General features: G+C 42.0%; 65 protein-coding genes, 1 rRNA gene, 1 pseudogene, 1 riboswitch and 2 other annotated features (1 of these 70 cut by a window edge). Of the genes and pseudogenes, 52 read left to right on the forward strand and 15 right to left on the reverse strand.

Features of this window, described 5'->3' with window-relative positions:
• A 5S ribosomal RNA gene (rrf, locus tag BK139_RS12170) occupies positions 1–87 on the forward strand; the annotation flags it as partial.
• Positions 88–444: 357 nt separating this feature from the next.
• On the opposite strand, the gene BK139_RS12175 is transcribed toward rrf, so the two are convergent.
• Positions 445–1,068, reverse strand: a complete 624-nt coding sequence (locus tag BK139_RS12175) for a LysE family transporter (protein ID WP_076259018.1) — start codon at positions 1,066–1,068, stop codon at positions 445–447.
• A gap of 205 nt (positions 1,069–1,273) precedes the next feature.
• Here BK139_RS12175 and BK139_RS12180 point away from each other — a divergent pair, with 205 nt between their 5' ends.
• A complete protein-coding gene (locus BK139_RS12180; protein ID WP_048011339.1) occupies positions 1,274–1,453 on the forward strand; it encodes an H-type small acid-soluble spore protein in 180 nt (59 codons plus the stop codon).
• A gap of 36 nt (positions 1,454–1,489) precedes the next feature.
• Here the strand turns inward: BK139_RS12180 and BK139_RS23965 are convergent, their stop codons facing one another.
• On the reverse strand, positions 1,490–1,639 hold the full coding sequence (locus BK139_RS23965) for a hypothetical protein (RefSeq protein WP_175609106.1): 150 nt from the start codon (positions 1,637–1,639) through the stop codon (positions 1,490–1,492).
• 165 nt (positions 1,640–1,804) lie between these two features.
• Here BK139_RS23965 and BK139_RS12185 point away from each other — a divergent pair, with 165 nt between their 5' ends.
• The 6 genes from BK139_RS12185 to BK139_RS12205 all read left to right on the forward strand — a co-directional run bounded on the left by BK139_RS12185 (position 1,805) and on the right by BK139_RS12205 (position 8,794).
• On the forward strand, positions 1,805–2,146 hold the full coding sequence (locus tag BK139_RS12185) for a metal-sensitive transcriptional regulator (RefSeq protein ID WP_076259020.1): 342 nt from the start codon (positions 1,805–1,807) through the stop codon (positions 2,144–2,146).
• A 17-nt stretch (positions 2,147–2,163) separates the two neighbouring features.
• Positions 2,164–2,370, forward strand: coding sequence for a copper chaperone CopZ (gene copZ / locus BK139_RS12190; protein WP_035329639.1), 207 nt, complete (start codon positions 2,164–2,166; stop codon positions 2,368–2,370).
• A gap of 148 nt (positions 2,371–2,518) precedes the next feature.
• Positions 2,519–4,954, forward strand: coding sequence for a heavy metal translocating P-type ATPase (locus BK139_RS12195; RefSeq protein WP_076259022.1), 2,436 nt, complete (start codon positions 2,519–2,521; stop codon positions 4,952–4,954).
• Between the two features lie 19 nt (positions 4,955–4,973).
• Positions 4,974–5,102 (forward strand): hypothetical protein, encoded by a 129-nt coding sequence (locus tag BK139_RS24365; RefSeq protein ID WP_261391767.1) that lies wholly within the window; start codon positions 4,974–4,976, stop codon positions 5,100–5,102.
• Positions 5,103–5,193: 91 nt separating this feature from the next.
• A riboswitch (cobalamin riboswitch) is annotated at positions 5,194–5,387 on the forward strand.
• Positions 5,388–5,521: 134 nt separating this feature from the next.
• On the forward strand, positions 5,522–7,744 hold the full coding sequence (locus BK139_RS12200; RefSeq protein ID WP_076259024.1) for a ribonucleoside-diphosphate reductase subunit alpha: 2,223 nt from the start codon (positions 5,522–5,524) through the stop codon (positions 7,742–7,744).
• Positions 7,745–7,756: 12 nt separating this feature from the next.
• Complete coding sequence (locus BK139_RS12205; RefSeq protein WP_076259027.1) at positions 7,757–8,794, forward strand: ribonucleotide-diphosphate reductase subunit beta; 1,038 nt, start codon at positions 7,757–7,759, stop codon at positions 8,792–8,794.
• A 51-nt stretch (positions 8,795–8,845) separates the two neighbouring features.
• Here the strand turns inward: BK139_RS12205 and bioB are convergent, their stop codons facing one another.
• Positions 8,846–9,838: a biotin synthase BioB gene (bioB, locus tag BK139_RS12210; protein ID WP_076259029.1), complete on the reverse strand. Its 993-nt coding sequence runs from the start codon at positions 9,836–9,838 to the stop codon at positions 8,846–8,848.
• A gap of 24 nt (positions 9,839–9,862) precedes the next feature.
• A complete protein-coding gene (locus BK139_RS12215) occupies positions 9,863–10,459 on the reverse strand; it encodes a biotin transporter BioY (RefSeq protein ID WP_076259031.1) in 597 nt (198 codons plus the stop codon).
• A 185-nt stretch (positions 10,460–10,644) separates the two neighbouring features.
• On the opposite strand from BK139_RS12215, the gene BK139_RS12220 reads away from it, so the two are divergent.
• The 9 genes from BK139_RS12220 to BK139_RS12255 all read left to right on the forward strand — a co-directional run bounded on the left by BK139_RS12220 (position 10,645) and on the right by BK139_RS12255 (position 18,593).
• Complete coding sequence (locus tag BK139_RS12220; RefSeq protein WP_076259033.1) at positions 10,645–10,920, forward strand: DUF2188 domain-containing protein; 276 nt, start codon at positions 10,645–10,647, stop codon at positions 10,918–10,920.
• A gap of 402 nt (positions 10,921–11,322) precedes the next feature.
• Positions 11,323–12,075: a DeoR/GlpR family DNA-binding transcription regulator gene (locus BK139_RS12225; protein ID WP_076259035.1), complete on the forward strand. Its 753-nt coding sequence runs from the start codon at positions 11,323–11,325 to the stop codon at positions 12,073–12,075.
• Positions 12,072–13,001, forward strand: coding sequence for a 1-phosphofructokinase (pfkB, locus tag BK139_RS12230; RefSeq protein ID WP_076259038.1), 930 nt, complete (start codon positions 12,072–12,074; stop codon positions 12,999–13,001). The genes BK139_RS12225 and pfkB overlap by 4 nt, the downstream gene beginning before the upstream one ends.
• A 1-nt stretch (position 13,002) precedes the next feature.
• Positions 13,003–14,874: a PTS fructose transporter subunit IIABC gene (locus BK139_RS12235; RefSeq protein ID WP_076259040.1), complete on the forward strand. Its 1,872-nt coding sequence runs from the start codon at positions 13,003–13,005 to the stop codon at positions 14,872–14,874.
• A gap of 252 nt (positions 14,875–15,126) precedes the next feature.
• Entirely contained in the window at positions 15,127–15,993 is an 867-nt protein-coding gene (locus tag BK139_RS12240; protein WP_076259042.1) for a GNAT family N-acetyltransferase, read from the forward strand.
• 133 nt (positions 15,994–16,126) lie between these two features.
• Entirely contained in the window at positions 16,127–16,924 is a 798-nt protein-coding gene (locus BK139_RS12245; RefSeq protein WP_076259045.1) for a DUF2935 domain-containing protein, read from the forward strand.
• Between the two features lie 114 nt (positions 16,925–17,038).
• Positions 17,039–17,269: a hypothetical protein gene (locus BK139_RS12250; protein WP_083675352.1), complete on the forward strand. Its 231-nt coding sequence runs from the start codon at positions 17,039–17,041 to the stop codon at positions 17,267–17,269.
• Positions 17,270–17,395: 126 nt separating this feature from the next.
• On the forward strand, positions 17,396–17,485 hold the full coding sequence (locus BK139_RS24555; RefSeq protein ID WP_219993454.1) for a putative holin-like toxin: 90 nt from the start codon (positions 17,396–17,398) through the stop codon (positions 17,483–17,485).
• 346 nt (positions 17,486–17,831) lie between these two features.
• Positions 17,832–18,593, forward strand: coding sequence for an alpha/beta fold hydrolase (locus BK139_RS12255; RefSeq protein WP_175609107.1), 762 nt, complete (start codon positions 17,832–17,834; stop codon positions 18,591–18,593).
• 36 nt (positions 18,594–18,629) lie between these two features.
• Here the strand turns inward: BK139_RS12255 and bcbE are convergent, their stop codons facing one another.
• On the reverse strand, positions 18,630–19,889 hold the full coding sequence (gene bcbE / locus BK139_RS12260) for a bacillibactin exporter BcbE (RefSeq protein ID WP_076259052.1): 1,260 nt from the start codon (positions 19,887–19,889) through the stop codon (positions 18,630–18,632).
• Between the two features lie 178 nt (positions 19,890–20,067).
• Between bcbE and BK139_RS12265 the strand changes: the two genes are divergently transcribed.
• The 13 genes and pseudogenes from BK139_RS12265 to BK139_RS12325 all read left to right on the forward strand — a co-directional run bounded on the left by BK139_RS12265 (position 20,068) and on the right by BK139_RS12325 (position 31,913).
• The gene (locus BK139_RS12265; protein WP_076259054.1) at positions 20,068–20,700 is read left to right on the forward strand and encodes an MOSC domain-containing protein; all 633 of its coding nucleotides are present in this window, start codon (positions 20,068–20,070) and stop codon (positions 20,698–20,700) included.
• A 60-nt stretch (positions 20,701–20,760) separates the two neighbouring features.
• Positions 20,761–21,012: a binding site (T-box leader), on the forward strand.
• A 39-nt stretch (positions 21,013–21,051) separates the two neighbouring features.
• Positions 21,052–21,297, forward strand: a binding site (T-box leader).
• Positions 21,298–21,363: 66 nt separating this feature from the next.
• The gene (gene trpE / locus BK139_RS12270) at positions 21,364–22,758 is read left to right on the forward strand and encodes an anthranilate synthase component I (protein WP_076259057.1); all 1,395 of its coding nucleotides are present in this window, start codon (positions 21,364–21,366) and stop codon (positions 22,756–22,758) included.
• Positions 22,755–23,366 (forward strand): anthranilate synthase component II, encoded by a 612-nt coding sequence (locus BK139_RS12275; protein WP_076259059.1) that lies wholly within the window; start codon positions 22,755–22,757, stop codon positions 23,364–23,366. Before trpE ends, BK139_RS12275 begins: the two co-directional genes overlap by 4 nt.
• On the forward strand, positions 23,338–24,363 hold the full coding sequence (trpD, locus tag BK139_RS12280) for an anthranilate phosphoribosyltransferase (RefSeq protein WP_076259061.1): 1,026 nt from the start codon (positions 23,338–23,340) through the stop codon (positions 24,361–24,363). The genes BK139_RS12275 and trpD overlap by 29 nt, the downstream gene beginning before the upstream one ends.
• Positions 24,364–25,152 (forward strand): indole-3-glycerol phosphate synthase TrpC, encoded by a 789-nt coding sequence (gene trpC, locus BK139_RS12285; RefSeq protein WP_076259064.1) that lies wholly within the window; start codon positions 24,364–24,366, stop codon positions 25,150–25,152.
• Entirely contained in the window at positions 25,149–25,772 is a 624-nt protein-coding gene (locus BK139_RS12290) for a phosphoribosylanthranilate isomerase (RefSeq protein WP_076259067.1), read from the forward strand. The genes trpC and BK139_RS12290 overlap by 4 nt, the downstream gene beginning before the upstream one ends.
• On the forward strand, positions 25,769–26,974 hold the full coding sequence (gene trpB, locus BK139_RS12295) for a tryptophan synthase subunit beta (protein ID WP_076259069.1): 1,206 nt from the start codon (positions 25,769–25,771) through the stop codon (positions 26,972–26,974). Before BK139_RS12290 ends, trpB begins: the two co-directional genes overlap by 4 nt.
• Complete coding sequence (gene trpA, locus BK139_RS12300; protein ID WP_076259071.1) at positions 26,971–27,756, forward strand: tryptophan synthase subunit alpha; 786 nt, start codon at positions 26,971–26,973, stop codon at positions 27,754–27,756. Before trpB ends, trpA begins: the two co-directional genes overlap by 4 nt.
• A 154-nt stretch (positions 27,757–27,910) precedes the next feature.
• Complete coding sequence (locus BK139_RS12305) at positions 27,911–28,699, forward strand: ABC transporter ATP-binding protein (protein WP_076259073.1); 789 nt, start codon at positions 27,911–27,913, stop codon at positions 28,697–28,699.
• Positions 28,683–29,438 (forward strand): ABC transporter permease, encoded by a 756-nt coding sequence (locus BK139_RS12310; protein WP_076259075.1) that lies wholly within the window; start codon positions 28,683–28,685, stop codon positions 29,436–29,438. Before BK139_RS12305 ends, BK139_RS12310 begins: the two co-directional genes overlap by 17 nt.
• A 16-nt stretch (positions 29,439–29,454) precedes the next feature.
• Entirely contained in the window at positions 29,455–30,447 is a 993-nt protein-coding gene (locus tag BK139_RS12315) for an aliphatic sulfonate ABC transporter substrate-binding protein (protein ID WP_076259077.1), read from the forward strand.
• Positions 30,448–30,588: 141 nt separating this feature from the next.
• Positions 30,589–31,167: pseudogene (locus tag BK139_RS12320) on the forward strand (LemA family protein).
• Entirely contained in the window at positions 31,164–31,913 is a 750-nt protein-coding gene (locus BK139_RS12325; protein ID WP_076259079.1) for a TPM domain-containing protein, read from the forward strand. The pseudogene BK139_RS12320 and the gene BK139_RS12325 overlap by 4 nt, the downstream one beginning before the upstream one ends.
• 36 nt (positions 31,914–31,949) lie before the next feature.
• Here the strand turns inward: BK139_RS12325 and BK139_RS12330 are convergent, their stop codons facing one another.
• A complete protein-coding gene (locus BK139_RS12330) occupies positions 31,950–32,546 on the reverse strand; it encodes a class I SAM-dependent methyltransferase (RefSeq protein WP_076259081.1) in 597 nt (198 codons plus the stop codon).
• A gap of 129 nt (positions 32,547–32,675) precedes the next feature.
• Between BK139_RS12330 and cdaS the strand changes: the two genes are divergently transcribed.
• Positions 32,676–33,275: a sporulation-specific diadenylate cyclase CdaS gene (gene cdaS / locus BK139_RS12335; protein WP_076259083.1), complete on the forward strand. Its 600-nt coding sequence runs from the start codon at positions 32,676–32,678 to the stop codon at positions 33,273–33,275.
• A gap of 33 nt (positions 33,276–33,308) precedes the next feature.
• Here the strand turns inward: cdaS and BK139_RS23970 are convergent, their stop codons facing one another.
• Positions 33,309–33,464 (reverse strand): hypothetical protein, encoded by a 156-nt coding sequence (locus BK139_RS23970; protein ID WP_175609108.1) that lies wholly within the window; start codon positions 33,462–33,464, stop codon positions 33,309–33,311.
• Positions 33,465–33,564: 100 nt separating this feature from the next.
• Between BK139_RS23970 and BK139_RS12340 the strand changes: the two genes are divergently transcribed.
• The gene (locus BK139_RS12340) at positions 33,565–34,236 is read left to right on the forward strand and encodes an SOS response-associated peptidase (RefSeq protein WP_076259085.1); all 672 of its coding nucleotides are present in this window, start codon (positions 33,565–33,567) and stop codon (positions 34,234–34,236) included.
• A 32-nt stretch (positions 34,237–34,268) separates the two neighbouring features.
• Here the strand turns inward: BK139_RS12340 and BK139_RS12345 are convergent, their stop codons facing one another.
• Positions 34,269–34,733 (reverse strand): DinB family protein, encoded by a 465-nt coding sequence (locus tag BK139_RS12345; RefSeq protein WP_076259088.1) that lies wholly within the window; start codon positions 34,731–34,733, stop codon positions 34,269–34,271.
• Positions 34,734–34,917: 184 nt separating this feature from the next.
• Here BK139_RS12345 and BK139_RS12350 point away from each other — a divergent pair, with 184 nt between their 5' ends.
• On the forward strand, positions 34,918–37,044 hold the full coding sequence (locus BK139_RS12350) for a peptidoglycan D,D-transpeptidase FtsI family protein (RefSeq protein ID WP_076259090.1): 2,127 nt from the start codon (positions 34,918–34,920) through the stop codon (positions 37,042–37,044).
• Positions 37,045–37,082: 38 nt separating this feature from the next.
• Here the strand turns inward: BK139_RS12350 and BK139_RS12355 are convergent, their stop codons facing one another.
• Positions 37,083–37,262 (reverse strand): hypothetical protein, encoded by a 180-nt coding sequence (locus tag BK139_RS12355; protein ID WP_076259092.1) that lies wholly within the window; start codon positions 37,260–37,262, stop codon positions 37,083–37,085.
• Positions 37,263–37,480: 218 nt separating this feature from the next.
• On the opposite strand from BK139_RS12355, the gene BK139_RS12360 reads away from it, so the two are divergent.
• The gene (locus tag BK139_RS12360; RefSeq protein WP_076259094.1) at positions 37,481–37,765 is read left to right on the forward strand and encodes a hypothetical protein; all 285 of its coding nucleotides are present in this window, start codon (positions 37,481–37,483) and stop codon (positions 37,763–37,765) included.
• 69 nt (positions 37,766–37,834) lie between these two features.
• Here the strand turns inward: BK139_RS12360 and BK139_RS12365 are convergent, their stop codons facing one another.
• Positions 37,835–38,347, reverse strand: coding sequence for a DUF3231 family protein (locus BK139_RS12365; RefSeq protein ID WP_076259096.1), 513 nt, complete (start codon positions 38,345–38,347; stop codon positions 37,835–37,837).
• A 156-nt stretch (positions 38,348–38,503) separates the two neighbouring features.
• On the opposite strand from BK139_RS12365, the gene BK139_RS12370 reads away from it, so the two are divergent.
• Complete coding sequence (locus BK139_RS12370; protein ID WP_076259098.1) at positions 38,504–38,836, forward strand: hydrolase; 333 nt, start codon at positions 38,504–38,506, stop codon at positions 38,834–38,836.
• 42 nt (positions 38,837–38,878) lie between these two features.
• Here BK139_RS12370 and BK139_RS12375 read toward each other — a convergent pair whose 3' ends face one another.
• Positions 38,879–39,136, reverse strand: coding sequence for a hypothetical protein (locus BK139_RS12375; protein ID WP_076259100.1), 258 nt, complete (start codon positions 39,134–39,136; stop codon positions 38,879–38,881).
• 190 nt (positions 39,137–39,326) lie between these two features.
• Here BK139_RS12375 and BK139_RS12380 point away from each other — a divergent pair, with 190 nt between their 5' ends.
• The 12 genes from BK139_RS12380 (at position 39,327) to BK139_RS12435 (ending at position 49,775) form a co-directional block, all read left to right on the forward strand.
• A complete protein-coding gene (locus BK139_RS12380; protein WP_076259103.1) occupies positions 39,327–40,409 on the forward strand; it encodes a hypothetical protein in 1,083 nt (360 codons plus the stop codon).
• A complete protein-coding gene (locus BK139_RS12385) occupies positions 40,396–42,564 on the forward strand; it encodes a molybdopterin oxidoreductase family protein (protein ID WP_076259106.1) in 2,169 nt (722 codons plus the stop codon). The genes BK139_RS12380 and BK139_RS12385 overlap by 14 nt, the downstream gene beginning before the upstream one ends.
• On the forward strand, positions 42,565–43,125 hold the full coding sequence (locus BK139_RS12390) for a 4Fe-4S dicluster domain-containing protein (protein WP_076259109.1): 561 nt from the start codon (positions 42,565–42,567) through the stop codon (positions 43,123–43,125).
• Positions 43,126–43,137: 12 nt separating this feature from the next.
• Complete coding sequence (locus BK139_RS12395) at positions 43,138–43,662, forward strand: Rieske (2Fe-2S) protein (protein ID WP_076259112.1); 525 nt, start codon at positions 43,138–43,140, stop codon at positions 43,660–43,662.
• Positions 43,652–43,843 carry a hypothetical protein gene (locus BK139_RS12400; RefSeq protein WP_076259115.1) on the forward strand — a complete coding sequence of 64 codons (192 nt, stop codon included), beginning with the start codon at positions 43,652–43,654 and terminating at the stop codon, positions 43,841–43,843. Before BK139_RS12395 ends, BK139_RS12400 begins: the two co-directional genes overlap by 11 nt.
• A 5-nt stretch (positions 43,844–43,848) precedes the next feature.
• Positions 43,849–44,160: a hypothetical protein gene (locus BK139_RS12405; protein WP_076259117.1), complete on the forward strand. Its 312-nt coding sequence runs from the start codon at positions 43,849–43,851 to the stop codon at positions 44,158–44,160.
• Complete coding sequence (locus BK139_RS12410) at positions 44,147–44,422, forward strand: hypothetical protein (protein ID WP_076259120.1); 276 nt, start codon at positions 44,147–44,149, stop codon at positions 44,420–44,422. Before BK139_RS12405 ends, BK139_RS12410 begins: the two co-directional genes overlap by 14 nt.
• A 5-nt stretch (positions 44,423–44,427) precedes the next feature.
• Positions 44,428–45,936, forward strand: coding sequence for a nitrate/nitrite transporter (locus BK139_RS12415; RefSeq protein ID WP_076259323.1), 1,509 nt, complete (start codon positions 44,428–44,430; stop codon positions 45,934–45,936).
• Positions 45,937–45,972: 36 nt separating this feature from the next.
• Entirely contained in the window at positions 45,973–46,623 is a 651-nt protein-coding gene (locus tag BK139_RS12420) for a sensor histidine kinase (RefSeq protein WP_076259122.1), read from the forward strand.
• A gap of 304 nt (positions 46,624–46,927) precedes the next feature.
• The gene (locus tag BK139_RS12425) at positions 46,928–47,581 is read left to right on the forward strand and encodes a response regulator (RefSeq protein WP_076259125.1); all 654 of its coding nucleotides are present in this window, start codon (positions 46,928–46,930) and stop codon (positions 47,579–47,581) included.
• Complete coding sequence (locus tag BK139_RS12430) at positions 47,571–48,023, forward strand: GAF domain-containing protein (RefSeq protein WP_076259127.1); 453 nt, start codon at positions 47,571–47,573, stop codon at positions 48,021–48,023. The genes BK139_RS12425 and BK139_RS12430 overlap by 11 nt, the downstream gene beginning before the upstream one ends.
• 24 nt (positions 48,024–48,047) lie before the next feature.
• The gene (locus BK139_RS12435) at positions 48,048–49,775 is read left to right on the forward strand and encodes a PAS domain-containing sensor histidine kinase (protein WP_076259130.1); all 1,728 of its coding nucleotides are present in this window, start codon (positions 48,048–48,050) and stop codon (positions 49,773–49,775) included.
• A gap of 42 nt (positions 49,776–49,817) precedes the next feature.
• Here BK139_RS12435 and BK139_RS12440 read toward each other — a convergent pair whose 3' ends face one another.
• The 4 genes from BK139_RS12440 to fbpA form a co-directional block, all read right to left on the reverse strand.
• On the reverse strand, positions 49,818–51,014 hold the full coding sequence (locus tag BK139_RS12440) for a chromate transporter (protein WP_139325623.1): 1,197 nt from the start codon (positions 51,012–51,014) through the stop codon (positions 49,818–49,820).
• 5 nt (positions 51,015–51,019) lie between these two features.
• Positions 51,020–51,328 carry a PadR family transcriptional regulator gene (locus tag BK139_RS12445; RefSeq protein WP_076259134.1) on the reverse strand — a complete coding sequence of 103 codons (309 nt, stop codon included), beginning with the start codon at positions 51,326–51,328 and terminating at the stop codon, positions 51,020–51,022.
• A gap of 151 nt (positions 51,329–51,479) precedes the next feature.
• Positions 51,480–51,617, reverse strand: coding sequence for a hypothetical protein (locus tag BK139_RS23975; RefSeq protein WP_175609110.1), 138 nt, complete (start codon positions 51,615–51,617; stop codon positions 51,480–51,482).
• 13 nt (positions 51,618–51,630) lie between these two features.
• Positions 51,631–51,795 carry a Fur-regulated basic protein FbpA gene (fbpA, locus tag BK139_RS12450; protein ID WP_076259136.1) on the reverse strand — a complete coding sequence of 55 codons (165 nt, stop codon included), beginning with the start codon at positions 51,793–51,795 and terminating at the stop codon, positions 51,631–51,633.
• Positions 51,796–51,977: 182 nt separating this feature from the next.
• On the opposite strand from fbpA, the gene BK139_RS12455 reads away from it, so the two are divergent.
• The 5 genes from BK139_RS12455 to BK139_RS12475 form a co-directional block, all read left to right on the forward strand.
• Positions 51,978–52,301 (forward strand): MerR family transcriptional regulator, encoded by a 324-nt coding sequence (locus BK139_RS12455; protein WP_076259138.1) that lies wholly within the window; start codon positions 51,978–51,980, stop codon positions 52,299–52,301.
• Positions 52,302–52,502: 201 nt separating this feature from the next.
• A complete protein-coding gene (locus tag BK139_RS12460; RefSeq protein ID WP_076259141.1) occupies positions 52,503–53,255 on the forward strand; it encodes a threonine/serine exporter family protein in 753 nt (250 codons plus the stop codon).
• 24 nt (positions 53,256–53,279) lie between these two features.
• Positions 53,280–53,723 (forward strand): threonine/serine exporter family protein, encoded by a 444-nt coding sequence (locus BK139_RS12465; protein ID WP_076259144.1) that lies wholly within the window; start codon positions 53,280–53,282, stop codon positions 53,721–53,723.
• A gap of 145 nt (positions 53,724–53,868) precedes the next feature.
• Positions 53,869–55,584 carry an ABC transporter ATP-binding protein gene (locus BK139_RS12470; RefSeq protein ID WP_076259146.1) on the forward strand — a complete coding sequence of 572 codons (1,716 nt, stop codon included), beginning with the start codon at positions 53,869–53,871 and terminating at the stop codon, positions 55,582–55,584.
• Between the two features lie 225 nt (positions 55,585–55,809).
• Positions 55,810–56,392, forward strand: partial view of a serine hydrolase domain-containing protein gene (locus tag BK139_RS12475; RefSeq protein ID WP_139325624.1) — the beginning only. The gene runs 1,157 nt beyond the window's last position; only the first 583 of its 1,740 coding nucleotides appear in the window; it begins with the start codon at positions 55,810–55,812; the stop codon falls past the right edge of the window.

Consider the following 56,392-nt stretch of genomic DNA (forward strand, 5'->3'; position numbering starts at 1 on the left):
GTTCCCATACCGAACACGGAAGTTAAGCTTCTCAGCGCCGATGGTAGTTGGGGGCTGTCCCCCTGTGAGAGTAGGACTCTGCCGGGCAAATGAAAGAGCACCTGATGGGTGCTCTTTTTCGTGTGAAAATATAGGTATCTGAATCAGTTGGACTCTTTTTTTATACGTCACTTCGGCCAGCATATGTCTCTGCAACGAAGAATTGTGCCAAATGTTAGATAAACTCCAAAACTTGCTAGATAAATCAAAAATCCTGTTAGATAAATTCATAAACCTGTTAGATAAAACCCAAAACATACTAGATAAACTCCAAAACCTGTTAGATAAATCTCCGAACTTGCCTGAAATACCAAATTAACCGCAACACAGTTCAAGGATTTCTATTTTATACAGTCATGAAGCTGTGAATTTTCTTCACCCTGTCCGAATAGATGGAATATGTATTTAAAACAAAAGTTTATAAGCCTGCAAACCAAAATATATACCAAAGCCAATCAAGGATATTCCAGATAAAACTGAAATAAAAGCGAGAATCTTTCCAGTTAAAAATCTTCTAAAGCTGCTGGCGACTGCTGCCATAGTTACATCCCAGAGAAGAAGGCCTGTAAAAATCGCTCCACTGTATAAAATAACATGGGCCTTGTCATACTCAGCTGCTGTTTTTGCCAAGATGGAACCATAGATGCCGAGCCAAAACAGTATGGTTAAAGGATTTGACAATGACATGAGGAAGCCTGACATAAAGGATTTTACTTTAGATTCATTTTTGGTTCTGACGCTGGATATTACTTTGCCGGCGCTAAATATGGTTTCAACACCTGTATATACCAGGACAAAAAATCCAAAGCACCATAAAAAAGCTTTTATAAATGGAATCTCAAGAAAATGTACTACACCCAAATATACTGCTGCCATATAAACTGCATCTGCTGTTATAGCTCCCAGTCCCACAAGCCATGCGTGGAAAAAACCATTTTTTATCCCTTTATCCAATTGCGCAGCATTTATTGGACCAATTGGCGCTGCAAGCGAAAGACCCAAGAAAACATAGCCTAAAAATATGCTCATAAGTGTACAACCCCTAACGCCAAAACCTGTTTGTACAAAGTGTATTCAGAGTATTGGAAGGATAGGACAACTATTTTATCCTTAGCAAGCAGCAGTTTTTGCAATCAGAATATATTGCCCAATAAACAGCTTTACTGACAAAGCAAGCATAAATTTCGCAACCATGCAAAAAATAAACTGAAAAAAGCAGAGGAGAGTGTTTTTAATGGACGCAAAACGAGTGAAGCAAATTCTTTCATCATCAGCAGATATCGAAGTAAGATACAATGGTGCTTCCGTGTGGATCGATAAGCTAAATGAAGATGGGAGAACAGCAACAGTACATTTACGCGGCCCGCTTGAAGAAAGGTCCGAGGTGGAAATTGGAGAACTGACTGAATTGTAATATGACAATAAGCCGCCTCCACTGGCGGCTTTTCGTCTATATATCTCCATTGGAATCAGTTTCTGCCCGTTCATTTAAGTACTTATTCTCAGCAGAAGCAAAGTTTACTGACTGCAGGCTAATTTCTTTGTCAATTCCATAAAGATCTTTGCCATTGTCTTCTAAATTTTCATGCCTTCTATTCACATCATCTGCCTCCTTTCTAAAGTGTTTCCGTTAGTATAAACAGAGATTTTCAATAACATGAAAGGGAAATTATACTTAAACATCCGGAATTTATACCATTTTGAACTCAGAACTTTACATAGGGTACCGGGGTATAATATAATGAAAACAAAGGGGGCTGATCAAATGGCTTTTGATTTGGAAAATGAGGATTTATCTGCTGACAGCTGCTGTTCGATTGATTCGGAGCGAAAAAGTCATCACTCGGAAAAAGTGAAAAAGAATTTGACGACCCGATTAAATCGAATTGAAGGTCAAATACGCGGAATAAAAGGACTTATTGACAGAGACGTTTATTGTGACGATATAATAACACAAATTTCTGCAACTCAGTCCGCTTTGAATAGCGTAGCCAAGCTATTGCTTGAAGGCCATTTGAAAAGCTGTGTGGTTGAAAGAATCCACGAAGGCGATGAAGAAGTGCTTGATGAATTTTTAATCACAGTCCAGAAGTTAATGAAAAAATAACGGGAGGCTACATTATTATGGAAAACGTAACTTTGAAAGTAAGCGGAATGTCATGCGGACATTGTGTAAAAGCCGTAGAAGGCAGTGTCGGCAAATTAAATGGCGTGGATAAGGTAGCAGTGGACCTTGATAATGGCCAGGTGCAGGTTCAATTTGATTCATCTGCAGTTTCACTTGAACAAATTAAAGAAACAATTGACGATCAAGGCTATGATGTAGAGTAATCTAACCCGGAAGGAACGTGTGAATAAAATGCACGTTCTCTTTTTTTACAAATTAAGAAATTTGTCTAATTTTATTTGATTGACATATAGGGTAGTGGGGTATAGTATATAAGTGTAAGGTACTTCGTTTGATAAAGGAGTGGGAGTTATGGGTGATGCAGCCCTGAAGGAGGTTCACCTTCCGATATCGGGAATGACATGCGCGGCCTGTTCATCTCGAATTGAGAAGGGGCTGAATAAGCTGGATGGTGTCCAGGAAGCTAGTGTCAATCTTGCATTGGAAAAAGCAGCGATAAAATATAATCCGGAAGTAACTTCTGTTGAAGCTTTTGAGAAAAAAATTGAGGATCTCGGTTATGCAGTAGTATCGGAAAAAGCAGAGTTCGAATTGCTGGGGATGACATGCGCGGCCTGCTCCGGAAGAATTGAAAAGGGACTTACTAAACTTCCTGGGGTAAAACATGCTGTAGTCAATTTGGCTCTTGAAACGGGCACTGTTGAATATAATCCCGAGCAAGTCTCCGTCCAGGATATGATAAAGAAAATAGAGAATTTAGGGTATCAGGCAAAAGTAAAAACGGATAAAGACCAAGAGATAGAAGGTTATAGGGAAAAGGAAATCGAGAAGCAAAAAGGCAAATTTATCTTCTCATTAATTCTTTCCATCCCTTTGTTCTGGTCCATGGTGGGACATTTCGAGTTTACATCCTTTATTTACGTTCCTGATATGTTTATGAATCCCTGGGTGCAGCTGGCGCTTGCAGCTCCCGTGCAATTTTTCATAGGAAAACAATTTTATGTTGGGGCGTATAAGGCATTAAAAAATAAAAGCGCCAATATGGATTTTCTGGTTGCACTGGGTACTTCGGCAGCGTTTTTCTACAGCTTATACCAATCTTTATTATCACTTGGCAGCAACGGGCATATGGTGGAGCTCTATTATGAAACAAGTGCCATTCTTATAACATTAATCATTTTAGGCAAACTGTTTGAAGCGAGGGCAAAGGGGCGTTCTTCTGAAGCAATCAAAAAGCTTATGGGCCTTCAGGCAAAAACAGCAACTGTCTTGAGGGAAGGGGAAGAAATTGAAATTCCCCTTGAAGAAGTTATTACTGGAGATATCATATTTGTAAAACCGGGTGAAAAAATTCCGGTCGATGGTGAAATTATCGAGGGACAGTCAGCATTGGATGAATCCATGCTGACGGGGGAAAGCGTACCTGTTGATAAAACAGCAGGCGACACAGTCATCGGCTCCACCATTAATAAAAATGGCTTCCTGAAAATTAAAGCCACTAAAGTTGGCAAAGATACAGCACTGTCACAGATTATTAAAGTAGTTGAAGAAGCGCAAGGCTCCAAAGCGCCCATACAGCGAATGGCAGACAAAATCTCCGGGATATTCGTTCCGATTGTTGTGAGCATAGCAGTGGTTACATTCCTGGTATGGTATATATGGGTAAGTCCCGGTAATTTTGCAGAAGCACTAGAAAAGTTGATTGCCGTCCTGGTGATTGCATGTCCATGTGCCCTGGGTCTGGCTACGCCAACTTCTATAATGGCTGGTTCAGGCCGGGCAGCGGAATATGGGGTTCTTTTTAAAGGCGGGGAGCACCTGGAGCTTACACATGAAATCACTACAGTCGTTCTTGATAAAACCGGAACCGTAACACATGGCAAACCGGTTTTAACGGATGTGATTACGGAAGGTAATGTTGAAGAAAGGGCATTTCTCCAGCTTGTAGGATCTGCTGAGAAACAGTCTGAGCATCCATTGGCCGAAGCAATTGTAAAAGGGATAAAGGATAAAGGAATCAATCTTTTTAATCCACAGGAATTTGAAGCTATTCCCGGCTTTGGGATTAAAGCAAAAGTGGAAGGCAAAAACCTTCTAATCGGTACAAGAAGATTAATGGAAACATACGATATAAATGTCCATTCAGCCAAGCAGGAAATGGAGATACTTGAGGAAAATGGAAAAACGGCAATGCTAGTTGCAGTCGATGGCAAATATGCAGGTATCGTTGCAGTGGCTGATACAATAAAAGAAACATCCAGAAATGCAATCAATCGCTTAAAGCAATTGGGGATTGAAGTCATTATGATAACGGGAGATAACAAACGTACGGCTCAGGCAATAGCTGAGGAAGTGGGGATAGACTCTGCAATTGCAGAGGTTCTGCCTGAAGGCAAGGCAGAAGAAGTAAAAAAACTTCAAAACCAGGGAAAAAAAGTCGCCATGGTCGGCGATGGGATAAATGATGCCCCTGCACTTGCTGTTGCTGATATAGGAATGGCGATTGGAACCGGTACAGATGTTGCGATGGAAGCAGCAGATATTACTCTAATGAGAGGGGATTTAAATAGTATCGCAGACGCCATTCTAATGAGTAAAAAAACCATAAGGAATATCAAACAAAATCTTTTCTGGGCATTTGCATACAATACACTTGGCATCCCAGTAGCTGCCTTAGGGTTCCTTGCTCCCTGGCTTGCCGGCGCAGCAATGGCTTTCAGCTCCGTATCTGTCGTTTTAAACGCACTTAGATTACAAAGAGTAAAAGTAAGTGAAAAAAACGTTTAATTGAAAGGGGCAAATTTAAATGAAGAAATGGGCAGGTGCAGCGATTGCTTATCTGGTGCTTGTAATGGCTGGTTATGCGGCATATGATTCTTTCTGGGCTAAGCCAGAGCCGATACCTCATGATATTGAAATCGAAAATCATGAATAACAAATGACCGGGCAGATTAATAATTGTAATTTATTTCTCGATATGATAGAATTCTCTACAATATATAGTATGGATGTTCTAAAGTGAAAACTACATATAGATCGTGATTGGTGTCCTATATGGACTTAATAGGGAATTCGGTGAAAAACCGAAGCTGTCCCCGCAACTGTAAGTGCAGACGAAAAAAGCATGCCACTGTACAAAACGCTTCATGGCGCTAGTATGGGAAGGGCTTTTAGTAGAGTGAAGCACAAGCCAGGAGACCTGCCAGGGCGATCGAAAGTTTCTTATCTTCGGGGATTGAGATGATGAAACGATCGCGTAATGGCCGTCTGTTCATCTGCTTCCTGCTATTATACTATCGTTTGATCCGCTCATTTTCCGGGCGGATTTTTATTTTGCCTTTAGGAGGAAGTAAGATGGTCCAAACCATACAGCCGATAAAAATTTTAGAAGAACTTAAGACAGAATTTCCACAGCTCGACATTGGGCAGCTATTAAAAAGGAAAGAAGAAATGAGTCAGCTGGGAGCGGAGGTCATGTATGACCAGCTTATACTGGATTGTTTATCATTTATCAGCATTGAAGAGCCAGATTGGACGTATGCCGCTTCACGTCTGCTTCTTAAAAAGCTCTATAATGAGTCCGGAAAAAACAGAGAATGCGGGCCGGATGATTGTTACACACATTTTTATACGCTAATTGAACGTCTGACCGCTTTGGGAATTTATGAACAAGATTTATTAGATGTGTATTCAGAGGAGGAGATAAATGAGCTGTCCTATTTTATTAGGAAAGAAAATGACCGTTTATTTACATACCTGGGGCTGAAAATGCTGGCAGATCGGTATCTTGCCAGGGACAAACAGAAAAACCTCTATGAGCTTCCACAGGAGCGGTTCATGATCATCAGCATGGTGCTGATGAAAAAGGAGCCGAAGGAAAAGCGTCTTGAGCTTGTTAAAGAAGCATACTGGGCAATGAGCGGGTTGTATATGACTGTTGCCACTCCAACACTCGCTAATGCAGGGAAGAACTGGGGACAGCTTTCAAGCTGTTTCATTGAGACCGTTGATGACAGTCTTGATTCCATTTATGACAGTAATACCGATATTGCATCACTGTCTAAAAATGGCGGAGGAATCGGAGTATATTTGGGGAAAATCCGCAGCAGAGGCAGTGATATTAAAGGATTTAAGGGGGCATCTTCAGGGGTGATTCCCTGGATGAAGCAGCTGAATAACACAGCGGTCAGTGTCGACCAGCTTGGACAAAGGCAGGGTGCTATAAGCGTCTATCTGGATGTCTGGCATAAAGATATCTTCCCGTTTCTTGATGCAAAGCTTAATAATGGAGATGAAAGGCAGCGAACACATGATTTATTCACAGGTGTCTGCATTCCTGATTTGTTTATGGAAAAAGTGGAAAGCCGAGGGTATTGGTATTTATTTGATCCCCATGAAGTCCGTACAATCATGGGCTTTTCCCTGGAGGATTTTTATGATGAAGGAGAAGGCGAAGGGTCATTCCGCCAGAAATATAAAGAATGCATAGATAACCCGAATCTATCAAGGGAAAAAGTTCCTGCTATCGAGATCATGAAATCCATCATGAGAAGTCAGCTTGAAACCGGGACACCATTCATGTTCTACCGGGATGAGGTTAATCGGAAAAATGCCAATTCTCACAGCGGGATGATTTATTGTACCAACCTTTGCACTGAGATCGTACAAAACCAAAGTGTTACTAAGAGGGTTGAAGAATATACAAGAGATGGGAGAATTATTATCGAAAAACAGCCGGGAGACTTCGTTGTCTGCAATCTTTCATCCATCAATCTTGCTCGGGCCTTAAGTGAAGGAGTCCTTGAAAGGCTTGTGCCCATTCAGGTGCGAATGCTTGATAATGTTATTGATATAAATAGTATTCCGGTTCCTCAGGGGCAGATCACAAATCAAAAATACCGTGCGATTGGACTGGGGACTTTTGGGTGGCACCACCTTCTTGCACTGAAAAAAATCACATGGGAAAGCGAAGAAGCTGCAGAATTCGCTGACATTCTATATGAACAAATTGCTTTTTTAGCGATAAAAAGTTCTATGAATCTGGCAAAAGAAAAAGGAAGCTATTCAGCCTTTAAAGGTTCTGAGTGGGAAACGGGTGCGTATTTTGAAAAACGGGGATATCTGGAGACAAAGACAGAAATGGACTGGACAGGATTGAGCAGGGAGGTAAAGGAATTCGGCGTCCGAAACGCCTATCTGATGGCGGTTGCCCCTAATGCATCTACTGCATTAATTGCAGGAAGCACACCGAGTATTGATCCTATATTTAACAAGCAGTATTCCGAAGAGAAAAAGGATTATCGAATCCCTGTTACGGCTCCTGAAATTAACAGTGAGACCATTTGGTACTACAAATCTGCCTATCATATTAACCAGGAGTGGAGCATCAGGCAGAATGCAAACAGACAAAAGCATATAGATCAGGCTATTTCATTTAATTTCTATATACCTAACCATATTAAAGCTATCGATCTTTTAAACCTGCATCTTTCAGCATGGAAGAATAAATTAAAAACAACTTACTATATCCGTTCAACTTCATCAGAGGTTGAAGACTGCGAATCTTGCTCAAGCTAAAGGAGGCCCCTTATGAATACTCTAAAAAAACGCCCAATTATTAATCAATCGGCGCCTAATAAATCAACTTCAATCATCAACGGCGAATGCTCCAATATCCTTAATTGGGATGATGTCCGCTTCTCATGGGCCTATCCCAAGTATAAAAAAATGCTCGCTAACTTTTGGACGCCATTTGAGATAAACATGTCACAGGACATTAAGCAATTTCCGCACTTAACGAAAAGTGAACAAGATGCCTTTTTGAAGATTATTGGGCTGCTTGCATTGCTGGACAGCATCCAGACGGATTATGCCGGAAAAGTTGCTGATTATATTACCGACTCAAGCCTATCAGCACTCATGATCATACTTGCACAGCAGGAGGTGATTCATAATCACTCCTATTCCTATGTTCTATCAAGCCTTGTTCCCAAACAAAAGCAGGATGAGGTTTTTGAATTCTGGCGGACAGAACCTATATTAGCTGAAAGAAATGAATTTGTTGTGAACGGATATAAAGATTTTGCAGAGAATCCAAGTGCGGAGAGTCTGCTGAAATCGATTGTGTTTGATGTCGTTTTGGAGGGGCTATTCTTTTATTCAGGTTTTGCATTTTTTTATCACCTGGCAAGGAATCAGAAGATGGTAGCCACCTCAACGATGATTAATTACATCAACCGGGATGAACAAATCCATGTAGATTTGTTTGTTAAAATTTTCAAAGAAATCCTTAAGGAAAATCCGGAGCTTAATACTAATGAATTAAGTGAATTCGTCCGGGAGACTTTTAAAAGTGCAGCTGAGCTGGAAATTGAATGGGCCCGCGATGTGATCGGCAGCAAAACAGAAGGCATATTGCTGTCTGATGTTGAAGCCTATATCAAATTTTATGCCAACGTCCGCTGCAATCAGCTGGGATATGAACGGCCGTTTGAGGGCTTTCGAACCAATCCTCTCCGCTGGATAGTAGCGTATGAGGAGGTTGACCAAGGGAAGTCTGATTTCTTTGAACAAAAATCGCGGCAATATACAAAAGTTCAAATAGATAATGGGTTTGACGAATTATAGAAAAGATATATATTAAAAAAAGATTCTGCTGTGGCGCAGAATCTTTTTTTATCAGGAAAATACTGGCTCCCCGGCTGCAAAATCAATTTCAAAACCCAGGTCCTTCAGCATTTGGTGGTCTGCTGTGCTTTCCTGTCCGGCGGTGGTTAAGTAATCTCCTACAAAAATGGAATTGGCCGGAAATAATCCAAGCGGCTGCAGGCTCCTGAGATTCACTTCTCTGCCCCCGGATATTCTGATTTCCTTTGATGGATTGATAAAACGCATGAGACAAAGCACTTTCAGGCAATAGCGGGGATTCAGCTCATCTGTTCCTTCTAATGGTGTCCCATCAATGGCATGAAGAAAATTAACCGGAATTGAGTCGGCATCAAGCGCTTTTAGGCTTCGGGCCATCGCTATCACATCTTTTTTGGTTTCCTTCATGCCGATGATAACACCGGAGCATGGTGAGATGCCTGCCTCCTTTATTAATTGGACAGTATTGACTCTGTCTCGATATGTATGGGATGTAGTAATGCTCTCATGATGTTCTTCAGATGTATTAATATTGTGATTGTAGCGGTCCACTCCGGCTTCTTTCAGCTTCTCAGCCTGTTCAGGCTTCAAGAGTCCAAGGCAGGCGCAGACTTTCATATTATAGTGATCCTTTATCTCTTTAACAGCAGATACAACTTCATTCAGCTCTTTGTTGTTTGGGCCCCTGCCGCTTGCAACGATACAATATGTTCCAACATTAAGCTGATGTGCTTGTCTAGCTCCTTGTAAGATAGAGTCCTTATCCATCATCCGGTATTTTTCAATAGGTGCAGTTGAGATGCTGGATTGTGAACAATAGCCGCAGTTCTCAGGACATAATCCGGATTTTGTATTTATAATCATGTTTAATTTAACTTTATTCCCGTAATGATGATGGCGGATTTTATAGGCACTTTGCAATAAATCCAGAAGCTCATCATCCGGGCAATTTAATATAGACATCGCCTCCGAGTCTGTCAATTCATGTCCTTCAAGTACGTCAAAAGCCAGCTTTTGAAAATTCATAAGTATCCTCCTTAGTAAAATGGATTATGCTGCCCGGTTTATTTTTCTGAACTGACTGCGGGCAAATACTCTATGCTCCAGCCGATATGCCATTACCCCGGCAAAAACAGAGAGAATAATGTCCTTTGGAAGAGGGACCGCCATCCATAGCCAAGCCATCTGATAGGTAAATCCTTCAGGTGCTGTAAACCAAAGTTTATAAGCCAGGTACATCCAATTTGTCCCGAAAAGATAATTGATCGCCATTCCAATTAGAGCTGCAGTAATATATACCGGAACTGATTTTTTCTTTTCAATTATTTTCCCGGTGACATACGCTGTTAGAATGAACGAAAGGATAAAACCGAAAGTGGGGTTTAATAATGAAGCAAAACCGCCGCCGAATTTTGAAAAGACCGGAGCGCCTGCAAGCCCGACGAAAGCATAGACAGCCATTGTAATAGCTCCCAGCCGGCTTCCTAAAATAGCCCCTGCCAAAATGGCAAAAAAGGTCTGTAAAGTAATAGGCACTCCTCCGATAACCAAAAATGGCACAAATGAAGTGATGTTTGCCCCAACCGCCATCAGGGCAACAAACATACCTGCCAATGTTAAATCAATTGTCCTCAAACCTGTCTTCATAAAAAGCCTCCTGCTAGATTTATATTTATACAATTTAGAATAATAGCAGCAGTTGCTTTATGTCAACTAAAAATAAAAATGGTTTACATATATCATTTTGAATAAAGTTTTTATCTAGGGATAAAGGGTAAAGTGATACTGCTCATCAAATAGATGATGTCCACACAATTTAAGGAGGTATAAACATGGCAAATAATAATAACAACATTCAAAGTGACGAACAGAAACAATATTTCAAGGACCGGGCAGGCACAGATGAAGCGAGATTCCATGTAGTACCGCACGATGAAGAAGGTTGGGCAGTCAAAAGGGAAGGTCAAGACGAGACTGAGTACACTGCAGATTCACAGTCAGATGCTGTTGAGGAAGCAAAGCGCATGGCTGAGGAAGCAGGCACAATGGCCATTTTGCATAATGAGGATGGAAAAATTGAAGATCTGTTAAATTATGAAGATAAATAATCTTAGAGAAGGGCATTACTTTTGTGTAGTGCTCTTTTTTTGTTATGGAGATAATGTGATTTTTTTCTAAAACAAAAAAATTCCGCTTCCTATAAGAAAGCGGTTCAAAAAAGAGACCTTGGACCAAGTTAATTCTGAAATTAAAACAATATATAGTAGCGTTAGTTGTCAGAAGAAACTATATATTGTTATTTTAGATTCTAGCATAATAAATCATAGAGAGCAAACTATTATTTTAATATATTTAAAATATTCTAATTAAAAGAATAAATATTCTATAAACAATCAAAAACAATCAACCTATGATTGAATTTGATTTATTTTGAATGAAAATGATTGATTTTTGCAATCGGTTTCAGTATGATGTAGTCAAGAAGAACAACACACCCGGGAGGTGATGTTTTGTTAACACCAGAGCGCCACAAATTGATTCTGCAGCTTTTAAAAGAGAAAGGTGTAGTTAAAATTCAGGATCTCGTTGACATGACAGAAACATCGGAATCAACAATCAGAAGGGACCTTACCCAGCTTGAGGAAGGAAAGTACCTTAAAAGAATTCATGGAGGTGCAGCCAGGCTTCAGGGCAAGCTTCAGGAACCCAGCATGTCTGAAAAATCATCCAAAAACCTTCAGCAAAAGCGCCAAATTGCCCAATACGCAGCAAACCTTGTTGAAGAGGGGGATTCCATCTATTTGGATGCAGGCTCGACAGTAACTGAAATGATTCCCTTTTTGCCTGCGAAGAAAATTGTGGTTGTAACGAACGGACTAATGCATATCAACGCATTGCTCGAAAGGAATATAAAAACATTTTTAATCGGCGGTTTTGCCAAGGAACAGACAAAAGCCATCATCGGCAGGGGGGCATTGGCGAGCCTGGAAAATTACCGATTTGATAAATGCTTTATGGGAGTTAACGGTATCCATCCTCAATTCGGCTACACCACACCGGATCAGGATGAGGCAATGATCAAGCAAATGGCCATTTCTCTTTCAAGGGAGGCATTCGTGCTTGCCGATGACACGAAGTTTTCAGAAATTGCGTTTGCCAAGATTGCCGATTTGCATACAGCAGCAATTATTACAAATGAACTGAATGAGGATCAGCAAGAGCCTTATATCAGCAAAACTACAATAAAGGTCGTGACAGCATGATACACACATTGACGCTAAATCCGTCAGTGGATTACATCGTAGAATTGGATGAGATAATAGTCGGCGGTCTTAACCGCATGAAGCAGGATACAAAGTTCCCTGGAGGAAAAGGAATCAATGTTTCGAGAGTGCTGAAAAGAATGGATGTTGAAAGCAAGGCGCTTGGCTTTGCAGGCGGCTTTACAGGAGATTATATTGTTAATTCCTTAAATAAGGAGAATATTCAAACCGACTTTGTACAAGTTGCAGGAGACACAAGAATTAATGTAAAGATCAAGGCAGAGACGGAAACAGAAGTCAATGCCAAAGGGCCGGCCATTTCAGAAAGGAATTTCGAGGATCTAATAAATAAAATCCGCAGCCTATCAGAAGAAGATTTGCTTGTCCTCGCAGGCAGTATTCCATCAACCTTGCCTGAAACAACATATGAAGAGCTGGTGAAAATCTGTTCAGAAAATGGAGCGGCTTTTGTGGTGGACGCAGAGGGAGAATTATTGAAAAAGGTTCTTCCTTACAAACCGTTTTTAATAAAGCCCAATCACCATGAATTGGGTGAATTATTCAGCAGAGAATTCACTTCCGCTGAAGAAGTCATCCCTTTTGGACAGAAACTTGTTGAAATGGGCGCACAGAATGTAATTGTTTCATTAGCAGGCAAGGGAGCAGTCTTGATATCTGCTGATGCAGCATATATTTCAAGCGTTCCAATAGGAAAAGTAAAAAGTTCAGTTGGCGCCGGAGATTCCATGGTAGCCGGTTTTCTTGCAGCTTATGAAAAAAACAAAAATATAGAAAAGGCTTTTCAATACAGTGTTGCTTCCGGAAGTGCTACCGCTTTTTCGCTTGGTCTTTGCACAAAGGAAAAAGCGGAGGAATTGCTTTCTCAGGTTTCGATTGAAAAGGTCAGCCTAAAAGGGGAGATTTAGGATGAGAATAACAGAATTACTGACAAGAGATACGATTCTGCTCTCATTGAGCGGAACAGGCAAAATGGATGCCATAAATGGATTGGTAAACAAGCTTGATGCAGCTGGAAAGCTTCATGACCGGGACGCCTTCAAGAATGCAATCTTAAAGAGGGAAGAACAGAGCACAACAGGCATAGGTGATGGAATTGCCATTCCTCATGCCAAAACGGGTGCGGTCAAAGAACCTGCTATTGCGTTCGGCAAATCAGAAGAAGGCGTAAATTATGAATCGCTTGACGGTCAGCCTGCACACTTATTTTTTATGATTGCAGCCCCGGAAGGAGCTAATAATACACACTTGGAGGCTCTATCCAGGCTCTCATCGATATTAATGAACGAGGAAGCACGCAAAAAACTTCAGTATGCTGCTTCTGCGGACGAAGTTATTGAAATCATTGACAGCTATGACGGGACTGAAGAAGAGGAAGTCCAAAATATTGCTGACAGCAAACGATTTGTTGTGGCTGTAACAGCTTGCCCAACAGGAATTGCCCATACTTATATGGCAGCTGATTCACTTAAGGCCAAGGCAGCTGAAATGGGTGTTGATATTAAAGTTGAAACCAATGGCTCAAGCGGTGCTAAAAACGTTCTGACACCAGAGGAAATCGCGAATGCAGCAGCAATTATCGTTGCGGCAGATACCAAGGTTGAAATGGAGCGATTCAGCGGAAAGCATGTCCTTGAAACGGCAGTTGCTGATGGCATCCGTAAACCTCAGGAGCTTATTGAAAAAGCGCTTAAGCAGGATGCTCCTGTTTACAAGGGCGGAAATGCGGACAGCGGTGAATCCTCTGGAAATCAAAAAGAGCAAAAAGCCGGTATATATAAGCATTTAATGAATGGTGTATCCAATATGCTTCCATTTGTTGTGGGCGGGGGGATCCTGATTGCCATTTCCTTTATGTTCGGATATAAAGCAGCAGATCCTAATGATCCGTCGTATCATCCTATCGCTGAAGCACTGATGACGATTGGCGGGGGAAATGCGTTTGGATTAATCGTTCCAATCCTTGCAGCCTTCATTGCCATGAGTATTGCTGATCGCCCTGGATTTGCTGCAGGTGCAGTCGGAGGGATGATGGCAGCATCTGGAGGCGCAGGATTCCTTGGCGGCATCATTGCCGGCTTCCTTGCTGGTTATGTGGTAGTTGGGTTAAAAAAAGTTTTTGCCGGCCTGCCTTCATCTCTTGAAGGAATTAAAACGATTTTGCTTTATCCGCTCTTTGGAATTGCTATCACAGGATTGCTGATGCTTTATGTTGTGAACAAACCAGTTGGCGCATTAAATTCTGCTATCACCGAGTGGCTTTCAGGCCTCGGCACTGGAAATGCTGTCCTGCTGGGGGCAGTGCTGGGACTGATGATGGCATTTGATATGGGCGGCCCGGTTAATAAATCAGCATACGTTTTTGGTACAGGGCTTCTTGCAAATGGAGTATATGAACCGATGGCCGCAATCATGGCTGCGGGTATGGTTCCGCCACTTGCCATCGCCCTTGCCACAACTTTATTTAAAAATAGATTTACTAAACAGGAACAGGATGCAGGAAAAGCAAACTACATTATGGGATTTTCGTTTATTACTGAAGGCGCAATCCCTTTTGCAGCTGCAGATCCATTGCGTGTTATCCCATCCATCATGGCAGGGTCTGCCTTGGCAGGTGCAATTTCAATGATGGCTGGAATCGGATTAAGGGCGCCTCATGGCGGAGTCTTTGTCGTCCCTCTAGTTGATGGGCCATGGGGAATTTACCTTGCAGGAATAATAGCAGGTGCTCTTTTGTCCGCTGTTCTTATTGGAATCCTGAAAAAGCCTGCAAATAAATAATGTATGAACAAAAGCCGGTACTTGATGTATCGGCTTTTATTTTAGAAAATCCTTCTAAAATAGATTGAAAAAACTGAAAATAAATGCTTTAATAAAAATAAACTCATAAGTCTATATATTTTTTTGATAATAAATAAACTATCCAGTCTATTTAAAATGGAGGTGTAATTACATGGCCATTATCATTGTAATTAAAAGAGGGAACAAACATAAATAACAATCAAAAATTTAAAAACATGAAGGAGAGCGGCTATGAAAATAAAAAGACTTTCCCAGTGCACCCTGGAGGAGGCGCTGACAGCCTGGAACAAAGGCTTTGAAGGCTATATAGTTCCCATTAAGATGGATCTTCAGGCATTTGTTAACCGAATGATATCTGAGGGTCTTTCTCCTGAAAAGTCGATTATTGTATTTATGCACGGAGAACCTTGCGGAATCATAATGAATGGATTCCGGGAGATTAACGGCAGAAAAATAGCCTGGAACGGAGGCACTGGAATCGCCCCGGAATTCCGCGGAAAAGGACTCTCTGCAGCAATGATGGAAGAGGTAATTAGCATCTATAGAGCTGAAAAAGCCCACACCGCTGTTCTTGAAGCAATTGAAGAAAATGAGAGAGCGATTAAGCTCTACAAAAAAGCCGGCTATGTGATTACCGATCACTTGCTTTATTTAAACAAGAAGCTTCCAAATAACGAACTGGGCTTATTAAAGGAAAACCCCTTTTCCATTAAAAGGTTATATCCTGAACAGCTGCAGTCACTTAGCTTTTATGATACCACCGCTGCCTGGCAGTGCCAGTGGCAAAGTGTAAAACACGGAGAAGCTGCTGTGCTATTAAATGACGACGGAAAAGCGATTGGCTATATTTTATACAAAAGAATACTGAAAGCGGGAGGACGAACAGACCGCATCATCATCTATCAGTTAAGGTTCAATAATGGAAATAACTATGAAAAAATGACGGAAAGCATTCTCGGCAGTCTGTTCATGGATGCGGATGAATCTATTGATTTCACTGCAGTTAATATCTCTGTTTCCAATCCCTCCTCAAAAGCTTTACTTGAATTAGGATTCGAAAAAAAGGTTGGTCAGGTAATGATGGAAAAATCGCTTTAGGATATCTGCTTTTCAATTTCCCTTTTGCTCTTAAAAACTAAGTTGCCGATCCATAATTGAAGTTAGTGCTTAGGCATAATTTCAGCTGGTTTCTGATATGTTTTTATGAGTACGCTTGAAAGGGGAGATATACTTGGCTGCTGAATTTGAAAATGCTGCAAAATTTGAACACGGGTTTTGGCTGCAGATTTTGGGTGATCATGCACGCTTTATACATGATTCATTATCACCAAAGGAAAAAGACAGCATTGAACGGGCAAATTACTTTATACAGACCTTTGACCAGCTATTAGGAAGGGTTGGAGTGGATAATCTGGAGCAATTGAGCCGGAGGGCGGAACAGGAAGCTAAGAAGCTGCGGGAATTTAAATTGAACCTGATTGAACGTCATTTGATAGGGAAAATATCCATTCATCTTGGCCCGGTATTTATTAACCATATGGTCAATGAGCTTGAGGAATATATGCTTGTCCTTCAATATTTAAAAAAGGGGGAAGCCCCGCCTGTATTTCATGAGCTCCATCACCATTTAATCTGGCTTCTGGATGCAGCTGGCCATGCAGGTGCCATATCGGACAATATAGAACGTGTTGAGAAGAAAATTAAGAAAATCAGTGATGGCTATACAAAGGATTTTGAAGCATTTTATTTAAAGGCCGTAGAAATGTCCGGCTTCCTTCGGACTAATGTTGAATCATTCCCCGCCCTTCAAAAGTTTAACAGCGATGTTACGCTGGAAATGACTCTTTTTATGAACTTCCTCAATGAAATTGAGGAGCTTGAATTAAGCAAAGAGGCATTGGGTACATTTGCAGCTTTAATGGCTGATCATATGTACCGTGAAGAATGCTATTACCTCTCAAAGCTTGCCGAGTCTACTCAGTCTGAAAAGCCAAAATGTGACCCGGCCAAACCAAGGCTTAAAGAATAATTTCAAAACTGCCATTTTCGGCAGTTTTTTTGCATGCAGAACATGAATCCATGTTTTCCAGGGTAAAGGAATATTAAAAAGGCTGATATCATGGAACTGATTAGATGGAGTTATATGAGGAGAAATCAGGTAAAGGGGTTCTTTGACTGTTTTCCTGAAGCAATCATTATTTTTAAAAGAATAAAAAATTATTATTTTATCCATAGCGTGGAATGGGGAGGCAATCCTCAGTTAATTGCTGAGCAGCAGCTGGAGGATATGGAGTATTTGCTTAATCAGGAGATGGGTTTTCTTCATGGATATCTTCAAAGGAAATCTGCAGATCAAAAAGATTTGAAAAAATAGGAAAGAAGAATCAATTTGTTTAAAATAGAACATGCGTTCGACTAAATGGACAGGATTGTGTTATAATAAAGAAGCAATGGGAGTTTCTCAAGGGTGGTCGGCTAGCCCCGTATTTGAAAGGGGGTGATGCCTTTGACAGTTTTCGAATCGATCATGATGATGATTTCTTTTTCTAGTCTGATCATTGCTGTCATGACTTTTAACCATAAAAAATAGACCTCCCTTGATCTGACAATTGAGGGAGAGGTCTACGTCTTTGACAGGCCGATCCCCTAAGGGAACGACTATTGCGAATGACCGTGGGTGCGGCAACACCTGCGGTCGTTTTTTTTATTCATATTCTTAATTAAAGGATATCATATACGTCTCAGAAAGTCACGGAAATAAGCAGAATCGCATGATCAATTATAGTATATGCAGATCTCGCTTAAACATCCCATAATGATTCTTGGCCTGTCGTGCAATACTAAAATGGCAGCACAGTACCATTTAGTTTGAACCTTAAAGGTATAACGTTCCGCATAAAGCCATCTATGTTTTGTCAAAGGAAAGGACGATTCAATTGCCGGCATTTATTTATGAGGATACAAAGATTTTTTATGAAACAATGGGCAAGGGTGTGCCGATCCTCTTTATACATCCTCCCGCTATGGGAAGAAAGGTATTTTATTATCAAGGCCTCCTGGCAGAGCATTTTCAGGTGATTTTTCCTGATTTAAGCGGGAATGGAGATTCTGCTGGCCCGGAAAAAACAGTAACTATACAAGGATATGCAGAAGAGATAAAAGCTGTATTAGACCACTTGGATATTGAAAAAGCTGTTATTCTGGGCTATTCATCAGGCGGCATAATTGCTCAGGAGTTTGCCCTTTCATATCCGGAAAGAACACTTGGTGTCATTCTCTCAGGCGGGTTTCCAGAGGTGTTATCGGAAACCTTCAAATATGAGCATATTCTGGGGATGTACTTTGTGAAGCACTTTCCAGGTTTTCTGCAGTATGTAATAGCATCGAGCCATACAAAAGATAAAAAAGTCAGAGACGAGATTCTGGAGCATATGAAAAAAGCAAATCACACCATGTGGTTTCAATTTTATGATAGATCACTTCACTATTCCTGCACCGACCGCCTTAGGAACTTAAGTGTCCCACTTCTCCTTATTTATGGCTCAAGAGATTTTGTTAATCAGCATATAAGGAGCTATAGAAGATATGTCAGCTTTCAGGCAGCCATAATCAAAGGCGTATCCCATCAGGTGCCAACTAAAAAGTGGCAGCTATTCAATCAGGTTGTAACTTGTTTTGTACAGCAGCATTTTAAATAAAGAAATCCGTATCGTCATGGAACGATACGGATTTTTTCAGCTGTCATTTGCTTCAGGTTTGATTGCTAAAATGGCTGCAATGGCAGCAAGAATGGTTATTCCGCTTAAAATATAAAAGAGCCCTTGATCAGAGTGCTTCATCAGAATAGCAATGGCAGGCGGGCCGCCGGCAACCCCGATAAACCGCATTGAACTGTATAGCGAAGTAATGGTTCCACGTTCCTCTTTTGCAATTCCCTCCGTAATCAACGCGTCCAATGAAGGCAGTGCAACTCCTATGCCAATTCCGGCAAACAGGAACATGCTGATCATAAACCACATATTGTTTGAAAAGCTTAAGATTGCAGTGGCAGCTGCCACAAGCACTGATCCTAAAAATATGATCCACTTCATCAGTATTTTATTTTCTTTTATTTTTTTGCCTGTCAGATAGGATGAAAGGCAGAGTGCGCCAAGCGGGACAGCCAGCAGAAGCCCTTTTTTAACATCTTTAATACCGTATGTCTTTTCAAGCACATCAGATAAATAAAAAAGGATCCCAAAAAGCACAAACATGAGAATAGCACCTATCAGGAAAATAGCATAAAGCCATTTTCCATTGTTTTTAAAGGTATCCTTAATATTGCTCCAAAACTTCTTCAGCGGTAGAGGTTCTTCTCTTTTATTTGGCGTTTTTACAAGGAAGAAAACCAGCAGGATTGAAATGGTACAAAAAACTGGAAATGAAAAAAACGGTAAAAACCATATAAACCCTGCCAGAAAAGCACCAAGTATAGGTGATAAAACTTTTCCAAAAGTGTTGGAAGTTTCAATTAGGCCAAGGGAGCTGCTGACATCATCGTCATTTTTAAACATATCCCCGACCAAGGGCATAACAATTGGTGCCGCACCTGCTGCCCCAACACCCTGCAATGCCCTCCCGGCTAATATGATCCAATAAGCATCTGCCATTTTCCATGCCGCCCATCCAGAGATCAGCCCGCCAATTCCTGCAATGAGAAGACTTGGTATAATTACTTTTTTACGGCCGATATGATCGGATAAAAAGCCTGCAATTGGAATCAAAATAATGGCTACAATACTGTATACGGTAATAATCATGCTGGATTGGAATGCAGAAATATTTAGTTTATTTTCCATCGCCGGCAGAACGGGAATCAGCATGGAATTCCCAAGTGTCATAACGAGAGGAATTGAAGAAAGTGAAAGTATGGCCCATTTTTGGTTATGAACATCATCACCTGACTTCTTTTTAGCTTTGGAATTTACAGATTGTAAATTTTCAATGTGCTCCATATTTCTGACCTTCCTTTTCGTTAATCAAACTAGTCTTAATATGGGCTAAATGAAGAAAAACTAACTAGAAAAAGCTTTGTCTTTTTATGGGAAAGTTCAAATTCTGGAAAAATTTGTTTCGATATCCTAAAAAGAAACCGTTACACTATAAAGAAAACGAACACGGGGAGGGAATTATGTGAGGGAGATTATTTCCTTAAGCATTGGAAAGCCAAAAAAGCACAGGTGGAATAACAAAGAGGAAATATCGGGAATCGGCAAAGAAAAAATCCACAGTGTGTTTCTAGCGAAGGAAGGTTTTATGGGGGATGGAGTGGCAAATACTGATTTTCATGGCGGTCCAGACCGTGCAGTGTGCCTATATCCTTACGAACATTACGGGATGTGGGAGAAAGAATTTAAAAAGTCATTCTCTCCACCGTCATTTGGTGAAAATATTTGTGCGGTAAATATGCAGGAGAAGGATGTTTTTATAGGTGACACCTTTTCACTGGGGAAATCTGTCATCCAAATAACACAGGGGCGTATCCCATGCTCCACAATATCAAAGCATAACGGAGAAGATCAGCTTTTAGGAAGAATGGTGGAAACATGCTTCACAGGCTACTTTTTCAGAGTGCTGAAAGAAGGAACTGTAACAGCAGACAGCGTACTAAAGCTTGAAGAAAGGAAGCAGGAAAGTGTATCGGTTCTGAAAGGGAATTTTATCATGTTCCATGACCGAAGAAACCTTAAAGCTATAGAAGAACTGCTGCGGATTGAGGAGCTTGCAGATGTGTGGAGAGAAAAGCTTGAAAAAGCATTATTATAAAAAATGAATTTTTCCCCTTGACATTTTTCATTTATCGGAATAGTATAATAAGCAATATATCGATCGGCAATGACAAAGAGTAGTAACTGCTGGTGAAGCTAAAGAGAGCTGATGGTTGGTGCAAATCAGTGTGGAAACAGCAGTGAATGGACTTTCGAGCCTCCAAACCGAACCTTTTTTAAGCAGTAGGCTTTGGCGAACGGTCTCATCGTTACAAGGGACAGATATTCAGGCGATTTTCGCTTTGATATCTGTTAAGTGAGCTGATTGATCAGCTAACAAAGGTGGCACCACGGGTTTCTCGTCCTTTTTAGACGGGGAGCCCTTTTTATTTTTATATAACTTTAATACTTTAAATCGCTAAGCAAGAGGAGTAGATTGATGGAGATCCGTCTAAGAGAGCTGGGGAAAGGTGAGAGCCCGGTACGGAACGTCATTCGAATGGACTTGCGAGAGGCTTCCTGAACGATAGTAGGGAAGCACGGGTTTCCGCCGTTAAAAGGATAGGGTATCGACTTATTTCCGTACCCGAAAAAGGGAGCAGCTTTTTTTGCTCTAAAAAGAGGTGGCACCACGTTCACAAGACACGTCCTCTATACCTGCAGCTGCTGTGGGTATAGGGGACTTTTTTTATTTTCCTTAAAGAACTGGAGGAGAGATATATTGAAACCAACATTAGATGGGACTTATATAATCGAAGAGCTGGAGGGTGACACATTAACGCCAATTTCAATCTTTCAGAGAATGAGCGGCAGAAAAAAATTTCTGTTAGAAAGCTCGCTAAAGCATGAAAAATCGGGAAGGTATTCCTTTATTGGTGCAGATCCCGTGATGGAATTAAAAGGAGAAGGAAACCGGACAGCTGTTACTGCCAGGGGAAAAACAGAAGTTTTTGCTGAAAAGCCGCTTGATGCGGTAAGAAGGCTGATGCCGGAGCAGAAACATCACCCCTTTGAACAGTTCCCATTTTGTGGAGGAGCTGTTGGCTATGCAGGCTATGATGTCATCAGACAATACGAAGATATCGGGACGATTCCTTATGATGAGCTGAATGTACCGGATGTCCACCTTATGTTTTTTGAGGAAGTGGCAGTTTTCGATCATCTGGAGCAAAAGGTATATCTCGTAGCCATGCCTTTACTGGAAGAAACAGATGAATCTCAGCTGCGTGAAAAAATAAAGAAAAGAAAGGCCGAAATCCAAAAGGGGACAGCGGGACCTGAATCAGAAGAAGCCACACTATCAGCTTTCAAAGCTTCCATATCTAAAGAAGACTTCGTTGAAAAGGTAAATAAAGCCAAATCTTATATAGAAGAGGGTGATATTTTTCAGGTGGTGCTTTCTCAGAGGCTAAAGGCAGAATTGACTGGAGATCCTTTCGCATTTTACCGGAAGTTACGAGTGCAAAATCCTTCCCCATATATGTACTATCTTGATTTTGATGAATATGCAGTTGCAGGGGCATCGCCTGAAAGCCTTATAAAAGCAGCAGGAAACAAAGTAATCACAAACCCAATTGCTGGAACAAGGCCAAGAGGCAAGACAGAAGAGGAAGACTTACAGCTTGAAAGGGACCTGATAGAAGATGAAAAGGAGCTTGCCGAACACAGGATGCTGCTCGATCTGGGCAGAAATGATCTTGGCCGTGTCTGCGAATTCGGATCGGTCACTATAGAAAAAAACATGATAATTGAGAGATATAAGCACGTCATGCACCTTGTATCCGAAGTTGGAGGCAGGCTGAAAAATCCACATACATCGATTGATGCCTTAATAGCGTGTCTGCCTGCCGGAACGGTTTCAGGTGCTCCCAAAATTAGAGCAATGGAAATCATCAATGAACTTGAAACCGTGAAAAGAGGAATTTACTCAGGAGCAGTGGGCTATTTTTCCGGGAATGGCAATATGGATTTCGCACTGGCAATCAGAACAATGGTGATTAAAGATGGATACGCCTATATACAAGCTGGGGCAGGCATCGTGCATGACTCCATCCCTGAAAAAGAGTACGAAGAAACACTTCATAAATTAAAAGCATTTTTGGAGGACAAAAAATGATTCTGCTGATTGATAATTATGATTCATTCACATTTAACCTTTATCAATATCTTGGTGAGCTGGGACAGGAAATTAAAGTTGTAAGGAATGATCAGATAACAGTCGAAGAAATCGAAAAATTGAATCCCGATGCCATTGTTCTTTCCCCTGGACCGGGACGGCCGGAACAAGCGGGAGTCATTGTTGAAGTTATTCAGCAATTTTACAGGAAGCTCCCTATCCTGGGCATTTGCCTTGGCCATCAGGCAATCGGCTATGCCTTTGGGGCAAAGATTGAAAAAGCGAAGAAAATTATGCATGGCAAGGTGTCTAACCTGAAGCACAACGGCTCACAGCTGTTTCAATACATGCCGCAGCCAATAAGCATCATGCGTTATCATTCCTTAATAATTCAGTCAGGAACGCTGCCTGGCAGCTTTAAGGTTTTGGCCCGGTCAATGGATGACAATGAAATAATGGCAATCAAACATGAAGTCTATCCTTTATACGGCTTGCAGTTCCATCCGGAGTCAGTAGGAACAGACCTTGGAAAAAGGATTTTGGAAAACTTTCTACAAACAATCAGGAGGGAAGAAAAGAGTGAAAACAATACTGCAGAGGTTATCTGAACGGGAGTCATTGACAGAGGCAGAAATGAAGGAAGCAATGGACAATTTATTTGCCCAGGATGTTACGGACAGTGAGATTGCGGCATTTATGGTGAGCCTTAAAACAAAAGGGGAAACAGTTGAAGAAATTTCAGGCATCGTAAAAGCGTTGAGGGATAAATCTCTTTCATTTAGTAAGAAGATTCCTAATGTTTTGGATAATTGCGGTACAGGAGGAGATGGTTCAAGCAGCTTTAATATCAGCTCCACTTCGGCCTTTGTGATTGCAGGTGCCGGAATTCCTGTTGCTAAGCACGGCAACCGAAGTGTTTCCAGCAAAACAGGCAGTGCCGATGTTCTGGAGCATTTGGGAATTAATCTAAATCACCCGCCTGAGCGCACGGAGGAAATATTGGAGGAAATCGGGATTGCCTTTCTTTTCGCCCCTCATGTCCATCCGAACATTAAAAGAATCATGAAGGTGCGCAAGGATTTGAGAATACCGACAACTTTCAATTTGATAGGGCCATTAACCAATCCGGTTGAGCTTGATCATCAGCTTCTCGGGATTTACCGGAGGGATTATATCGAAATGTTTGCAGAGGTCCTAAAAACTTTGGGAAGAAAGCGTGCAGTTGTTTTAAATGGTGCAGGGTTTATGGATGAGGCATCTCTGCAGGGGGAAAATCATCTGGCGATCCTTACCGGCGGCAAGGTAACGAAAAAGGTGCTCCATCCAGAGGAAGTTGGTCTATCCGTCTGCAGCAATGAGGCGATCAGAGGGGGAGATTCCAGGGAAAATGCTGAAATTCTTATGAGTGTCCTGAAGGGAGAAAAGGGAGCGAGAAGAGATACAGTCCTTCTTAATGCCGGCATTGGAATCTTTACAGGAGGCAAGGCGGCAACATTTCAAGATGGGATAAATGCAGCAAAAGAAAGCATTGATTCAGGAGCTGCCTTACAAAAGCTTCATCAGTTAATTGAGGCAAGCAGAAGCATCCATAAAGAGGTGATATAAGTGGGAACAATTTTAGATCAAATTCTGGCTGAAAAAAGAAAAGAAGTCATTGTGCTGAAACAGGAGATTATAGATGCTCAAGAAACCGGAAGCAAACGCTCATTTATTAAAAGGCTTGCGTCAGGCAGCGAACTGGCTGTGATTGCTGAATTCAAAAGAGCCTCACCATCAAAGGGCGATATCAATACCGGACAAAATCCGAAAGACCAGGCATTATTTTATAAAAAGTATGGTGCGGATGCGATTTCCGTTTTAACAGATACTAGGTTTTTTAAAGGCAGCTTCGCTGATCTTTCAGCTGTCAGAGAGACAGTCGACCTTCCTATTCTCTGCAAAGACTTCATTGTAGACGAGGTGCAAATCTTAAAGGCAAAAGCATCAGGGGCAAACCTGATTTTACTCATTGCTGCTGCCATGGATGCAGAACGGCTTCAAGAGCTTTTTGATTTTGCTGAGGGTGAAGGCCTTGAAGTATTAATGGAGGTTCATAATGAAGAAGAACTGGAAATCGCGCTAAAAACCGGGGTACAGCTGATCGGAGTCAACAACCGGAATTTAAAAACCTTTGCAGTAGATCTGAGTGTAACAGAAAAACTGGCGCCGCTAATAAAGAAAGCGGGAAAATTTCTGATCAGCGAGAGCGGAATTAAGTCGGAAGACGATGTGCGGCGTGTCATTGCAGCAGGAGCAAACGCAATTCTTGTCGGAGAAGCATTTATGAAAGCAGAGAACCTGGAAGGGCTTTTGAAGGCCATGAAGCTTCCTTTGCAGGGGGCTGTCAGACAATGAAGGTGAAGGTTTGCGGAATTAGTGATATAAGCACGGCACTTTTTGCGATAGACAGCGGTGCGGGTGCCCTGGGATTTGTGTTTGCTGAAAGCAAAAGAAAAATTACACCCGAGGCAGCAGGCGAAATAATTAAAGAGCTTCCCGGGGACGTTTTAAAAGTCGGAGTATTTGTGAATGAAACGAAAGAAAACATTGAGGAAATAGCCAGTATTTCAGGGATCAATGTCATACAGCTTCATGGAGATGAAACGCCGGAATTTTGCAGCTCATTCTCTTTACCGGTTATAAAAGCCTTGAGCATTGGCTCACCAGATGATCTATCTAAACTGGATGAATATGCATGTGAATATGTTCTTCTTGATAGTCCAAAAGGAAAATATCGGGGGGGCAGCGGGGTATCGTTTGATTGGTCGATTCTAAACAAAAATTCAATGCATGATAAAAAAATCATCCTCGCAGGAGGGCTCAATCCTGAAAATGTGGGGGAAGGGATTAAAGCCGCCAATCCTTATATGGTTGATGTAAGCAGCGGGGTTGAAACGGCAGGGAAGAAAGATCCCGAGAAAATAAAAAGATTCATAGATAACGCTAAACGAGTGGAGAGGGAGGAAGTAAAATGAATGCAGCTTATACATTGCCTGATGAACGGGGTCATTTTGGGACATACGGAGGCAGGTACGTGCCTGAGACACTTATGCAGGCCATTCTTGAATTGGAGGAGGAGTATAAGAAAGCGCAAGCTGATCAAAGTTTTAAAAGGGAACTTCAAGGTTTGCTGAAAGACTATGTCGGAAGAGAAACTCCTTTGTATTTTGCAGAAAACCTCACAAAATATGCCGGTGGTGCGAAGATCTATCTTAAAAGGGAAGATTTGAACCATACAGGAGCCCATAAAATCAACAACTCACTTGGCCAGGCTCTATTGGCACAGCGAATGGGCAAAAGAAAAATCGTAGCTGAGACGGGGGCAGGGCAGCATGGAGTTGCAACAGCAACTGCCTGTGCGCTTTTAAATCTTGAATGCATTATTTTTATGGGTGAAGAGGATATCAGGAGACAGCAGCTGAACGTCTTCAGAATGGAGCTGCTTGGAGCGAAGGTTGTAGGTGTGCAATCAGGAAGTGCCACACTTAAAGATGCAGTCAACGAAGCCCTCCGCTACTGGGTGACAAATGTCGAGGATACCCATTACATTCTGGGTTCAGTCATGGGCCCGCATCCTTTTCCAATGATTGTCCGGGATTTCCAAAGTGTGATCGGAAATGAAACAAAGGAGCAGTATCTTGAAAAAGAAGGGAAACTCCCTGATGCAGTTGTAGCCTGCATTGGCGGCGGCAGCAATTCAATGGGCATGTTCTATCCTTTCATTAAAGATGAAACGGTCCGCATGATTGGGGTGGAAGCAGCAGGATTGGGAACAGATACTGAAAAACATGCTGCCTCTTTAACAAAAGGAACGCCCGGAGTTCTTCATGGAGCATTAATGTATTTGCTGCAGGATGAACACGGACAGATTCAGGAAGCCCATTCCATTTCAGCAGGCCTGGATTACCCTGGAGTAGGCCCCGAGCACAGCTATTTGAAAGACAGCGGAAGAGCCGAGTATGAATCAATCACAGATGAAGAGGCGCTAGAGGCATTACAGCTATTATGCAAGCTGGAAGGCATTATTCCTGCTTTAGAAAGCTCCCATGCGATTGCCTATGCATTAAAGCTTGCACCGCAAATGAATAAAGATGAAGGTCTTGTTATCTGTCTATCCGGCAGAGGGGACAAAGATGTAGAAACTGTGAGAGCAAGATTAGGAGGGAAAGGAAAATGAACCGGATTGAAAAAGTTTTTCAGAACCTAAAGCAAAACAATGAAAAAGCGTTTGTGCCATATATTATGGCCGGTGATGGAGGCTTGGAGACACTGGCAGAGAAAATTACATTCCTCGAAAAAGCGGGAGCAACAGCTATTGAGATCGGGATTCCCTTTTCGGATCCGGTCGCAGATGGGCCGGTAATCCAGCAGGCAGGCATTCGGGCATTAGAAGCCGGAACAACACTTAGGGGCGTATTAGCTGCAATTGCGGAAATCCGGCCAATTGTTCATATTCCACTTATTTTTATGACATATATGAATCCGATCATGGCATATGGCATTGGCAACTTTATTTCTGATGCCTCGGCATCAGGGGTGGACGGCCTAATCTTGCCTGATCTTCCTGCAGAGGAAGAGGAAATTATTGCGCCGATTGCTGAGAAAGCCGGAATCGAGATTATCCGTCTTGTGACTCTTACCAGTCCATTAGAGAGAATACAGGAGATTGCAGCCAAGGGGAAAGGCTTTTTATATGCGGTTACTGTAAATGGAATCACAGGTGCAAGAAAAGGGTTCAAAGGTGAGCTCGGAAAGCATTTGGAAAGAGTTAAAGAGGTAAGTCCGATCCCGGTATTGGCAGGCTTCGGAATTTCCGAGCCTGAGCATGTAGTAGAAATGAATAAACATTGTGACGGGGTAATTGTTGGGAGCAGGATCATAGAGCTTTTTCAAAGCGGTGAGTCAGCAAAAGTGGAAGAGCTGATCGCTTTATCTAAAATAGAAGAAATTAAATTGTGAAACAAATGCTTCCTCCTATATGGAGGAGGCTTTTTATTTGATTATGCCCATTTTTAAAAATATATGCTGTAAAGGTTGACATGCAAAGTGAATACATTATAATTACAAGTAATCCGAGTAAATTAATGAGATTTATAGGAATAGGTGATTTTGAATGTTCATTGAGATAAACGATGTAAATAAACAATATAGCGATAAAGAAAATCGGCCTGTTGACGTCCTGAAAGATATTAATCTATCGGTTGAAAAAGGGCAATTTGTCTCGATTTTAGGACCTTCAGGATGCGGAAAGTCAACACTTCTATCAATTGTTGCAGGATTAACTAAAACAACTTCAGGCAACATTCAAATCGATGGAAAAACCATAACAAAACCCGGGAAAGACAGGGGAATGGTTTTCCAGCAGGCAGCTTTATTCCCGTGGCTGACAGTCATGGAAAATGTCACGTTTCCCCTGAAAAAAGAAATGAAGAAAAAGGATGCAGAGGAAACGGCACTAAAGTATCTGCAAATGGTTCAGCTGGGAAAATATATATCCCATTATCCTCATGAGCTTTCAGGAGGAATGCAGCAGAGGGTGGCGATCGCAAGAGCACTTGCTATGAACCCTGAAACACTTCTAATGGATGAACCATTCGGAGCTCTTGATGAACAGACTCGTTCTCGATTGCACGGACAGCTGGAGAACATTTGGACTGAGACGAAGAAAACGATTCTTTTTGTTACTCACAGCATCTCAGAATCTATTAAACTTTCAGACCGGATCATTGTAATGGGGACAAAGCCGGGAATTATATTACAGGATATAATCGTTGATATTCCCAGACCCCGTGAGGACCACAAAAAAGAAATGCTCGAAATTGAGGATCACATTATGAAATACCTGAAAAAGGAAATTGATAAAGTTGTCAGTGAGGAGCTCCAATATGCAAACAGCCATTAAACGGATCATATTTTTTGCAGCCATCATTGCCTTCTGGGAAATTGGATCACGGCTTGAGCTCTGGCATCCTCTGATTTTCCCTTCTCTATCCAGTGTATTCAATGCCCTGGTTGAAGGGTTTCAGGATAAAACATTAATTTATGATTTAATCGCAAGCTTTAAGCGGCTTGCAGTCGGTTTAACGATCAGCCTTATTATTGGGACTCTGATTGGAATTCTTTTAGGGAAATCCAAAACGGCTGATGAAACACTGGGTGCTGTCATTCTTGCTTTGCAAAGTGTACCAAGCATCGTCTGGCTGCCGATCGCGATCATGTGGTTCGGCTTAAATGAAAAGGCAGTTATTTTTGTGACCATACTCGGCGGTACATTTGTTATGGCTCTGAATATGAGAACAGGGATTAAAAATGTTTCACCCCTATATATCAAAGCAGCCCAGACAATGGGTGCGACTGGAATTGATTTATTCACACGAGTCATTTTTCCGGCATCCATTCCTTATGTAGTAACCGGCTCCCGCCTTGCCTGGGCATTTGCCTGGCGCGCTCTGATGGCTGGTGAGCTTTTAAGCACAGGACCTGGATTGGGCTACACACTTCGATATGCTTCAGACTTTGGAAGAATGGACATCGTAATCGGTGTCATGATTATTATTGGGGCAATCGGAATGATTGTTGACCAATTCATATTCCAGCGCATTGAAAAATCTGTTATTAAAAAATGGGGATTAGAGTCTTAAATCTGGAGGGATATTCATGAAAAAGGCGTTTTTATGGGTTGCTGTATTGTTTATGTTTACCGGGCTGCTTGCCGGCTGCGGATCATCAGAGAAAAGCAGCGGTAAGGAAGACAAGATTGTCATCGGTTATTTTCCTAATATCAATCATGTGCCGGCAATGGTTGCGAAAGATCAGGGATTTTTTGAAAAACAGCTTGGCGATGGAACGAAAGTGGAATATAAGACATTTGCTGAAGGCGGTTCTTTCATGACAGCTCTGAAAACGGGCGACATTGATGCTGGTCTGGTAGGACCCGGGCCAGCTATGAACAATTTCTCAACTGGAGCAGATGTAAAAATTATTGCAGGTGCTTCAACTGGGGGAACCGTTGTCCTTGCCAGGGAAGGGGTAAAAATCAACTCACTGGAAGATTTTCAGGGAAAAACATTCATCACGCCTGGTGTAGGCTGCACACATGATGTCCAGTACGAAACATATCTTGAAGAAGCCGGCATCACCTCAGCACGCATCGGCGGTACCATGAAGCATTTAACAGGCAACCCAGCACAATATGCAAGCATGCTGAAAACAGGTAAAGTCGATATTGCAGTTGCTCCGGAACCATGGGCAGCAGTCATCGAACAGGAAACAAATGCAGAAGTGGTAATCGGATGGGATGAAGTATCATTTGGTGAAACACTTCCGGCATCCGTATTAGTTGCAACGGGCGACGCAGTGAAGAACAGCCCGGAAAAAGTACAGAAAATTGTTGATGCACATAAAGATGCTGTGAAATTTATCGAAGAAAATCCTGAAGAAGCAAAAGCCATTACAATCAAAGACATTAAAGAAGTGACCGGCCAGGAGCTGGAAAAAGAAGTAGTAGACCGCGCCTGGGAAAGAATTGGGTTCACTTACGATGTAGATGCAGAAACAATCCAGGAATTTGCAGATTCATCCTATACGTTAAAATTCCTGAAGGATAAACCGGAATTCAGTGAACTGATTGCAAAGAACTTTATTAAATAAACATATTTGGACCGGAGCCCGGATGGGTTCCGGTTTTTCTTGTGTTATAAGGGAAAGGAATCTCCTGGTTTAACTTTCACTCAAAAAAGGAAAAATACCATGCAAGTGACAAAAACAACATAGAAACAGGAGTGGCTAAAAATGAAAAAAGGTATGGGAGTTATAATTGCCGTGATTGCGGCAGTAGTCATAGCAGGTATAATGCTGATGTCCAGCTATAATGGATTTGTCAGTGCTGAGGAAAATGTGGATCAGGCATATTCTCAAATTTAGAACCAGCTGCAGCGAAGGCTGGATTTGATTCCTAATCTGGTAAATACGGTAAAGGGGTATGCTGCACATGAGAAGGAGACCATTCAGGCGGTATCAGATGCACGTGCCAGATTGGCGGGAGCCCGTTCGCCTGAAGAGGAAGCAGCAGCAAATGCAGAACTCTCAGGCGCTCTGAGCCGGCTGCTTGTAGTAGTTGAGAACTATCCCAACCTGAAAGCGGATAAGCAGTTCACCCAATTAATGGACGAGCTTGCCGGTACGGAAAACCGGATTTCGGTTGCCCGAAAAGATTATAATGACCAGGTTTCTGTATATAACAAAAAAGTAAAAAGGTTTCCGGGTGCAATTGTAGCCGGGATTACAGGCTTTGATGAGAAAGAATATTTCAGAGCGGATCCTCTGGCGAATGAAGCACCTGAAGTTGACTTTGGAGGCAATGGAGAATGATCATCCGCAGGGTCTTTTTGACCCTTCTTTTAATAAATTTAATAATGGGTGCATTCTCAGCCAATGCTGATGAATCCATACCCCAGCCTGCTGGAGATATTTATGTCCAGGATTTTGCAGGAGTTCTAAATGAACGGGAAAAATCTGAGCTGATTAACCTGGGGAGACAATTGGAGGATCGTACAACTGCACAGGTGGCAGTGCTAACCGTTGATACAATTGGGGACAGGCCGATTGAAGAATATGCAAATGAAGCTTTTCGGGCATATGGCATAGGCAGTGCTGCTGAGAATAATGGTGTCTTACTAGTTGTGGCCATGCAGGATCGGAAGGTGCGCATTGAGGTTGGATATGGGCTTGAAGGCCGGATTCCAGATGGAAAAGCTGGCCGGATTCTTGATCAGGTTACCATTCCATATCTCCAGGATGGCCAGCCGGGCAGAGCGGTAATTGAAACCTATAAAGTGCTTATACAGGAGGCTGCAGGTGAAGAAGTGAACTTAGGGAAGAGCGGTGATTATGCCGATGCCGGGTCAAAGGATGAACGCATTGGCATCCCGTCCTGGCTGCTGATTATCATTGCTGTCGGTTTGCTGTTTCTTGATATAAAATTCTTTGGCGGAGCCTTTTCATATGCCATACTTTCCATTCTCTCAAGAGGGGGAGGCGGAGGAAGAGGAGGCGGCGGTCCGCGGGGAGGCGGAGGCGGCTCATCAGGCGGCGGAGGAGCGAGCCGGGGCTGGTGAAACAAAGAAGAGCGGGGGCATCCCCGCTCTCTTCTATTACTTAATTCCAGTTACACACACGGTTAAAACGGGCCGGGCCTCTTTATATGATATGGAAATGGAATGGAATCCTGCAGCCTCCATATCAGCTTTGATTACCTGCCCAAGATTTTTGGTTATGGTTTCATCTGCTCCTTCTTCTCTCGGCTGTACCGTGATGGCAATTACTCCGTCTTTCTCAAGCATTCCATGCAGATGCTGAAGGGACTCCCTTGGTTTTGTCCATAGTGGATAATTGTTGACTGAAAAGATTTTATTATACTTTTTATCGGGAAAGTAATCGTGGATATCTTTTACGAACAATCGGACCTTTCCCTGCTGGATATAGTCATCATTCAGTTTGGCTGCAGCAGCTTTCATATCTTCTGATACATCGACTCCATCCGTTTCTGCATGGCGCCAGTGATCCATTATATGTTTTATGCTGTAGCCGGGGCCAAAGCCAACCTCTAAAATGGAGTCTCTGCGATTTATCTGTAATTGTACAATAGTCCATTTGTTAATCTTGCGGTTTTCAAAGTACATAATTTTCCCCGCAAGCTTTCCCAGTAATCCTTCAGGCTTTTCAAATTGTTTTCCTAAAATATCGAACATGTCTCTCACCTCAGTGTTTAATACTTATATTTAGTCTCTTTATAGAGGTTCTAAACCTATTCCGTAAAATGGATAAATAATTTTTTACTGGAAAAGGTACTATTATGAATTAAGATTGGAGGAAGTCCGGTGATTTATGGAGAAGAACAATACCGAAAAGATTTAAATCGGTATATTGGAAATATTGATGATCAAATTCACTCGCTTTCCAAAACTCTTGAGGAATTCAGCTGCTGTATTTTATCTGATTTCGAAACCTTGCAGAAAACTGTTGCAGAAGCCCACACCATTGCTTCGACATATTATCTGCAGTCATATTTAGCACCTTTTACGAAGGAGTATTCAAGTGTATCACTGGCTGCCCAGCATCTATCTGAAAAAAGGCATGGTGGGCTGATTGTTGTAGAAAGAAGACAGCCGGTTGAAGAATATATACATAACGGGACGCCGATAGGAGCAAAAGTAAGCAGCACATTGATTGAAACAATCTTTTATCCGGGAAACCCGCTGCATGATGGAGGTACATTAATAAGAGAAGACATCATAGTTTCTGCAGGAAGCATTCTCCCCCTTACAAATAAAACCATTGAAGGAAGGAAACTTGGGACAAGGCATAGAGCGGCAATTGGCATCACGGAAAATTCAGACGCGGCTGCCATAGTCGTATCAGAGGAAACAGGCCGCATTTCTTTTGCAGTAGATGGCCAGCTGTACACAATACGCACTTAAAAATCCCCCTGATACTGGGGGATTTCATGTTAGTTATTTCTTATTAATTTGCTTTCCGCTTTTTTTCTGGCTTTGTGATTTATTGTTTCCCGCCTGAAACTCGTTTCCGAGTTCAACGTCGTTTCGCTTATCCTGTTTTTCGATTTGGGCTCTCGTTTGATTTGGATTTTGTCTGCCTTGTTTTGTCATATTTCATTCCTCCCTTAAAATAGCTGACAGTCTTAATATGCGCTATAACCGGGAATAGATGAACAATATATTATAAAATTGACTTAAAGAGGTGATTATAGTGTGCGGCAGATTTACTTTAACGGAAACAATTCATAAACTTCAGCTGCTGTTTGGGTTTGAATATGCAGAAGGTGAGGTTATGCCCAGATATAATATTGCTCCCAGCCAGAATATTTTAACAGTCACTGCTGACGGAAAGCAGCGGATTGGCAGGCAGATGAAATGGGGGCTTGTCCCTTTCTGGGCGAAGGATGAAAAAATAGGATATAAAATGATAAATGCCAGAGCGGAAGGCATCGACTCGAAGCCAAGCTTTAAAGCTCCCTTTAGAAGCAAAAGATGCTTAATCCTGGCAGATGGATTTTATGAATGGAAGAAAACCGAAGAAGGAAAGCAGCCTTACAGGTTTATTATGAAAGATGAAAAGCCTTTCGCTTTTGCAGGAATTTGGGATGTATGGAATAAAGGCAAAGCTCCTTTATTAACCTGTACAATTATTACAACGGGCCCTAATGAAGTAACAGAGGAAGTTCATGACAGGATGCCGGTTATCCTAAAGGAAAATGATTTTGAGGATTGGCTGAATCCCCGTTTTCAAGACACTGAATACCTGAAGTCATTACTTGAACCTTACCCGGCTGAAAAAATGGATAAATATCCGGTATCAGCCAAAGTAAATTCACCCAAAAATGAACTGGCTGAATTAATTTCTCCACTTAATAGCCTATAAAAACGGACGCGCTACGCGTCCGTCTTTTTTTATTACCCTCTGCTCACAAACATCGGAAGCTCCGTATAGCCCATTTCCCGTACATAAATAAACAGATTCCCTTTATGATGAATTTCATGATCCATTGCAATCTGCAGCAGCTGGCTGCCGGTAAGTTCCATTCCAAAAATACCGGTCATATCAATTTTTCTTTCCAATTCCTCACTCGTTAAGGATGAAATCACTTCAATTGTTTTCTCTGTGAATTTTTCAGCAGCCTCAGTTAGGTTTGGCGCCACTTCATCGAACTTTTCGCCAAACACTGCCGGGCTTCCATCTTTTGCAGTTTTGGCAAACATATAAAAGGAAGTGAGCATATGGGTAACCAGCTTACCCGCCGGCATGCTTGTTTCAGTTGGTTTATAATCAAAATTATTTTCATCAATCTTCTTGATCAGCTCATTGGTCACCTTTCTATGTGATAAAAAGTAGGTTAGATATTTTTGAGCTCTTTCCATACTAGTTTCCTCCTAAAAAGATAATCTGAATTACATTTCAACTTTACCCCTGCAAATTCCTTTATATTGCAAAATTTTCTATCCGGCAGGAATTTTACAAAAAATGTGGAATTATTTAACAGGGTAAGATCTGGAAGAATCTCTATATTACAGACATATTGTTCATAGAGGGGGAGATTCAAATATGGGGAAGAAGAAGAAAAAGAAAAAGAAAAGCCATGTGCCTTTTAGGGTCAATTTATTGTTTTTCTCTGTTTTTGTGTTATTTTCATTATTAATCTTAAGGCTTGGTGTAGTTCAGATTGTAAATGGCGAGACATACAAAAAAGAAGTCGACAGAACGGAAGATGTCATCGTATCGAACCCGGTTCCAAGGGGAAGGATGCTTGACCGGAACCATCAGGTTATCGTGGATAATATCCCAAAGAGTGCGATTACATATACCAACCGGAATGCCAAACAGGACGAAATGCTTCAAGTGGCAGAGCGGCTGGCTGTTTTGATTGATAAAAAGACCGATAAGGTGACCGAGCGGGATAAGAAGGATCATTGGATCCTGAAAAATCCGGAAGCTGCCCGGGAAAAAATAACTGATAAGGAATGGAAGCTTTTTAAAGAAAAAAAACTGGATGATAAGAAAATCTATAAGCTGCAGCTAAAAAGAATTACAGAAGAAGACCTGAAGCAGCTGAGCAAGCAGGACCTGGAAGTGCTGGCCATTTTCCGTGAATTTACGAGCGGCTATGCGATGACACCGCAAATTGTTAAGAATGAAGGGGTATCACAAGAAGAATATGCGGCTGTAAGCGAGAATCTTCAATATCTTCCGGGTGTCAATACAACCACGGACTGGGATCGGACTTATGCTTTTGACAGTACGCTCCAGACAGTGCTTGGGAAGGTTACGGATTCAGGTGAAGGGCTGCCGCAGGAGCGGTTGGATTATTTTCTGTCCAGAGATTACAGCAGAAATGAACGTGTTGGAAAGAGCTATCTGGAAATGCAATATGAAGATGTTTTGCATGGCCAGAAATCAAAGGAAAAGCTTATTACGAAAAAAGGGGAAATTCTCGGAAGTGAATTGGTTTCTGAAGGCCAAAGAGGCAAAGATCTTGTCCTGACGATTGATATGGATCTTCAGAAGGCTGTGGAAAAGGTTTTGGAAGAGGAAATTTGGGCTGCCAAGCAGACTCGGGGAACTTATTTAATGGATCGTGCGTTTGTCGTCCTAATGAATCCGCATACAGGTGAAGTTCTGACAATGGCTGGAAAGATGATTGGCAAAGATGATAATGGCAAAAACGTTCTGCAGGATTATGCGCTTGGTACGATTTCATCTTCTTACAATGTGGGATCCTCTGTAAAAGGTGCAACTGTTCTAACTGGATATAAAACGGGTGCAATTACACCCGGAGCGACCTTTTTGGATGCACCGATGAAAATTGCAGGAACCCCGCAAGTGAAAAAATCATGGTTTAACTTTCAGGCAATCATGAACGAAACAAGGGCACTCCGTATCTCCTCAAACGTATATATGTTCAAAACAGCCATTGAAATTGCGGATGCGCGTTATGCTTATGATCAGCCGCTTGGATATAAAAATCCTAATGCGTTTGAAGATATGAGAGAATCCTTCGGCCAATTTGGCCTTGGAGTCAGAACTGGCATTGATTTGCCAAATGAGGCAATAGGCTATGAGGGCCCTCTCAGATTGCCGGGATTCCTATTAGACCTTGCCATCGGACAGTATGATACCTATACTCCAATGCAAATGGCCCAATATATATCAACGATTGCAAACGGAGGCTACCGCATACAGCCCCGCCTTGTAAAAGAAATCCGCGAGCCGGCAACGGAGCAGGAGGAACTTGGCCCAATCTGGAAGGATATTCAGCCGACTGTCTTAAATACGATAGATGTAAGCGAAAGAGAGCTAAGCACTGTTAAAGAGGGATTAAGACAGGTGATGCAGCATCCAGAAGGGACTGCATATAGAAGGTTCGCAGATGCCCCATATTCCCCTGCAGGAAAAACAGGTACAGCGGAAGCATTTTATGACGGCCCCCTCAAAAAAAAGGGAGATAAATTAATAGATGTAATGAACTTGAGCCTTGTTGCCTATGCACCGCATAATAATCCAGAAATCGCCATGTCTGTCATTGTCCCATGGGCTTACCAGGGAAGAAGCGGACATACAGCCAACTATGAAATTGGCAGAAAAGTATTAGATGCCTATTTCGAGTTGAAGAAGAAAAGGATGTCCGGAGCAGAACAGGAGCAGACTGACGAAGAAGGTTCCGAAACAGAATAATTTTTGAGGCCTTAGACTGCTTGACCAAAAGCCTTCCCTTATTGGGAATGGCTTTTTTTATACCTGAATTTATTTTTAAAGTGTTTAAGTTTTTCTTTAAACAAAATCGGTTTGTCGCTTTTTCCAAAGACCTTGCGATTAACCACGAATTGAATCGTTTCTTCCAGAATAGCGAGGATAATAATAGGGATGAAGATTACCAGAATCCAAAACCACATGCCTCTGCTCCTTTCGTCTGATCGCCTATGATCATTATATTCATGAATGAATAGAAAATGATATGAATGGAAAAATAACCCACTTAATTCTGACTTACCATGTCCTGGTTGTTTTCTTAATTAACCTATTATTACTGTTATAAACTAGTTTCTCTAAGGTTCTGTGTAGTTTAATGAAAGGACATTCGGGAAAATAGGTTAAAAAGGAGGTCGCAGACATGAAAACAATAAATGTAGAGCTTCAGTATGATGATCAGGGAATGATTAATAATAATCAGACAAAAGTATTCGATCAATTGAAGAGCCAGCTCGAGGGAACAGGATTTAAAGTGGTAACGATCATGGAAAATGATCAATATTTAAAGGAGAATTCCGGTCTTCCAAATCAAAAGAAAAATAAGGTCCTGCCATCCCAGCCTGAAGGAGCAGAACCTGATATTAATTCCAGCGGTGCAGGAGGCATGGTCTCCCCTGATTCCAGTGAAAGTAAATACTCTGAATAAGTTCCATGAGCCTTAGTCACATTGCGGACTAAGGCTTTTCTTTTATAAAAGGAACTTTAAAGCAAACCTTTAGCAATTATCTGATTTGTGAAGATGGAGCGGCGGAGGAATCAGCCAACCTTTTTCTTTGTTCATGCGAAGAACCTTTATGCCTAAAGCGGCTTTCTGAGTATGAAATTGGCCAAACATGCCTGCAATATCTTCACGGATACATTGACCCATAATTGTACTGCAGCCAACTAATCCTGCAGCCAAATCACCTGCTAATTTTGCAGCTACTTCAGGATCCATAAATCTGGCACCTGCAGGAATATCGTTTACACAAGCATCAGGTCTGTCGGGGGGTGAGGGAGGAAGACCAATCCCGTTTTCCTTTAACATCGCTTCGATCTCCTCTTCCTCCTGCTTGCAGAGGCGAATAGCTTCCTGAAGCATTTTCTTTAAGTCCTCATCTCCAGAGTGACTTACCATTGTCTGGTATGCCGAGGCCATTCCTTTTCCTGCGAGCAAGTAAGACCATGTGCTAAAAACTTCACCATAATGCATAGGCTCGTCCTTTGGATTTCCGCTTAAAATACCCATAGTATACCTCCTGAGAAAGTTCATGATTGTGCCACCTTCCTTATAATGCACAGCTATATCATGCCCATCAGGAGCATGGAAATGTAATGAATATTAAATGATTAAACTTCGTCTATTTGTGGTAAATACCGTATAAAAGCAGAGGAGATGATTACTATGGACCAAACAAAAAAATCATATTATATAGATATTGAAAATGCGCAAGTTTACGCAGAACCTGTTGAAGCAGCTGAATGGCAGTTTAAAATTTATGCTGATGACCAGGAAATGAAGGAGCTGGCCAATTATATCGAAAAAAATTATGACGCGGATATGAAAACATTTGAGCTTGCACATGTACCATTCGTGGAGGATAAAGAAAAGGCGCAAAATCATAATTATGATGCGTCAATCCAACGCATGTATAAGATGATTTATGATCTGGGTGATGACGAAACACGGAGGAATATTGAAGAGATGGGAATATTACAAAAAGACATTACTGAATAAAAAAGCAAAAAAAGCGGCTGTTCTTCATGGACAGGCCGCTTTTTAATATGAATTTTGCCTGCAATCTAAGCAGGGTTTAATAAAGTAAGTCGTCAAATCTGCAAAATAAAAAGAACCATCTCTTCTGCTTTCTTCAGAAGTGAGGTTCTTATGTTTACTTCTATATAAATAGTCTTTTTTTGTTTTTGTTTTCCTCGAACGCATGTCTGTAAATACAAAGGGACTTCTGTTACATTCAGGGTTCCTTTTCCCCTCACGCACTGCTTTGTCGCGTAACTTCTTTGCAGCTGATTTAGTCATATAAACAACTCCTTTTTTCTAATTATAACATGTCTTCCTGAAGCCAGCCTCTCCCCGATGATAAAATTTATCAGCATATAAAGATAGGGGAATTTCCCCCTCCGAATGGGGAAGTTCCCCGATATGGAAAATCCCATCCTGCTTTTACAATAAGGTTAAGGTAATTGTTTGTGAATGAGGAGGAGTTATTATGCAGGCAAAAGCTGCAGTCAATCAAAAATCAGGGAACACACTAAACAATGCGTTTGCATCACATTTTGCCAAGTCAATGTTTTTATCTGTAACAGCACTAGCTATTCTTTCTTTTATCGGCACTAGAATGTTTACCCATGTTGATTTAAACCTGTACGGATATATGGTCGGAACAATAGTGTTCATTGGAGGCTTTTTCTATAGATTCATTGCCTGGGGCGAAAGGCCGCCAACAAAGCTTATTTTGAAAAAAGGATTGAAACTGTTATTTAGAAAGTCAACACCAAAGACATCTGTTGAGCATCTTGCAACATACAATTTTATCTGGAATAGGGGAATTTACCGATGGACTCAGCACGTTCTGATCGGCTGGGGCTGTATCTTATCCTGCTTTGTTACATTCCCTCTTGTTTTCGGCTGGATGTATTTTACGATGGATGACAACGGCCAGTACAACATAATTGCAATGGGCATGAAGGTAATGACTGTCCCGGCGGAAGGCATTATCGCCAACCTCTCATACAACGCACTGAATATTACAGCAGTAATGGTAATTGCCGGTGTTTGCATGGCGCTTTACCGCCGCCTGAAAAATATGCAGGCAAGAGCAGAGCAGAAATTCCTGTATGATTTCTTGCCTTTATATATGCTGCTGCTAGTTAGCATAACAGGGCTGGCTTTAACCTTTATGAATATCTTTTTACACGGGGCGGGACAGCCGGCAATGTCACTGATCCATCAATGGTCAGTAATCATTACACTGATTTATCTGCCATTTGGAAAGCTTGCACATATTCCTTTCCGGCCAATGAGTGTTCTGGCAAGAAACTACCGGGAACATTATGCCGAACAGGGCATGAAGGAATGCAAGGTCTGCGGAGATCAGTTCGTTTCAGTTGAACAATCAAAAGATGTCGTCGATGTACTCGGCGTGAACACTATAGAATTTAAAGCAAAGGAAGGGCATCATCTTGCAGAAATGTGCCTCCCTTGCCGAAGAAAGTACCGGATTGCACAATTTTCCGGATTCCCTACTCATGAAGTGAAGGTTAAGGAGGCAAACCAGAATGCAAAGGGATAAGTTTTTTAAAGAAATTGAGAATTTAAACCATCCGAATGAAAAGTTGATAAAAACACACTGCAGCTATTGCGGAATGCAGTGCGGAATGAACTTGAGGGTTAATACACAAACAAATAAAATCATCGGGGTTGAGCCCCGTTATGACTGGCCTGTTACTGTCGGCAAAATGTGTCCGAAAGGGGTTACCGCCTACCAGCAGACCAACCACAAAGACCGCCTGCTGAAGCCGCTGATCAGGGATGATGCTTCTTTGAAGGGAACGGCAGAAGGGTTCCGTGAAGCAAGCTGGGATGAGGCATATGATTTAATCGCAAAAAAATTCAAAGAGCTTCAGACAGAATACGGAAAAGATTCACTCTCAGTCTTCAGCGGAGTTTCAATGACAAATGAAAAATGTTATCTGACAGGCAAGTTTGCCCGGGTTGCTATGGGAACGCGCTATATTGACTATAACGGCAGATTCTGTATGTCCAGTGCAGCGGGCGGATTCCTTCGCTCTTTCGGAGTAGATAGAGGCTCAACATTGCCTTGGACAGATATTCATGAAACGGATTGCCTGTTTATCGCCGGAAGCAATACAGCTGAATGCCATCCAACCTCCATGTTCCGTATTTGGAACGTTCAGGAAAGAGGCGGTTATATCATTGTGGTGGATCCCCGTGAAACACCAATTGCGAGAAGGGCGGACCTGCATCTTGATTTGCAGCCCGGAACAGACCTTGCACTTGCAAACGGGATTGTAAATCAATTGATTGAAATGGGCTATATAGATGAAGAATTCATTAACAAACATACAAACGGATTTGAAGAAACAAAGGAACTTGTAAAGGATTTTACACCTGAATATACAAGCATGCTGACTGGGGTGGCGCCGGTAAAAATCATTCGCGCTGCCGAAATATACGGAAAAGCTCCAAATGCAGTTGTTATGTTTGCAAGAGGTGTGGAACAGCAGCATAAAGGTGTTGATAATGTTTCTGCCTACACCAACATGGCGCTTGTTACTGGAAAGATCGGCCGTCCAAAAGCCGGAGTAGCCACTTTCACCGGACAGGGAAATGGACAGGGCGGAAGGGAGCACGGGCAAAAGTCAGATTTGCTTCCAGGCTACCGGAAAATTACAAATCCAAAACATGTTGAAGAAGTATGCAGCGTTTGGGGAATCACCCCTGAAGAAATGCCGCAGCCTGGTGTATCTGCTTATGAAATGATTGAACTGATGGAGCAAAAGACGATTCGCGGTTTATACCTTCTATGTTCGAATCCGGCTGTATCAGCACCAAATCAAAATTTTGTGAGGAAAGCATTTAAAGCCTTGGATTTCATGGTCTGCTCCGATTTCTATCTTTCTGAATCGGCTGAATTTGCAGATGTGATCTTGCCAGCTGTTACATGGTCAGAGGATGAAGGGACAGTAACAAATATTGAAGGACGTATTATAAAAATCAACAAAGCACAGGAGCCTGTAGGTGAGTCAAAGCCGGACTGGCAGATTCAAGTGGAGCTGGCTGAGCGCTTAGGCAGAGGAAAATATTTTTCTCACCTGAAAACAGCCAGAGATGTTGCGGATGAGTTCAGGCTTGCAACTAAGGGCGGCTATGCTGATTATTATGGTGCTACATGGGATAAGATCGATAAGCAGGACGGGGTTTTCTGGCCTTGTAAAGACGAAAAAGATGAAGGAACACCACATATGTTCCTTGATAAAAAGTTCTATCATCCGGATGGCAAAGCAAAGATTTGCGCCCTGCCGTACCGTCCGCCAGCGGAAGAACCATGTGAAAAGTATCCGCTTCGCTTAACGACTGGCCGGGTAGTTTATCATTATTTATCAGGCAACCAGACCAGAAGAATACCATTCCTGCATGATATGTGTCCGGAACCATATGTGGAAATCCATCCGGAAACAGCAGCAACCTATAATATGGAGCATGAAGAAAGAGTCCGCTTGTTTACAAGAAGAGGCGAGGCTATCTATAAAGTCAAAATTACCGAAGCCATCCGTAAGGATACTGTCTTTGTTCCATACCATTTTGGACATGAAGAATCTATTAATCTATTAACAATTGCGGCATTAGATCCAATATCCCGGATGCCTGAATTCAAGGCATGTGCTGCACAGCTGGAAAAAGTCGAATTAAAGAAGGTGCAATAAATGAAAAAGAGGCTGTATTTGGAACTTGAAAACTGTATAGGATGCCGTTCTTGTCTGGCAGCATGTACACAATGCGGGGGACACGAGGAGCGCAACAGAAACTATGTGTATGATGTCAATCCTCTTGTGAACCGGCAGACAATGCCTCTCATGTGCCTTCACTGTGAAAACCCGGCATGTGCGCGAAGCTGTCCTGCCCAGGCCATTCAGATTCATGAGACAGGCGCTGTGTTATCTGCACTTGTCGAAAAGTGTATCGGCTGCCAGAACTGTACAATTGCCTGCCCATATGGCATACCGAAATTTGATCAAGAGCAGAACATAATGTACAAATGCGATCTATGTATTGACCGTACTAAAGATGGTATTCCTCCAATGTGTGCGAGTGTATGTCCATCCAATACTTTGCAGTGGCTGACTGATGAAGAAATTGAAAACAAAAAGAAGCAATTTAATCTTGATAACGGCAAATGGGTAACAAGCATGCCATATCTTGAAGGTGAAACAAACGTAAAGGTAAATCTGCCGGGAATCCTTCAGGGGATTACAAAGCTGTTTTAGGAGGGATTAGGGATGTCTGAAAGGAATAACAAGATTCCCTTTAATGAGGATAATTATACGCATAATATCGAACGGAATAATGAAAGAAAACTGGATAGACGGGGATTCATGAAAACCTTGGTGGGTGCGGCCGGTGTATTTGCGGTTTCCTCCCTTCCCTGGGGGGCGGTAGCTGCCAAAGAATTGATGGGGCTTGGCGAAAAGGAATATCCTCATAAGAAAATAACCGAAGTAAGCAAGCTGCCAATCGGCGATGCAGTGGAGTTCAAGTTTCCTGGAGATCATGACGATGCAATATTAATCCGCTTATCAGAGAACAAATATGTTGCCTATCAGAACGCGTGTACACATCTGCGCTGCCCGGTATTCTGGGTGAAGGAGCAGGGTGAAATGATTTGCCCTTGCCACCACGGCAAGTTCGATGTGGCAACTGGTGCGCCGACTGCGGGACCTCCAAGAAGGCCGCTTCCGGAAATACAGGTTAAGGTGGAGAATGGCGCAGTTTATGCGGTGAGGGTGAAGCGTTATGAAGCGTAGATACCTTGGAGTCATTATTTTAGCAGCGATATTAATGATGAATATTGTCTTTACTCAATATATGGTCCACCAATATTATTACGAAAACTATGAAAATGTACTGATTTTTGGCGGGCTGAATATTGTTCTTTTTCCCCTGGCTGTATTCGCTTATAAAAAGACGATTAACATGAGGGCGTGATTCATATGAACAGTGAAACATATCTTGACTTTTGTTTTGTAAGAGAAAGATCCGGAGATTTTGCTCCGGAAGTTGATCAGCTCCTTTCAGAACTTTTTAAGGGAGTCCGTCTAAACTGGTACTTGGATGAAAAGTCACATGATGGCATGGACATTGTAGTAGCAGAGGTAAAAGGCATGAGCAAATGGCAATCGGAAGAGGAAACCATTGAATATATAGAAGAAAATGCAGGAGAATCCTTCTGGAAATATCTTCAGGGGTACCAGATGTATGTTTATCCTGCCAAAAGAGGGTGCGGAAGCTGTGGAACTCATTGAAAAAGAGGATCTGGACGGATTTGTCATGGAGAAGGTTCAGGTGGCAATATTAGATGAAGATGGAAGTGACCAAGCACCATTTGTTCCTAAGATAATTGAAAAAACAGGCCTTTGTCCCGATGGAACACACTTGCGGATTTATTTTGATAAAATGAACTTTTTTGCGGTCCCGCTGACCTCCTCTGTAGAAGCATCTGAGACCCAGTGGGCTGCAATGGATCAGGAAGCCGGATTAAAATATGTAATTAAGAAGAGAGCGTGAACAAAGTGATTAGAAAAATACAGCTTCCATTGCAGACGTTAAATTTAGTGGCCGGGTTTATGGTTTGGGTGCTGATATCCTCCCTTATGCCGTTTATAAAGGAAGATATCAATATTCCATCCGATAAGCTTGCTCTTGTAACAGCTGTTCCGGTCATCCTCGGATCGCTGCTCCGCATACCTTTGGGGTATTATGCTAATCAGTTTGGCGCCAGAGTAATCTTTATGCTGAGCTTTATTCTTCTATTATTTCCAGTCTATTATATCAGCATAGCAGATTCGATTACTGATTTGCTTATCGGGGGATTATTCCTCGGCCTTGGAGGAGCGGTATTCTCTGTTGGGGTTACATCTCTTCCTAAGTATTACCCAAAGGAACGTCATGGGTTTGTCAATGGCATCTACGGGGCAGGGAATCTTGGAACAGCCATTACTGCCTTTGCAGCACCAGTTATTGCAACAAAATTTGGATGGTCCCTAACTGTACAGATATACCTTGTCCTGCTAGTGGTTTTTATTGCGGCTAACTTCTTACTGGGAGATAAAAAAGAAGTTAAGGTACAGACTCCGCTTCTTGAGCAAATAAAAGGAGTCTATAAAAATGAAAAACTATGGCTACTGAGCTTATTCTATTTTATTACCTTTGGATCATTTGTGGCGTTCACTATTTATTTGCCAAACTTCCTTGTAGCTCACTTTGAACTTGATAAAGTTGATGCAGGATTAAGAACAGCAGGTTTCATTGTTCTAGCAACAGCCATGAGACCAATAGGCGGCTGGCTGGCTGACCGTTTTCACTCTTTAATTTTGCTGATGTTTGTTTTTGGCGTGTACACCATTTCTGCGGTGATACTATCACTATCTCCTTCAATCACATGGTATACATTCGGATGCTTAAGCATTGCTCTATCAGCAGGAATTGGTAACGGGGTCATATTTAAGCTTGTGCCAATGTACTTCCAAAAGCAGGCCGGTATCGTAAATGGAATTGTGTCTGCGATGGGCGGTCTGGGCGGATTTTTCCCTCCGCTGCTTTTGACTCTCCTATTTAACATTACAGGGCATTATGCAATTGGTTTTATGGCATTGTCTCAGGTCGCGCTTGCCAGCCTGATTCTGGTTGTTTGGATGTATTACCAGGGAAGGATGGAAATTGCGAGCCAGGTTATTGATCATACAATCGAAGGTATTCTGGTGACAGATAAGAACGGAAAAATTATTTCTGTAAATCCTGCTTTCACAGAAATTACCGGTTATAGACAAGAGGAAGTAGTCGGCAAAAATCCGAGTATCCTTAAATCAGGAAAGCAGTCTAAAGGTTTTTATCAGGACTTGTGGACGTCTATTGAAAACAATGGATTCTGGCAAGGCGAAATATGGAATTCCCGCAAAGATGGGGAAGAATATCTCCAATGGCTAACCATTAGCGCAATTAAAAATGACGCCGGAGATGTTGTCCAATATGCAGGCATGTTCAGCGATATTTCCAGCCACCGGGTGAAAAAAGCAAAATAAAATCAAAAAAGTAAATTCAAAAGAAGGAGGGATGAAATGGAAACCCAGCCAGCAAAGAAAAATATCAGTTCATATATAATTCAATCTCAGGAAGATGAAATTAAGCGCATTGCCCTGGAGCTTCACGAAGGGGTAGGGCAGACGCTTTACAGCTTGTATACAGGCATGCAGTTCATTCAGACAGCTGTCGATCAGCCTGAGATGAAAGACTATATTCGGGATATGGCACAAATGATGGAAAAAACAATTCAGGAAATCAGGCTTCTGGCTGTGGAATTGCATCCCCCTGCTTTAGGAACTCTCGGTCTCTTGCCGGCTCTGAAAAGTTATCTGAAATTATACACTTCCACCTATGGAATCATCGTTGACCTTCAAAATGAGGGAAAGGAAGTGCGAATCAGAGAAAGGGAAAGGATTACACTATTCCGTGTTTGCCAGGAAGCCCTGGCTAACATAGCAAGATATGCTGACACAATGAGTGCAGGCATTATTCTTCGGTGGGAACCGGGTAAGCTTTCAATCACTATTCAAGATAAAGGGAAGGGTTTTGATGTAGATGCCGCGATGAAAAATTCTGCCGGCATTGCTGCCATGATGGAGAGAATGATGTTAATCAACGGCAAATGCGTGATCAGCTCAAAAATCGGTGAAGGGACTTCAATAGATATCACCCTTCCGTTATACTAAGATTATACTTAACAAGGGATCTGCATACAGCGGCTCCCTTGTTGCCTATTTCAGATTTTTATCGCAGCCTAACGGGCAGTAAGACCCCCACTTCAAGACTCAGAGGAATCAAAGGAGGATAAGTGGGGGTCAAACTGCCCGTAAAGGCCCGAAAAGAAGAACAAAGACTAAGAACGCCACGTCCTGTGGCAACTTCTTTGTGACCCACTTCCTGTGGGCCTCAACTAACAATCAGTGGGGGATAAAGCCCCCCACTGATTGAAGTTTCACTTTATATACGGACAAATGCTAAGGGGGAGCGGGCTTGATCAATATTTTACTTTGCGACGACCACGCGGTGGTCAGGATGGGTTTGAAAATGCTCTTAAATAACCATGATGACATGCAGGTGGTTGGTGAAGCTTCTGAAGGCAATGAGGGGATTCAGCAGGCATTGGAATTAAAGCCGGATGTGGTTGTCATGGATTTAAGCATGCCCCACGGGAAAGATGGCATGTCGGCAACCTCAGAACTAAAAAAACTAATGCCTGAAATAGCGATCCTTATTTTAACCATGCATGATGATGAAGAATACTTATTCAGGGCGATTCAAGCGGGCGCTTCCGGGTGTATTTTAAAGAGTGCACCCCATGATGAACTGCTCGCAGCAATCCGGTCTGTTGCAAGCGGGAATGCGTATTTGCATCCTTCTGCAACCAAAAGGCTGATGGAAGAATATATCGGAAGTGTGAAGCAGGGGAACACCGATACATTCAACCTTCTTTCCGACAGGGAGAAAGAAGTTCTTACATTAATAGCCAAGGGGTTTTCCAATAAGGATATTGCTGAACAGCTTGTAATCAGTGTAAAGACAGTTGAAACACATAAAGGTAATTTAATGGAAAAACTTCAGATGAAAACCAGGCCTGAGCTCGTTTCTTACGCCTTAAAGAAAGGGCTGCTTGGCTATGGAATATAAGGGGTGCAGTCCCGGAGAAAGCGTCCAGATTGATCAGGCTTGTGAGAAGGTGCTGAATGCGCTTGAATGTGATTTTGTTGGATTGGCACTGCAGAATACGGATGGCCCGGATGTAAAATGGCATTATGCCGCAGGAAACAGCAACGAGAAATATAAGCGGATAACAGTAAGGTACGGCAAAGGAATTGCAGGGAAAGTGATTTCAACCGGAAGACCGATGTATGTGGACAACTTTCCCGAAAATATTGCCGGAAAAGCATTGGAATACCCGATTATGCTTGCTGAAGGATTGAAGCATGCTTATGCTGTTCCCATTCATTTTAAAGGGATCCCAAAGGGGGTCCTCTTGATCGGGAACCGGTCGGGACAGCCTCTAAATGAAAGCAGGCAAAGTACAGCAAGGGATGCAGCCAGGACACTTGAAAAAAAGCTGAATGGTTAAAATAATGCAACTGGAGGAACGTAAATGGACAGGAATAATCAGCTGGCGAAAAAGAGAGAGATTGATCCTGATTCCAGTGATGCAACGATTCTTGTGAATAGGTTTGGGGTCATCTCTTATGCGAACGGACAGGCCCAGGAGCAATTTGGATATAGCGAACAGGAGCTGCATGGGAAGAATCTCGAGGAACTGCTGCCTGAGATCACTCTGCTTGAAACAGAAGAGGGGAAAGTGGTTCATCAGTATGGACAGCACCGTAATGGTGGCATATTTTCCATTTTTTACAGAATTAATTCTTTCATGCTGGCAGAAGAAAGCTATTATCTAATCGTCTTTCACTCAGTCAAAGACCGTTCCCGCCTAAAAAAGCAGCAGTCATATCCGTTAAAGGAATTAGTTGACCTGCAGTTTGCCCTGGATGAATCAACCATTGTCGCCTTTACAGACAGAAAAGGAAAAATCACCTATGTGAATGAAAAGTTCTGTGAAGTTTCGAAATATTCTGCAGAAGAGCTGATTGGCAAGGACCATAGAATTATCAACTCTTCATATCATTCCAAGGAATTTATGGAACATCTATGGAGCACTATTTCGAGCGGGGAAGTCTGGCGCGGGGAAATAAAAAACAAAGCCAAAGACGGAAACTATTATTGGGTAGATACTACGATCGTTCCTTTTATTGATGAAAAAGGAAATCCGTATAAATACCTGGCAATCCGGAAGGAAATAACAGAATATAAGCGGGTTGTCGAGGAACTGAAAAATTCCGTAAACGAGCTGATTGATTTAAAGTTTGCCCTGGATTCTTCATCCATTGTGGCCATTACAGATCAGAAAGGCACGATTACGTATGTGAATAAACAATTCTGCAGCATCTCAGGATTTTCACGGGAAGAATTGCTGGGACAGGATCATAGAATTATAAATTCAGGGTACCATTCCAAAGATTTTTTCAGAGATTTATGGAGGACGATTTCTTCCGGGAAGGTATGGAAAGGCGAGATCAAGAACAGAGCTAAGGATGGAACTTATTATTGGGTGGATACCACGATCGTCCCATTCCTTAATGATAAAGGGAAACCATATCAGCATCTTGCTATTCGACATGAAGTCACGCAAAGAAAAAATGCAGAAGAAGAGCTGCAAAATATGATGACAAGAATTATCGATGTTCAAGAGGAGGAACGGAAAAGGCTGTCCCGGGAACTTCACGACGGAATAGGACAGAATTTGTACAGCCATCTGATTACCATAAATAGGCTTCAGGCAGAAATAAGCAACCCGCTGCTTGATCAAATGCAGGACGAGGCTACTGAAATCATTGAAGAGCTGCGGGATCTTTCATGGGAGCTTCGTCCATCCGTGCTTGATGATCTGGGTCTGATACCTGCGATCCGATCCTACCTGGTCCGTTTTTCAGAACATCATAATATCAATGTTCATTTTGATTGTTACCTGGCTTCCCGCCTTAATTCTAATAAAGAAATCACCATCTATAGAATCATTCAGGAAGCACTGACAAATATAAGGAAATATGCTGAGACAGATGAAGCATCAGTTACAATCAGGCAGATGGAAGAAGAAATCCGCATTGTCATAGAAGATAAAGGCACAGGGTTCAATGTTAATGAAGTTTCAAGAGGAGTCGGCCTTTTTAGCATGGAAGAACGGGCAAAAGCTGCGGGCGGTTCTATAAATGTTTATTCAGAAGAAAATAAAGGCACAAAGATTATACTTGAAATTCCGTTATAGAAAAAAGCTGCCGAGTTGTTGGCAGCTTTTTTTGATGCGTTCCTAAATTACATATCCTAATAAAGTTCCGCCTATTGCTCCCGTCACAACAATGATCCAAGGCGGCAGTTTCCAATAAACAAGCATGCTGAATAATACTGCGGCAAAGGCAAAGTCCGCCGGCTCCAGGATGCTGCTGGTCCATATGGGATGATAAAAGGCAGAGATTAAAATGCCGACAACTGCCGCATTCACACCCATTAATGCGCCCTTGATGTTAGGATTGCGGCGAAGTGTGTCCCAAAATGGGAGTGTTCCTAAGATCAGCAGAAAAGCAGGCAGGAAGATTGCAGCCGTTGCAAGCAAGCCGCCCTGCCAGCCGTTCATCACTGCTCCAAGATAAGCAGCGAAAGTAAATAATGGCCCCGGCACTGCCTGAGCTGCACCGTATCCTGCCAGAAAGGCTTCTTCACTTAGCCAGCCTGTTGGGACGAATTCGCGTTCCAGCAAAGGAAGGACAACATGCCCGCCGCCGAAAACCAGAGATCCTGAACGATAAAAGCTGTCAAATAAAGCAACCCACTCCACTGCGGTTAGCTCTCTTAAAATAGGAAGCCCTATTAAAAGGCTGAAAAACAACACTAAACAGCCAATGGCAAAGCCTTTGGAGATGGGAAACTCCATCGGTGCATCATCGTTATCTGCATGCTTTTTATAGATTAAAAATCCGATAAAACCAGAGACAAGGATGACCGCAACCTGCGTAATGGCTGTCTGCCATAAAAGTGTTGCGATAATTGCAAACAGTGCCAGCGTTTTTCGGGGAAGGTCAGGTACAAGCTTTTGTGCCATTCCCAGGACAGCGTGAGCCACTACGGCCACCGCGACAATTTTTAGGCCGTGAATCCAGCCGGCTTCTGCCGGATTAATGCCTTGAAGAAGAATGGCAAAAATTATCAGAGCAATAACAGATGGTAAGGTGAACCCAAGGAAAGCCATTATGCCGCCGGCTGCTCCAGCCCTCATGACACCAATGCCGATCCCGACCTGGCTGCTTGCAGGACCGGGAAGGAACTGACAAAGTGCAACTAAGTCTGCGTAGCTTTTCTCATCCATCCATTTTCTTCTGCGGACATACTCATCGTGGAAATAGCCGAGATGAGCTACAGGTCCCCCGAAAGAGGTTAGTCCAAGTCTTGTTGAAACCATTAATATTTCCAGTAAAGTTTTAAGGCCAGTTTTGTTTTTTTTCATATGCATCTCCTTTAATCCTTAATTTCTTTAAAAAGCTCATAAGCTTTTTTTCTCGCTTCCTCCAGAACCATAATCCCTTTTTCAGTTGTGGTATAATACTTTCTGATTCTGCCATCCACATTTTTCTTCTCCTGTTTAAGGAGCCCGTCTGACTCCATGGAATGCAGGATCGGATACAATGTTCCGGAACTGATGCTGTAGCCATGCTCTTTCAGCTCTTCAGCCATCCATGCGCCGAAAACAGGGTGCTCCTTTGCGTGATGAAGAATATGGATTTGAATAAACCCCAGGAACAGCTTGCGCAGTATTTTATCTTCCAAGCAAATGCCTCCCTTTTTGATTTCGAAAATCGATATCGGATTTCGATAATTGAATGATACCAAAATAAATATGACAAGAAAAGGGAGTATCTTAAATTTACAAAACTTTAACATAGGCATAAAAAAGAACGCTCTTTCAAGCGTTCCATTATCAGCTATTCTGTTCATTTCTTAAAATTTCATAAGCCTGATAACCGGCTTCTGCCGTTAACCTTTCCCAAAGCTGATCACGCAGTAAATCGAGTTCAATAATCCTTCTGGCCAGTTCTATTGTATTTGTTGTTTCCATAAGGGCCCCCCAGTTAATAACGGTTTCGATTGCTGTGTTTCCTAAATATAACCTCAAGTTCTGTTAAGGTCAGCTTTTGCAGAGCCGGTTCAGAATGCTGATATTCACTTCCTGATTTGACCAGGAGATCGATTAGATATTGCCGTTTTTTTTCAATGGCTTTTCGTAAATATTGCATTTCCTATCTCCTCTTTTCTTTAATGTTTTGTTTATTCTAAAAGAAATTTAGCTCTTATTCAGTAATTATGTTAAGTTTTCTCACATTGTTTTTGCTGCTTTGTAAGATTTTCTGACAGAAATAATGAAAAAGTTTGAAAGATTAGTATAATGAAATAAATTGGTTAGATTGAGGTGACATGAGTGGATAGAGAAACATCCTACAAAACCAGAAAAGTCATTTCGATTGGGACGGTCAGCGAACTGACTGGACTTAGTGAACGGCAGATTCGTTACTACGAAGAGAGGAAATTGGTATTTCCTGAAAGGTCACAAAGAGGAAGCAGAAAATATTCTTTTCTCGATGTGGAGACGCTCATTGACATAGCCAACAAAAGGGAGGAGGGAGTCCGAACAGAAGAAATCCGCTCTGAATTGAAGCGGAAAAAGAAAAAAGACGATAAGGCATCACGTTCAAAAATGATTCAGGGTCAGCTTAATGCGCAGTTTGGAATACCGAAGAAATAAATGAGAAAGTGATTATTCTGCATGCAATAATCGCTTTTTTTATTCAATTTCATTACTGCCTTATAAGGTATGCGCTGATCTTAGCGAACATTTTAATATAAATTTTAGACAAAAGGCCTTTCTTTCGTTTATCATATCCGTTAAGATGTAACCCTATAATAAGAGGGTTATAAATTTTAGATTTATAAAGCAGGTGAAAGAATGGGGAAAGAATTCCCTCCAACAATAGAAGTAATTGAGATATGCTTGCTTGCGGGGAAAATCATGCTCCAGGGCGGGGCGGAAACGTATCGGGTAGAGGACACCATGACAAGGATCGCTGCTTCCCTGGGTATACCGCACTCACATAGCTATGTAACGCCAACTGGAATCATATTTTCTACAGATGGAACTGAACCGGCAAAGCTTATTCGAATTTCAGAACGTTCAACGGATCTGTACAAAGTGACATTGGTGAACGGAGTTTCTCGCAGAATCAGCAGCGGTGAACTGGATGGAAAGGAAGCACTGGCAAGGCTGAAGGAAATTGAAAGTGCCGACTATACTTTCCCTGTTTATCAGCAGATTCTTGCAGCCTCGATTGCAAGCGGCTGTTTTTTAATCATGTTCCTTGGAAGCTGGACTGACTTTATTCCAGCCATGATTGCAGGCGGTCTTGGATTTGTATCATTTTTATACGTACATAGAGTTGTCCAGATCAAATTTTTCTCTGAATTTATTGCGTCATTATTAATTGGCCTTATAGCGTATTTTTTTGTGTACTCAGGAGTGGGGACAGAGCTTGATAAGATCATCATTGGATCAGTCATGCCGCTTGTTCCGGGGCTTTTGATAACAAATGCAGTCAGGGACTTAATGGCCGGGCATCTTGTTTCCGGACTTTCAAAAGGGGCAGAAGCGTTTTTGACAGCTTTTGCCATTGGTGCTGGGATTGCTCTGGTCTTTACTTTTTAAATGCAATAGCGGAGGAAATGCCTAATGTTTATGTTGACTCATATGATTACAAGCTTTATCGCATCAGCAGGGTTCGGGGTCCTTTTCAATGCTCCGAAAAAATCTCTGCTGAAATGCGGATTTGTCGGGATGGTCGGCTGGTTCGTTTATATTTGGCTTGTTAATTGGCAGTATGATGCTGTCATTTCTTCATTAATTGCTGCTTTTACGATCGCCGTGATCAGCCAGGTTTTTGCCAAAATGTATAAAACACCTATAATTATTTTTAGTGTTGCCGGCATCATTCCACTGGTCCCGGGGGGGATTGCTTATGATGCCATGCGGAATTTTGTTGAAAATGATTACAATATGGCCATTCAGCTCGCTGCAAAAGCATTCATGATATCAGGGGCAATCGCAGTAGGACTTGTCATTTCAGAAGTAATTAATCAAATGATCCGTAAAGTTCAGTTCAGATCAAGGATTTGAACTTCAGAAGAGGACATACCATCAGCCTAATAAAGCAGTAACAACAGACTCGTTCCAGATAAATAGGGACGGGTTTTTCTTGTAATCTATTCCTGGTGAATTTATAATCAAATATATTTGATTTTTTCAGAAAAAGGAGAATAAAATGATCCAACGGTTTTTTAGCTACTATAAGCCGCATAAGCGCTTGTTCATTCTTGATTTTAGTTCAGCAGTATTCGTTGCAATTCTTGAATTGGGCTTTCCGCTTGCGGTTAAGTGGTTTATCGACAGCCTGCTTCCAAGCGGGAATTGGTCCATGATTGTTTCTGTAAGTGCGGGCCTGCTTGCTCTTTATGTGGCGAGCACACTTCTTCAGTTTGTGGTTAACTATTGGGGCCACAAGCTTGGCATCAACATCGAAACAGATATGAGGCAGCAGCTTTTTCAGCATGTGCAAAGGCAGTCTTTCCGCTTTTTCGATAATACCAAAACAGGGCATATCATGAGCCGGGTGACAAATGATTTAATGGATATCGGTGAGCTTGCCCATCATGGCCCGGAGGATTTATTTATAGCGGTCATGACGTTTGTGGGTGCATTCTGGATTATGCTGACGATCAATGTCAAGCTGGCTTTTGTAACCATATTTGTTCTTCCGTTCCTTGTATGGCTGATTACGTTCTGCAATATTAAAATGAACAAAGCATGGAAAAGAATGTACGGTGAAATTGCCGATGTCAACGCACAGGTAGAGGATAGTGTATCTGGTGTGCGTGTGGTTCAGTCTTTTACAAATGAAAGCTATGAGATTAAAAGGTTTAAGGAAAACAATGGAAGATTCCGTCTTGCCAAGCTTGCAGCTTACAAGATTATGAGCTTCAGTGCATCCGGAGTCTACATGCTGACCAGATTAGTTACGCTGATTGTTCTTGTATACGGTTCCTGGCTGAGCTTCAGCGGGCAGCTTTCATACGGTGAATTGGTCGGATTTGTACTCTATGTGAATGTGCTATTAAAGCCGATTGATAAAATCAGCGCCCTGATGGAACTGTATCCAAAGGGAATGGCTGGTTTCAAGCGGTTTTTAGAAATCATTGATACTGAACCGGAAATTGAGGATACGAAAGATGCCATAGAGGTTGAATCCTTAAGGGGTGATATCCGTTTTCAGGATGTAACTTTCAGTTATGATGAGCATAAATCGGTGCTTGAAGGAATTGATCTTCAAATCAATGCAGGTGAAACAGTTGCTTTTGTCGGACCTTCTGGAGCCGGAAAGACAACGATTTGTTCTTTGATTCCACGCTTTTATGATGTGAATGGCGGAAGTATTAAGATCGATGGCATGGATATCAGGGACATGACGAAAAAATCACTGAGATCGCATATTGGCATTGTCCAGCAGGATGTCTTCCTGTTTACCGGTACCCTGAAGGAGAATATAGCATACGGAATGCTTGGAGCTACAGATGAGCAGATTGCGGACGCGGCTAAAAAAGCACACCTGCAGGACTTCATTGCATCTCTACCGGATGGCTGGGAAACACAAATTGGGGAACGGGGATTAAAACTGTCAGGCGGACAAAAACAACGAATCGCCATTGCGAGAATGTTCCTTAAAAATCCGCCGATCTTAATCCTGGATGAAGCAACCTCGGCGCTGGATACTGAAACCGAACAAATTATTCAAACGGCATTGAACGAGCTCGCCGTAAACCGCACCACACTAGTCATTGCCCACAGGCTTGCGACCATCCGGAATGCGGACAGAGTAGTCGTTGTCACAGAAGACGGCATTGCTGAAGAAGGCACACATGATGAACTGATCGAAAAGAACGGAATCTTTGCTGGTCTTCATAATGTACAGTTTCAAAGATAAGCAGAATCCATCTGGATTCTGCTTTCTTTTATTACTTCGAAATTAAAAATTATCTAACAAAATGAGAATAATTTTCAGAATAGTCAAAAAGAACTATTGGTTTTTCTGTATTATTTGGAAGTTATTAACTAGAACAGGACTTATGTGGTATAGACAACTATACTCTAACTCTATTAATCTTACAATATGTAAACCCTTTCATTAAGAAGAGGAGGTTAATTGCTGATGAAAATTCATAAAAATAAAGGAGGCACTATGAAAAATAAAACCATGCTTGTTGCGCTATCTGCCGTACTTAGCACTTCACTCTTTATTCCGGCAGCATATCCTGCGTCTGCGCAAAGCGCTGAAGGAGTTAAGCCAACGATGGAAATGAAAAACAATAAAGATGTGAAACACAAATTTCACCCTATTTTTTCGTGGGATCGTCCTGGGCCGATTTCTCCTATTCTTCATCCTGGTTCTGCAGTGGGAGCCGGGATGGTTCAGCAGCCGCTGGATGAAATCGATCCATTAATGGAGGAGATGATTTCAGAAGGCGTCATGCCGGGTGCTGTCACTTTTGTGGCAAGGCGAGGGCATATCGTCAAGCATAATGCATACGGATATTCCTACCGCTACACCGATGATAAATTTACTGAAGCCCAGAACCCGATCGAAATGACCGAAGATACCATTTTTGATCTGGCTTCAATCAGTAAAATCTTTACCACAACTGCCGCAATGATCTTGTATGATGAAGGACGCTTTCAGCTGGATGATCCGGTTGCAAAATATATCCCCGAGTTTGCCGAAAACGGCAAGGAAA

Source organism: Paenibacillus sp. FSL R5-0490 (assembly GCF_001956215.1).
Classification (GTDB): Bacteria; Bacillota; Bacilli; order Bacillales; family Cytobacillaceae; genus Cytobacillus.

Excerpts from the sequence above, each read along its gene's own strand:
- BK139_RS12175 (WP_076259018.1), bottom strand. The coding sequence starts at position 1,068 with ATGAGCATATTTTTAGGCTATGTTTTCTTGGGTCTTTCGCTTGCAGCG.
- BK139_RS12180 (WP_048011339.1), top strand. The coding sequence starts at position 1,274 with ATGGACGCAAAACGAGTGAAGCAAATTCTTTCATCATCAGCAGATATC.
- BK139_RS12185 (WP_076259020.1), top strand. The coding sequence starts at position 1,805 with ATGGCTTTTGATTTGGAAAATGAGGATTTATCTGCTGACAGCTGCTGT.
- copZ (WP_035329639.1), top strand. The coding sequence starts at position 2,164 with ATGGAAAACGTAACTTTGAAAGTAAGCGGAATGTCATGCGGACATTGT.
- BK139_RS12195 (WP_076259022.1), top strand. The coding sequence starts at position 2,519 with ATGGGTGATGCAGCCCTGAAGGAGGTTCACCTTCCGATATCGGGAATG.
- BK139_RS24365 (WP_261391767.1), top strand. The coding sequence starts at position 4,974 with ATGAAGAAATGGGCAGGTGCAGCGATTGCTTATCTGGTGCTTGTAATG.
- BK139_RS12200 (WP_076259024.1), top strand. The coding sequence starts at position 5,522 with ATGGTCCAAACCATACAGCCGATAAAAATTTTAGAAGAACTTAAGACA.
- BK139_RS12205 (WP_076259027.1), top strand. The coding sequence starts at position 7,757 with ATGAATACTCTAAAAAAACGCCCAATTATTAATCAATCGGCGCCTAAT.
- bioB (WP_076259029.1), bottom strand. The coding sequence starts at position 9,838 with ATGAATTTTCAAAAGCTGGCTTTTGACGTACTTGAAGGACATGAATTG.
- BK139_RS12215 (WP_076259031.1), bottom strand. The coding sequence starts at position 10,459 with ATGAAGACAGGTTTGAGGACAATTGATTTAACATTGGCAGGTATGTTT.
- BK139_RS12220 (WP_076259033.1), top strand. The coding sequence starts at position 10,645 with ATGGCAAATAATAATAACAACATTCAAAGTGACGAACAGAAACAATAT.
- pfkB (WP_076259038.1), top strand. The coding sequence starts at position 12,072 with ATGATACACACATTGACGCTAAATCCGTCAGTGGATTACATCGTAGAA.
- BK139_RS12235 (WP_076259040.1), top strand. The coding sequence starts at position 13,003 with ATGAGAATAACAGAATTACTGACAAGAGATACGATTCTGCTCTCATTG.
- BK139_RS12240 (WP_076259042.1), top strand. The coding sequence starts at position 15,127 with ATGAAAATAAAAAGACTTTCCCAGTGCACCCTGGAGGAGGCGCTGACA.
- BK139_RS12250 (WP_083675352.1), top strand. The coding sequence starts at position 17,039 with ATGAGGAGAAATCAGGTAAAGGGGTTCTTTGACTGTTTTCCTGAAGCA.
- BK139_RS24555 (WP_219993454.1), top strand. The coding sequence starts at position 17,396 with ATGCCTTTGACAGTTTTCGAATCGATCATGATGATGATTTCTTTTTCT.
- bcbE (WP_076259052.1), bottom strand. The coding sequence starts at position 19,889 with ATGGAGCACATTGAAAATTTACAATCTGTAAATTCCAAAGCTAAAAAG.
- BK139_RS12275 (WP_076259059.1), top strand. The coding sequence starts at position 22,755 with ATGATTCTGCTGATTGATAATTATGATTCATTCACATTTAACCTTTAT.
- BK139_RS12290 (WP_076259067.1), top strand. The coding sequence starts at position 25,149 with ATGAAGGTGAAGGTTTGCGGAATTAGTGATATAAGCACGGCACTTTTT.
- trpB (WP_076259069.1), top strand. The coding sequence starts at position 25,769 with ATGAATGCAGCTTATACATTGCCTGATGAACGGGGTCATTTTGGGACA.
- trpA (WP_076259071.1), top strand. The coding sequence starts at position 26,971 with ATGAACCGGATTGAAAAAGTTTTTCAGAACCTAAAGCAAAACAATGAA.
- BK139_RS12305 (WP_076259073.1), top strand. The coding sequence starts at position 27,911 with ATGTTCATTGAGATAAACGATGTAAATAAACAATATAGCGATAAAGAA.
- BK139_RS12310 (WP_076259075.1), top strand. The coding sequence starts at position 28,683 with ATGCAAACAGCCATTAAACGGATCATATTTTTTGCAGCCATCATTGCC.
- BK139_RS12315 (WP_076259077.1), top strand. The coding sequence starts at position 29,455 with ATGAAAAAGGCGTTTTTATGGGTTGCTGTATTGTTTATGTTTACCGGG.
- BK139_RS12325 (WP_076259079.1), top strand. The coding sequence starts at position 31,164 with ATGATCATCCGCAGGGTCTTTTTGACCCTTCTTTTAATAAATTTAATA.
- BK139_RS12330 (WP_076259081.1), bottom strand. The coding sequence starts at position 32,546 with ATGTTCGATATTTTAGGAAAACAATTTGAAAAGCCTGAAGGATTACTG.
- BK139_RS23970 (WP_175609108.1), bottom strand. The coding sequence starts at position 33,464 with ATGACAAAACAAGGCAGACAAAATCCAAATCAAACGAGAGCCCAAATC.
- BK139_RS12345 (WP_076259088.1), bottom strand. The coding sequence starts at position 34,733 with ATGGAAAGAGCTCAAAAATATCTAACCTACTTTTTATCACATAGAAAG.
- BK139_RS12350 (WP_076259090.1), top strand. The coding sequence starts at position 34,918 with ATGGGGAAGAAGAAGAAAAAGAAAAAGAAAAGCCATGTGCCTTTTAGG.
- BK139_RS12355 (WP_076259092.1), bottom strand. The coding sequence starts at position 37,262 with ATGTGGTTTTGGATTCTGGTAATCTTCATCCCTATTATTATCCTCGCT.
- BK139_RS12360 (WP_076259094.1), top strand. The coding sequence starts at position 37,481 with ATGAAAACAATAAATGTAGAGCTTCAGTATGATGATCAGGGAATGATT.
- BK139_RS12365 (WP_076259096.1), bottom strand. The coding sequence starts at position 38,347 with ATGGGTATTTTAAGCGGAAATCCAAAGGACGAGCCTATGCATTATGGT.
- BK139_RS12370 (WP_076259098.1), top strand. The coding sequence starts at position 38,504 with ATGGACCAAACAAAAAAATCATATTATATAGATATTGAAAATGCGCAA.
- BK139_RS12375 (WP_076259100.1), bottom strand. The coding sequence starts at position 39,136 with ATGACTAAATCAGCTGCAAAGAAGTTACGCGACAAAGCAGTGCGTGAG.
- BK139_RS12380 (WP_076259103.1), top strand. The coding sequence starts at position 39,327 with ATGCAGGCAAAAGCTGCAGTCAATCAAAAATCAGGGAACACACTAAAC.
- BK139_RS12385 (WP_076259106.1), top strand. The coding sequence starts at position 40,396 with ATGCAAAGGGATAAGTTTTTTAAAGAAATTGAGAATTTAAACCATCCG.
- BK139_RS12390 (WP_076259109.1), top strand. The coding sequence starts at position 42,565 with ATGAAAAAGAGGCTGTATTTGGAACTTGAAAACTGTATAGGATGCCGT.
- BK139_RS12395 (WP_076259112.1), top strand. The coding sequence starts at position 43,138 with ATGTCTGAAAGGAATAACAAGATTCCCTTTAATGAGGATAATTATACG.
- BK139_RS12400 (WP_076259115.1), top strand. The coding sequence starts at position 43,652 with ATGAAGCGTAGATACCTTGGAGTCATTATTTTAGCAGCGATATTAATG.
- BK139_RS12405 (WP_076259117.1), top strand. The coding sequence starts at position 43,849 with ATGAACAGTGAAACATATCTTGACTTTTGTTTTGTAAGAGAAAGATCC.
- BK139_RS12420 (WP_076259122.1), top strand. The coding sequence starts at position 45,973 with ATGGAAACCCAGCCAGCAAAGAAAAATATCAGTTCATATATAATTCAA.
- BK139_RS12430 (WP_076259127.1), top strand. The coding sequence starts at position 47,571 with ATGGAATATAAGGGGTGCAGTCCCGGAGAAAGCGTCCAGATTGATCAG.
- BK139_RS12435 (WP_076259130.1), top strand. The coding sequence starts at position 48,048 with ATGGACAGGAATAATCAGCTGGCGAAAAAGAGAGAGATTGATCCTGAT.
- BK139_RS12440 (WP_139325623.1), bottom strand. The coding sequence starts at position 51,014 with ATGCATATGAAAAAAAACAAAACTGGCCTTAAAACTTTACTGGAAATA.
- BK139_RS23975 (WP_175609110.1), bottom strand. The coding sequence starts at position 51,617 with ATGGAAACAACAAATACAATAGAACTGGCCAGAAGGATTATTGAACTC.
- fbpA (WP_076259136.1), bottom strand. The coding sequence starts at position 51,795 with ATGCAATATTTACGAAAAGCCATTGAAAAAAAACGGCAATATCTAATC.
- BK139_RS12460 (WP_076259141.1), top strand. The coding sequence starts at position 52,503 with ATGGGGAAAGAATTCCCTCCAACAATAGAAGTAATTGAGATATGCTTG.
- BK139_RS12465 (WP_076259144.1), top strand. The coding sequence starts at position 53,280 with ATGTTTATGTTGACTCATATGATTACAAGCTTTATCGCATCAGCAGGG.
- BK139_RS12470 (WP_076259146.1), top strand. The coding sequence starts at position 53,869 with ATGATCCAACGGTTTTTTAGCTACTATAAGCCGCATAAGCGCTTGTTC.